Below are 45,040 nucleotides of genomic sequence, written 5' to 3'. Positions count from 1 at the left end.
TACTGAATTAAACACCTAAGCCATTGATAGTATTGTTTTAGTTAATCTCAATAACTTAGATTACTGTTAATTTTACTGTTATTAATTAATATCAAGCTTCGTCGTGCTCTGGTACCGGCACCGGTTCGAGCTGTAAATTATGCACTTTGACAAGCCATGCGTCAAGCTCATGCTCAAACCAAAAAGACGAGGACCCATCTTTGTATTGAGCCGGAAAGGTACCAGTTTTTATCTTCTCATAAATAGTTGATTTTGGTATTGCCACTTTATCAACTACTTGCTCGATTCGTAATCGTCGTAAGTTAGTCATCTTGTACCTCGCTTAATTTCACTTGCAGCGCTTTTGTCATCGTGTCTATATCGTCAGCGCTAAACTCTTTTAGTGTATATAAAACCCATATTGCCATTTTCTCGTTACTCACAATCACTCTCCTTAACAAACAGCGTTAAATCAGGCTCGCTATAACTATCAGGCTTTGCAATCTTACCGTTAGCATCAAACTCAAACTTACCGTTGACCATCTTGCTATTGTTTGAGCGTATAACCTCTTTTAGTGCGCCTTCAATATCAAAGCCCATCATATAAGCGACACCAGTAGCGGTTACGATTTGGTCGCATAGGGCGTCTAGTAACTCTAAACCATTAATCTGCTCGACAAACATAGCTATATCATCGGAAGTTTCTGACCTTCCTGCGCCTTTCAAGTCGTTAGCTGCGTCATGTATGTCACTTGCATCGCCATTAATAGCCTCTAGGTTTTCAGCAAACTCCTCAAAATGGCATCCAATCTGAACGCATTTATCCAAGTCAGTCGGCTCAGGCTTTGCGGCTTTAAACCAGTTGCGAATATCAGTGATAGAATCAGGCTTAACATACGGCTGCATCTTGCTAGGGTAGTGGTCTGTTTCAATCCAACTTTTAGCCTCACAGATAGAACCTAGTTCTTTGGCGCCAGTGCTGCCCTCAGATTGGTCATGCCAAGTAACAGCAGCCTTGTCACCTACTTCTGCTATTCGATAAAATATACCTGCGCCTTGCGCTCCTATATTCGGAATAAGACCTACTGAATACTCAGTTTCAAACCAAACCAACGGCTGTAACGGTAAATTACTCATGACTTGCCCCATATTTATTATGATAGTTTTGCGCCCATTGCTTAGCTTCTTGCTTGCTCTCTAAGTAGCAAGATTGCATGGCCACGCCGTCCGGTAACTTGCTGTAGATAACTTGTATCGTGTGGCCTATCTCGCTTATCCGATAGCTGTGAGTATCAGTGTTCGCTACGTCGTTTGTTGACCAGTTTAGTTTTTGGGTCATAGCGCATTGCTCCTATATCTATCTATATTTTTAATGGTGTGATTGATCTGCTCAGTCAGTATGATTGCGTGATTAATATCAGGATTATCGCTATTAGCAGGGTTTTGGTGGTTTATAACCGCATTAGCCCCACGATGAATACACACCAGGTTGTCGATATGGCAGTTGGTACGGTCATTATCTAAAAACCTAATGCAATAGCCGTCAGGGATTTTACCGTTGTGCTGTTCCCATATAACAACATGCTTGCGCCTCCATGTTCGTGGCTGCTTAGTTTTAATAATAACGTAACCATCTTTACTGCAAAAACGCTCTGTGCCAACCTCTTTTGTCTTAAACCCACCATGCCCTTTTTTAAAAAAGTAGTCTGAATTTGTGCGGTGTGGCTTGCCTTTGTTCCAGGGTATGCCGCCTTTTTTAAGTTGACCGCCATTCACTCCACTCTTAAAGCCGCATCTTCTGCAGAAAGATGAAACCACATTAACGCTAAAATCAGTGTTAAACCGCTTGTTTAGCCTGGCGGTCAGGTCAGCCCTTGATATGCCTTTTTGATTGTCTCGAACCCAATCAACCAACTCTTTGTTGTAAACGCTGCACTTAATCATAGCCAAGCGCCTGATTACGCATAACATCAACCATCTTTTCAGGTGCGTACTCACTAACAATCTTCACTCGCTCATTGATAACGCGCTCACCATCAATAGCTTGGGCGATAATAGGCGTAACAGCTTTTGCTCTAGCAATTTCAGCGTCTAATTGTTCGGGTGTTAGATCAGGGTTCATCAGATTATTCAGCATATCGTGCGAGAAACCTATGACGGCATGTATGTCTCTACGTGTATTACTCATTCTTATTATCCTCATTAGTAAATAGATGACCTGCACCTAAGTGCTATCGGTGGTCAACCGGCTTTGCCTCGACTGCGATTTAAACGCACGTATGACGTGTGGCATACGCAAGGAGTGTCAATCATTGCTGCCAGCGTTGTAACGTCACTACTGGCTAGGTAACGGCTCTATTAGCCCTGAGCAAGGTAATTAGTTAAAGTTGACCGTCATAAAATCGATTGAATGGAATATCATCGTCTACTGGACCCATTCCACCACCTGCCATAGCTGTGTTCTGGTTATTCTGTGCCATGTGGTTATTAACCTGACCCTGCATACCTTGCGCGTTCTGTGCGACTTTTTGAGCGTAGGCGTTAGGCGCTTGCTGACTGTTTGATGGCTGCTGATAGACTTGGCTGCTTTGCTGCTGACTTCCGTTAGCACTATCTAGCATTTGCATTTGCTGTGCTCTCACGCTTGTGGCGTAGCGGTCAGTGCCGTCCTGAGCCTGATATTTACGTGTCTTTAAGTTACCTTCGATATAAACCTTACTGCCCTTGCGTAAATATTGAGCTGCAATCTCACCCAATCGACCAAACATATCTATGCGATGCCACTCAGTTTCTTCTTTAGCTTCACCCGTCTGCTTATCTTTCCATTTTTCAGTTGTGGCGATTGATATATTAGTCACACCGCCACCATTGTTGAATTGACGTACTTCTGGATCAGCGCCTAATGTACCGACCAAAATTACTTTATTAACTCCATTCATACTGTTTCACCTTCTTTGGTTTTGGTTAAGTTTTCTATAATTTCATTCAGCTTGGCATTGCAAGCCGCAACTTCGTTTTCTAGCGCCTCAATATCAACATCGTCGCGCATTACGCGGATAATAATGGTCTGCAAGTCCTCACTAAATCGCGGATCATAACTCACGAAATCGCACCACTTGCGACCAGTGCAAGCCAACTGCCATGTAATCTGTGGCATATATTCTTCAGGCACTTGCTGCGTTAATATCGTATTGGTGTGTGTATCTCTGTTAGGACACTTGACCTCGATTAAGCCATCATCACCGATTAATCCGTCAGGACTTGCACCACTCATTGATATGGCAGGGTGAGTGATTAATCCACAGCCCACCACAAACTCACCAGTTGCATTCTCATAAGCTGCTATTGCGTTTGGCTCGTTATCGATACCCCATTGCATAGCATCACTTATGCGCCTATCTTCGATTTCACCAGTTAAGCGCTCAGTTAATAGCGTGGTCATCGTTGCATTAAGCGCCTTGCCTTTACGTGGTTTGGCGCTAATATCTTTGACACGGCTGGCAGTTATCTTGCCAACCCTGTCAGACAGCCATTCATCATGCCGTTGTAGTAGGTTCATCTTCGATTATCTCCGCATCAATAATATCGTCTGCATTATTCATATCTGCTTTTTGTGCTACCTGCTTTAGCTCAGGACTGACAGCAGCCCATAAGCGTTTGGCGTGGTCTTTATTGTCAAGCGTATTTAGCAGTTTTTGCGCCTCTATTAGCTCGCTAGTTCCTTTGTTTGCTGCTTCAAGTAGTCTTGGGTATTCAGCGTTATAAAACTCGCTATAACCGTCATTCACTGGCTCTGCATCGCTGACAACGGTTGTTATGCCGCCGTCAATGCGTTTTGCCTCATCTTCATCATAAATACCACTAAAGCCAAAAGCGATACGGGCACACTGAATAAGGGCTTTGTGGCGTAACATCCGTTTTGGGTATTTTTTCCAAACCGGACTATTGGTCATTTCACACTCTGACAAATACTCGGTAACGATTGTCGGATGCGTTCTGTCTTTGCGATAAATCTTACAAGTGGCGCTTACATCATCTTGCTCAAACTGGATACCATCGCATTGCGGATTGTCGTTAATGATTCTCGACCAGCCGTCAACCGATACAATAGGGGTAATACTGCCCTTGCTTGGAAAGGCGTAAATCTCTTTTGTGAATGGGTTTAAACCGTACTGATTAGCGACAATGATTAGCGACACAAGCTGATCGTAATTAGCGCCTTTAAAAACTGTATTTAACAATGTGGCTTGTAGGCTCTCATTGCTCACGTTTTTCATACTTAGGTTTTCAGCCATTACTGCTATTTGGCTGCTTAAGCCGTCTATGTTTTGATTGTTCATAGTCTTACTCCTTATTAGTTATAAACCGACTTCGCTAGCGGTCAACGGTTCGCCTTGGTTGTTGATAGGCACAAAATAATCCCAAGAATTTTGAGCGGAGTGAAAACAATGGCTATAGCGTGTAACGGTATCAGCAAACGTAGAATATACCGCGCCATCATCTGATTGATGGTGACCAAAACCGCTTACATACTTGTCACCCCTTGCTAACATAGCCCTTGCCAAATCACTACCCGTCAGCTCACTACTCAAATCAACTTCTAGCAGCTCTTTTGCTATGTCACGCTCGATTAGCGAGTTTTGCTTTGGCTTTCTAAAACACTCATGGCAAACATAAAATCCATCACGGAACGTTTTGTGTTCAGGTACAGAGATAATTACCGTCAAGTCGCTATCTTCATTAAAACCCATCACCTCGTAAGACTTTCCTATCTCTAAAACATCAAAACCAACATCACCGCCATGCTTATTTTTAGCTTCTATAAAATCGCCGATACTTATATTTTTAAGTTTCATAATCTACCCCTTAATCCGTTTCAAACTTTCATTAGCCGCCTTAATCTCTTTAGCCTTGTCCGAGCTGTCGTAGTCGTCGATATAACCGTCAGCGGTCAATGGCTGCCACTCATTACTTACTAAGCCGTCAACCATCTTGTAAGCCTTACCATCGATTGCTTGATAAGTAATATCATCATCAAGGTCGGCTTGATTGTCTAAGTTGTCGAACTTGTGATTGATAACAGATGCTTGCTTGCTGCTGTACTCGCTATCGACTGCATCAGGTAGCATCGCAAAAGCGATACCACCCCATAGCAAGCCACCTACCAATGCGATACCTACTAATTCGTTGCTCATGATTTCACCTTTCTATCTATTGCACTATTCTGCCAGTCAACGGGGTTGGGGTGCTTTCCTACAAACTTAGACCTGCGAGTTATCCATACGCTTATAAAGTGCTCGCAATGTGTTTGTGATAACTGGTCTTTGCTTGCGTTGTACCAATAAACCTCGCCGTCTGCGTTGATAGCAGCGCTCTTAACCCACTTAGGCGCACTACTGAATATAGCTTTCGTTAGCTGCTTCACGCTGCCACCTCCACCGGTTTATGTGTTTCTTCGTCAACCACTCGCTCAACTTCAAAAATCACTTGATGTTTTAAGCGCTGGACTACCTGACCTCTCGCTTGCATACGTGTATGACCCCAGTGATATTCAATGCAGTAAGTGCCATGATCGTAAAATGCTAGTTCCCAAAGTTTCATGTCATGCCCCTTATGCGTGATGGTCGATAAAGTCTTGAGTATCATCAAAGACCAAAATTTGACCTTTAAGCCCTAAATCAATGTTGAAGCGCGCTGCCATTCTCACGAATGAATTACTGTGACCGCGCATAATCATGTGACCGGCGCACTGTAAATCAGTATTCTTGTGGCAAACAAACGATGGACTTTCGGCTATTTGCGTCGCTCGTTCTTCTCCAAGCCAACCCTCTAAGCTATCTTCACGAAAAGGGCAGTCTTTGCATGGTTTCTTGACACATGGTATTTTCATGATCTGCTCCTTATGCGTGGTCAGCGTGGTAGTCTTTAGCTTGTAAGTCGTAAGCCTTGTCTAGCGTTCCGTACTTGTTATGCAGCTCGATAAACACAGCATCTAAATCAATCTCTGATATGTCACATGCAGCGCAATCTTCATCGTAAGAGTCCGCGTAAACTAGCTCGATAGTCACTTCATCACGGTTGCCGTCATAACCTAAATCAACATCAACTTCGATGGTCGTATCTTCGATATACATCGTGAAACTTGCTGAACGTCCGTCACGGCTTACACTAGGGGTCGTTGCGTCATAGCCAACATTGGTGTTTGTTAATCCTTTGAAATAATCATCTATGTATGTCATAATCTCTCTCGCTTATTTAGTAAGTAGCCCTGCATTTGGTTAGTCGCCTCGCAGGGCTTTTTTGTGGGTGTTCGTTTAGTTGCTTACTGCCTACGATTGACGAATCGCACGTAGGTATGTAAATAATCAGTGATTGGTGTGTGTTCCTAATCAGTAACGCTATGTTCGCATATACGAACCAAGAGGTCAAGTACTTTTGTTCTAAAAAGCGAACTAATTTACGACAGGCAATAAAAAGCCCCGCAATAGCGAGGCTTTATGATGTTATTTTTTTATATTCGACTATCTATAGCGAGTGTATTTACCGTCAACAATACCTACTAAATTACATTCACCCATTGGCGTTAATCGCTGCTCATGCCAATCAGGATTTAATGGCTTGAGATACATATCATTGTGACCATCGCCCATGACAAGCTGCTTAAACGTGGCATCCGTATCATCATTGCATTGCACCACAACCAAATCCCCGTCTTTTAAATCCCACGGTGTTACGTCTGGCTCAACGTAAATTATTTCATCGGGTTTAAATTCAGGCAACATACTACGACCACGGACAATCAAACCAAAAGCCCTTTCTGATAAATGCTCAGGCTTTGGAATCCACTGTATAACGTCATCCATCGTGGTTGGCATGACTTCTATCCAGTCACCTGCTGCCACCCAACTGATAACCGGCATCTTACCAGCCATATTATGATCTAAATCGACTTGCTCAGTGCCTACGGGCGCATTAGTCATGCTGCCTATGCCTGATAGCAGCCAGTCAGTATTGCAGCGTAAGTATGACGCTAATTTTGTAGCATACACGCCCGATGGCTTGGTATCACCTTTAACCCAGCTACTTATAGTCGCCTTACCCGCGCCAGTTGCTCTTTTTATGTCAGCTTGACTTATCTTTAAGTCAGCCATTCTTTTGCTGATTCTATCTGCTGCATCATTCATCTGTAAGCCTCCTTAGTAGTGTTCGTATATCAAAACATAAAAGCTTGACATAAATACGAACAATGTGTTCTAATATACGAACATTAAGAGAACGGGAATACGAACATGACATTTGACCAGTTACTAAATTACTTTGACGGTCAAAGCTACAGAGAAATCGAAAAGCAAACAGGTATCTCTTTAGCGCAATTGACCTATTACAAGCAACACGGGATTCCAGAGGGCAGACAAGCAATTTTAGAGCTGCAAACTGGGGGTAAATTAAAAGCGGATGTACCGCCACTGATAAAACTACAGGATTTAGAACATGGCTAGTAAATCAAAACTCACTGACTGCATACCAACCCACTTAACCCGTGATAGCGCAAATGCGGTTAAAAACTTTGCGTTTGACGAAGATGCTACGCCTAGTCAGTGGGTTAGACGTTTGATTGATGATGAAATCAATCGTCGTCGCCTACAAGCTCAAGCTACGTTACGAGCACTTGGCAATCTAGCGAACGATGCGAACGAAACGAACGATTTTGAGGATGAAGACAATGACTGAACGCGAAATCGCAGACTGGGAGCGTGAGATTAGACACGCTAAGAAGATGCAGGAACAGCGAGCGAGTAAGCAGCGCCTCGATGTTATCAAAGCTACTTATGACGTACCAAAAAACACCTACACCGTTAAGGATAACGACAATGAAATCGACTGACAAAGACTTATTTGCTTGCGAGAGACAAGCCCATCTTTATTACGAAAATGCGGCGCAAGTAGAGAGAGACAGAATTGCAGACCGAAACACAATCACAAGGTTTGAGGAAAGCGAGCGTAAGAAGCGAGTAAACGAAATCTTTTGGCATGGCGTGATGCGGTTCATTACTCATATGACGTTAGCAATCATTGTCGTTTATACATTAATTCACTTTGCATAGAGGTTGGTCATGTCTCATAAAAACAGATGCCCAGAGCTACGTAAAAATTTAGACCTACTTTGCGGTAAGTTTAAAAAAGGTCAGTTTTTAGACTGGTTAGATTTTGAAGCACTAGGTATCAGCGCAGATGGTTCGCGGTATGCAATCAGAACACTTAAAACAGAGTACGAACTGGATATTTTAACGGTATGCCGAGGTAAGGCGATAGTCGGCTGGATTTTAGCAGAAGAAATCTTATAGGTGAGATATGGCAATCAGTGAATCAGCTATTGAACAGTTTGATAGAGAGTTTGGCATTAAGCAACTCACAGCATTGGATAACACAGGTCTTTATTGCAACAGCAATCACTACAGCAAGCACACCAAAATCATCATCTTGGCACAGCAAAAAAAGGTCATTAAGAAAGCAAAGAGAGGTAGTCATGATCGGTAAGAAACCCACTCACCCACTTTACAACAGGGTAGCAGAAATAGTTGCACAGAAAGTCGCTTACGGTGAGATACGCCATAGCGAGTTTAAAGGCATTAGAAATCAATCGTCAGTTAAAGCGGTATTAACAAGAATGGGGTTTGAAGCCAACTGTACTAACAATCCTATCGTTTGGAGTTTGGCTGGCACAAAGAGAGCCGCACCAAAGATAGATAAGAAAATAATCATGCCGAAGTACAAGCGCAAAAGCACGTCTTTATCTCAACAGATAAGAGATGACTTGTTGGAAGGCAAAACTATTTACGTTGATGATATTCCGCTATGCAGAAAGTACGTTATCAAGATTGTTAATGACATTAGACGACTAGGAATAAGAGTTGATATGAATAGGCAGGGTTATGGAGTGAATACAGGTCTGTCTTACAAAGTAGCAGAGAAATAAAAAACGCCTTATCAGGGCTAACTGATAAAGCGCATACAACAAACTTAACAAGTGAGAATTATGACATGCAATTACCAATTATTCAAGAAAATCAAGATTTGCAGCAAGCGGTCGACGCTAAAGAGCTTTACCAGTCATTAGGTCTAGACGTTACGCACTGGTCAAGATGGCACACCAAAAACATAGCTGAAAACCCATTTGCTACTCAGGGCGTGGATTTTGTGGGGTTCGCCATCATGGCTAGCGGCAACCAAACGCAAAACTACCTTTTATCCATAGAGTTTGCCAAAAAACTAGCAATGCAAGTACGCACTGAAATGGGCGAACGAATCAGAGATTACTTTTTAGAGTGTGAGCGCAAGGCAAGCCAACCGGTCGTAGCATTACCTGATTTTACTAATCCAGCACTAGCAGCTAGAGCATGGGCAGATGAGTACCAAGCCAAACAGATAGCGCAAGAACAGTTGGCGCTTGCTGCGCCTAAAGTTGCTCACTATGACGCTGTGGTCGAACGCTCAACGCTATTAAACGCTACGCAGGTAGCTCACTCAGTTGGCTTGTCGTCACCTCAGAAATTAAATAAGCACCTAGAGGCTATGGGTGTCTACAACGGTAGCTGTAAGCGAGGTAAAGAGTTTAGAGCGTGGTTTATAGAGAAAGGTCTGGGTGAGATGAAACAAGGTAGCACAGGGCATCAACAGCCTTTATTTACCACTAAGGGTCAGGCTTGGATATTCGACAAATTAGCGAGTGAAAGCGTTGCATGAGGGAGAGAGCAGTGAAGATTCATAGCTTTTATATAGAGGACGCTGAAAAGCATGGTGTAGAGAAGGCTGTAATTCTCTACAACCTACGCTTTTGGCTAGAAAAAAATAAGGCTAATGAGAAAAACCTACACGACGGCTATTACTGGACTTACAACTCAGCCAAGGCTTTTGCGACCTTATTCCCTTACTACAACTCAAGCAAGATTCATCGTTTATTAACGCAGATGGAAAGCGAGGGTTTAGTGCTATCTGGCAACTATAACAAGAAAGGTTATGACCGCACAAAATGGTACTCAATGCCTGAATTTTCGGTTGAAAGCATTGATAACAGCCATTTTTCACTTTTGCAAAATGCCATTTTTCATTATTGCAAAATGGATATTTCATTATTGCAAAATGCATTTTGCAGAAGTGCAACACCTATACCAGATATAAACACAGATGGTAAACCAGATAGTAAACCTATTACGTGTGAGGCGGAAATGCTGGTTGATTTGTGGAATGAAAACAGACCATCAAACGCTCAGGTAAAAAAATCGGTTTGGGTAAAAAAGGTTAAGACAAGGCTAAAGACTTTTACAGCAGATGAAATCAAACAGGCAATGCTCTTTTTAATTAACGACCAATGGTATCAATCAAACAGCCAAGTGCTAATTAAAAACGTAATTGATAGTGATGAACGTTGTGCAAAGGTCTTAGAGAAAAGCAGCCAACCAGCTAAAACAAATTATCAGGGGAATAACAATGCAAACCATCAACCAGCTAACAACAGACCTCAACGCGAAACTCAAGACGAATACGAACAAAGAATGCAGCGAGAGTTTAACCAAGAGTTTGGAGTGGAAGTACAAGCCGGAAGTAGTGCAGACAGCTACAGCTAGAGTTTTAAAATTGTTTGCAGAATTCAAGAGTGAGTACGGCGATCTGTTTGAGTACAAGAAACATCGTTTTGAGCCAGCAAGAGCAAGAGAGTGGGCGGTTGAGTTACTAGAGTCAGGTATCAACGCAGAACAGTACCAACACGGACGCTATCAGGCAGTAAAGAATCAAAAATACCCAGTAGAGCGCGCATACGATTTCATTCAGTTATGCAAGCAAGGTCAAGCAAGCGAATACCCAGCAGCACAATCCGCTTTCAACACAGCTTGCCAAAACTGCGGCATGAAAGGTGATGTTAAGCGAGATTGGAAGCATGAGGTGGTTTATGAGACAGCAAACCGCATCGGTTGGGGAGTGTTAGCCAGTGCCACCGAGTATTACTTCAAGACCTTTCAGGAGATTTACGAGCAAGTGGTGAGCGAGCATAAGAACGGCGACCGGTTTGTTATTCCTGAAGAGCGACAGTTGGCTTATGAGCATACACCGGTACAACAGGGCACAGCAGCAAGCGCGAACATTGACGCATTTTTAGCCAAGTTTGGCAGCAAAAAAGGTGAAGCGGTATGAGCATTATCAAATTCGAGAAAAGAGAATATCAAGTCATAACATCGTGCGAGCACCATCAAATAACTATCGATAGAGCAAACAAGAAAATTACGTGTAGAAACTGTGATACCGAGCTAGATCCTTTTGATGAAATCATGAATTACTCAGACGGGCTAAGTAACTATAAAAAAGAATTGGACGAATACCGAGAACGTACTGACCGCGAAGCAGCTCACAATCGAATTGTTGCTCGCAGACTTGAGAACAAGAAAAGAACCAAGTGTCACCACTGCGACCAGATGACAGAAATCAAAGTCAAAGAACCTACGCTTTGGGAATCTCACGAAGAAATGGTAAAGGGGTCGGTATGAGAACAATAACAATGCAAACAATCAAAGACGGCAAGCTATCAGGCGAAATACTAGAGGACGGCAAGTATTGGCAGATAGCACCGTTTGAGTATGACGGCAAAGACCAAGAAGCGGCACTGATGGATAGATTGGACATTGTTCAGATTGAAGCGCAGATGGAGAAAGATATGGCAGGGAGTGAGCAAGCATGAGCCAAACAGTATTTAAACCAGTATTCGACGGTTACTTCAAGATATTTTTGCACGATGACGATTATAAGAAAGCAGCAGATAGAGCAGATTTTACCGGTCAATGGATTAAATCGAAGCGCCACCGGATTATGAAAAAAGACCGCAAGTTTCAAGTCACCTTGCACATATTCGACACGGACGGACATAAGCGAGGATTGCAGGGCATGGTTTTCAAGGACAGAGGCGGCAAGGGTGATTTGTCCAAAGTGATATTCGGTTTTGGTAATGACTTCGTTGATGAGCTGAGAGCAGGGGATAAGGATTTGAAAGTAGATTTGGTTAATTCGTACGCTGTTGTAAGGGCTTAGAGATGGGTAATTTAGAGCATATAGGAAATAAGAAAATAGTAATCCAGCAAACATGGATTGGATTAAATAAGGTTGAGGTTGTTTATCAGGATTTTAGCAAACAGACCTACGACAAGGTGACGTTTGAGCAAATGCACAAGGAGGTTAAGTAATGGCTTTATCAGAGGATGACATACAAAAACAGATCATTGGCTGGGCGCGTCACAAGAAAGTAAACGGCAAGCCATTATCTGAGCTGATACATCATTCACCCAACGGTGGTCAACGGCATATCGTGACAGCAACAAGGTTTAAGGCGATGGGGACGCTCGCAGGATTCCCTGATTTATTTGTCTTTATCGCAAGAGGTGGTTTTAACGGGTTGTTTATCGAGCTTAAAAAACCAAAGGGCAGGGTAAGCGCGATTCAGCAGCAAAGGATCGATGCACTCAATGAGCAGGGTTATAGGGCAGTCGTCTGCTACGGATTCGATGAAAGCATCAAAACAATAACTGATTACTTGGAGACATGGCCTTAAATACGCAAGCAGTGCAACACTAACAAGGGTACAAGCGCTTTAAATCCCATTTATATGCCAATGGTGCTGAATGGGATTGAGAGGCTTAAGACGGAGATATGAGAATGATTAGTTCGGGCAATGAAATAACAATCAAACAAGGTGCAGGGAGATTAACAATTGATATTGATACGGGCGATGTATTTATCCATGACGATATTAATAACGAGTCTGTTTTTATAGATCCATCTGTTTGGGGTGAGGTCAAGTCAGCTGTAGATGGATTGCTTAAGGAGCATGGGGAATGAGTGATATCGAGATTGGTAGTGAGTGGGTACAGAAGAAGAAAACGCCAAAAGAGTTTGAGGTTGTTGTTTTATCAGGTGATAGCTTGATGGTCAAAGAAAATGGAGAGGGTTTTTCTATACCGTGGTACACCAGTGATTTTTTAGAGCATCACGAGCCAAAAGCTAAAGCAGACATGGTAAACCATCCGCCGCACTACAAAGATGCAAGCGGAATCGAATGTATCGAAGTGACTTCAAAAATGAGTTTTTGCGGTGGGAATTGCTTCAAGTATTTATATCGGGCAGGGAAAAAAGGCTCAACGGTTGAGGATTTGAAAAAGGCGGCTTGGTATGCAGATCAAGCATGGCTTATGGAGGAAATCACCGATATTAGATTGATAGATAATATTGTAAAAATAGCTGAGCATCGGAACGTGAATATAGCGGATGCCATGCATTTTATTTATGAAGATATGTGGGCTGATGTGAAGCGGAGTATCGAAGCTGAAATCGCAAGGCTAGAAAGTGAGTAAGCGCGATAACAAGCGACTTGAACAGGTCCGGTCCTTACCGTGTTGTGTTTGCGGCATGGGGCCGCGTTCACAGGCGGCTCATTCAAACTTTAGTGAGCACGGAAAAGGTCGGTCCATCAAAGCCGATGATAAATATACGATACCGTTATGTGATGCGGACCATAAAAGATTTGACCAGATGCTCATGGGTATGGACCGCAATCAATCGCTCGAATGGTTCACCGAAAAACTAGAAAGCACAAACGAGACACTAAAGAGGTTAGAGGATGCAGCCATTCAAAACTATCCGGAGAGTTTTTAGAGTTATCAGCTTAGACGTATTCACAAACCTATGTGCTTATATCATGTCGATGTACCAAGCCCACAAAGAAAACAGAGAAGTTGAAACAATCGTAACGGTTGAGGTGATTAGTAAAGAGCGAGCGCGGTCAGTGGCTCAAAATTCTCTCTACTGGAAATGGGTAACGATAATCGGCGGTAAGGACGGCAACACTAAAGAGCAGCAGCACACGATATTAAAACGCGCTCATTTGGTCAGGATTTATCAGCGTGACGACTTAGAGACAGCGGAGACAGTGCTAGTGCTCAACGAGGCTAAAAAGCATTTAAGTGCGCAAGAGTATGAGCGACTGGCACAAGGGGTTGCTAGGTTATTCAGTACAACTAAAGCGAGCACAAAGCAGATGGGCGAATATCTTGATGAGATATATCATTTTTACAATGCACAAGGGCTATTCCTTCCACAGCCAAGCGACTACCAATGGATTAAGGGTGATATATGAGTGACACAGTTGAATTGCTAAAAGCATGGGGTCAGTGGTCAAGAGACAACCATAACTTAGGATGCAAAAGCCCTAGTTTGATGTTGATGCGTTCAGCGCCTCATAAAGATAAGTCAGATGCACCCACGAAGGTAGCTCAGTTGACCTATATCAGCGATGATGATGCTTTGAGGGTAGATGATGCTGTGGCAGATTTAAAGAGCAATAGCGAGCGACTAGATGCGCTTGTTGGTTACTACTGCGACAACAAGGATATGAGTTTTTTATCTAAAGCAATGCGCCATCGTGTAATCAAGAATACATACATAGGCAATATGAGTCTAGATGATGTAGCTAGAGATATTAATTATTTTCTAGGTAAGCCGTTGTTTAGTCCAGTAAGGGTAACAAGGGTGTTAGAGAGTGCAATTGGTTTCATAGATGGGCGTTTAGTTGATTGACTTCATAATATAGACTATGGTACATTTATGTTACGCTAAGCAATTTGTGTACAGCGAACTGATAATACCAAGCCTCATCTTCACGGATGGGGCTTTTTTATGCCTACGATTTAGCATGGAAGCTGCTATGAGCCAATACCAAGACAGTCACGAAGAAATATACAATCGTTATCATGAGACTGATAACCCAGTTACTAAGCGGTCGTATCTCGATATATTAAAGACACGCGCTAATAACGGTAGTAAAGATGCTGCTAGTTTTGTGCGTAAGATTGAATTAAGTAAATAAACACTTTGCCCACTTAACCGCGGGCTTTTTTATACCGATTAACGCTGGGAGGTGTTATGTCAAACGATACGCCTAACAGCGTTGTGAGTGAAGAAGATATTCCGCTTGAGCCAAGACAGCAGTTATTTGTAGATGAATACATTGTTGATTTCAATGCGACTAGAGCAGCGAAGGCAGCAGGATATAGTGAGAATAGCGCGGCATCTATAGGTAGTGAAAACCTAACAAAACCTAACATTGATATGGCAGTTGATAAAGCAATAGCAGACAGACGTAAGCGGCTTAGAATTGACGCTGACACAGTTTTATGTAAGTGGTGGCAGATTGCTAATGCAGACTATAACGAGCTGTCTAGTGTTCGTCGTGTTGCTTGTGGTTGGTGCTATGGCGGCGCGCTTACTGAAGACGATGAATATGAAACGCCCGTCGTTGATATAAGTCAAGAGCCAGACGCTGATTGCATAAAGTGTAGAGGTGAAGGTTCGCCGCATGTTCATATTGCTGACACGAGCAAGCTATCACCGACAGGTAGGCTACTCTACCAAGGTGCTGAAAATACCAAGTTTGGTATCAAGGTTAATGTGGCAGACCGGATGAAGGCATTGGATAACGTAGCAAGGCATTTGGGTATGTTTAAAGATACGGTCAATCATGTGTCGGAAGATGGCAGCATGACGCCAACAGTTAATAACTTCAACGGTGACGCTCAAGCAGCAAGCCAAGCCTATCAGGATATTATGGGTGGTAAATAATGCCTATCCCTTTTGCATTTGATTTTAAAAATCCTGATTATGCACAGGTTTTCGAATGGCGTATTGAGCGATTACAGCGCATTAGACAAAACCCTGAGTCACTACCAGCACTAAAAGCATTTTATAAAGACAATCCAGCTCAATTTATTATTGATTGGGGTGTGACATATGACCCGCGCAACATTGAGCGTGGCTTACCGTCATACATACCGTTTTTGTTATTTCCTAAGCAAGAGGAGTGGATTCATTGGCTGATGGACGGTTGGAAGTTGCAAAAACCGTCCATCACGGAGAAGACACGCGATATGGGTATGTCGTGGCTCATGATGGGCTTGTCATGCTCGCTAGGGCTGCATAACAACGGCTTATCAGTTGGTGTCGGTAGTCGTAAAGAGGAATACGTTGACCTTATCGGCAGTCCTAAAGCACTGTTTGAAAAAGGTCGTATGTTTTTAAGTGGTTTACCGCCTGAGTTTCGCGGTGGTTGGATTAGAGAAAAGCACAGCCCATTTAAAAGAATAATATTACCCGAAACTGGCAGCGTGATTACTGGTGAGGCAGGTGACGGCATTGGTCGTGGTGATAGGGCGTCATTGTATTTTGTTGATGAGGCTGCTTTCTTAGAGCGTCCGCATCTTGTTGATGCTTCACTGTCAGCTACTACCAACAGTCGCAATGATATATCAACACCCAATGGCAGTAATAACTCATTTGCATTACGCCGTCACAGTGGGCGTATTCGTGTGTTTACCTTCCATTGGCGTGATGATCCGCGCAAAGATGATGTTTGGTATAACAAGCAATTAGATGAACTCGACGCGGTGACAGTCGCGCAAGAGATTGATATTGACTACTCAGCGTCGGTTGAAGGCGTATTGATACCGTCAGCATGGGTCCAGTCTGCTATTGATGCTCACAAGAAACTGGGAATTACTATCAGCGGCAGTAAGATTATGGCGCTAGATGTGGCGGACGAGGGTATTGATAAAAACTCAATAGCCGGTCGTTATGGTGTGTTACTTAACAGCTTGACTACTTGGAGTGGCAAGGATTCAGATATATTTGCTACATCAAAAGAGGCGGTTGAGGCTACTGCTGACAGTCAGTCAGAATACTTTCTGTACGATACTGATGGTCTTGGCGCAGGGGTTAGGGGCGATGCCAGGGTAATTAATGAGCAGCGCACAGGTCTGCCTGACGTTGTCGCTCACCCATTTAGAGGTTCAGCCGGTATTTATAAGCCCGAGCGTGAAGATATCTTAGGTAAAAAGAACAGCGACGCTTTTGATAACTTCAAAGCTCAAGCGGGATGGGCGCTACGCAAGCGCTTCTTAATAACACATAGGGCTGTCACTGACGGTACTGCATTTCATCCTGATGACATTATCAGTATTGATAGCACGCTCGATGAACTTGCCAAGCTAACTACTGAACTTTCACAGCCTACCTACGCAAAAACCAATGCGGGCAAAATTTTAATCAATAAGAAACCAAAAGGCACACCATCGCCAAATCGATTTGATGCGGTGATGATGGTGTTCGCTGACAACATGGTTGAGAAGAAATCCACTAAACGACATAGAGCCACAGCTGGCAAACGGACGTACAGATGACAGACATGACTAAAAAGCCGCGTTACCGTGTCAAAGCTGGCGGCACACTAAGCCAAGAGCAAGCGATTGATTTTCGCGGCAAGATGTTTTATCAACAGCTCATACGCCAAGACACCGACGAGATACTTAAAAAAGCAGGTGTCAGTCGCTATGCGCTCAAGACGCTACTTACTGACCCCGATATTGACCAAGCGGTTGATAGACGTACTGAGGAGCTAACAAGCTCGCTTTATACGTTGATGCCAAGTGAAGGTAAGGTTGCTGAGTTTATCTATGAGCAATTAGATTTGCACTTAGAGCCGATATTGCAAGGCGTTATTGACAGCAAGCTGTACGGCTATGATGTTGCTGAAATGGTATGGGGGCAAGACGATAAAAAGCGTAACGTCGTCACTAAGCTAACGAGCAAGCCTATCGATTGGTTTGAGCCTAAAGCTAACGGCGATTTATTGTGGTATCCAAACGATGGCAGCAAGGCAATTACGGTCAGCGACCAAGATGATTATCAGTATCGTTATCTATTCCAACAGCACAAACCCACGTACTTAGAGCCAAAAGGCAAGTCATTACTAAGCCGCATTTATTGGCTGCATTATTTCAAAACTAATGGTTGGCGTTTTTGGTCTAAGTTCTTAGAGCGTTTTGGTTCCCCACTATTGATCGGTAAGACTGACGCGACCAGTGATGAGGACGCGCAAGACTTTGCTAATGCATTACTGGCAGCTCATAACTCGGGTGTCGTCACTATCGGCATTGAGGAAAGCGTAACGCCGGTAACTGGTGGCAGTCATGGTGAAGCGTTCGTTGCTTATAATGATGTTGCTAAGCAAGGCATTACGACTTATCTGCTAGGTCAAACGCTCACCAGTGGTACAGACGGTGGCGGTAGTTACGCACTAGGCAAGGTGCAACAAGAGCAGCAAGAGATTATCTTTAGTAGTGACCGTAAGCATGCGCTGAAACCTATTCAGAATTTTATTAATATCATCTGCTATGCCAATGGTTTAGAAGCGCCAGAGTTTAAATGGATTGCCAAAAAAGTTATTCCGATTGACCAGTTAGACGCTGACAAAAAAGCGTATGACATGGGGCTTAGATTCAATAAGACATACTTCGTTGATGAGCTTGGTTATGAGGAGCGCCATATCTCACACGTTGAGAGTATGAGTCAGCCAGTGACCGCATTACCAATATCAGCTAAGGCTAATACGTTCGCTAAACAAACGTGGTTGCCGTTTAAAGCTGCTGATAGTGACCGCGAATTTACCGATGAGCAAATGGAGCTTGAGCAAGTCGCAGATGATGCGCTAAATGCGAGCGTACAGCCGTTTGATACTAATGTGGTGCTATCGGCTATCAATAACGCTACGGACGCAGATAGCCTGCGTGAGGCACTGTTTAATCTATGCGGTGAGGGATTGGCTGATAATGAGTTTACACAGTTAGTTAATACGGCTATTCAGGTCGCTGATGTGCATGGTTTTGCTGATGAATCGAGTGAGGTTTAACCATGGCAACGCTAACAGCAGGATTTGACGTACAGTTTATTGAAGCCATTGCTTACGCTTTAAATCGTGAGATTGTACTGCCTGATAATTACTACAACGTCATGACACCTATACAGCGTCAGCAAGCGGTATCAATAGCAGGTCTAGCACAGACTGAGCAGATCAAGCACGTGATGGGCTTGGTTAATGAACAATTAGTTGATGGCGGTACGTTTGCAGACTTCCAAAAGGCGGTCAAAGCGGGCGATATTGATATTAATTTGCCAAAGCATCGGCTAGACAATATCTTTAGGACTAATATCCAAGGCGCTTATGGGCGCGGTCGATGGTATCAGCAGCAAGAAAACAAGGCTGAGCGCCCTTACTTGATGCGTGATGGTATCAATGACAGCAGACAAAGACCTGCTCATCGTATTTTAGATGGCATTGTTAGACATATTGATGATCCGTTTTGGGATATACACTACGCGCCAGACGATTTTTTATGTCGATGCCATATGCGCTCGCTAACCAAGTCGCAAGCTGATGCTAAAGGGATTACGACGGATGGCGACTTGCCGGATGTTAACCCCCAAAACGGCTTTGGTGGTACACCAGCGCAATACACAAATCGCATGACAACATTAGTCAACAATAAGATAGCCGAACTTGCTATAACTTATTACAAGCAGTCAGGTGCGATACTCGCAGCAAGACAGCGGATTGAGGCAGCTATTACAGTGATGTTAGCACAGCCGATACCTGAACTTGCAGCGATGATTGACGAGGCTAAAAAACTGGTTGAGGAGCAAGAGGCATGAACAAATCACGAATACTCAGAGCTATTGTGCTACTGATAGATATAGCCGTCGTCACTTACTCAAAGAGACGTAAAAAGAAGTGATATAATAAATCTAAAATAAGGGGTTTATTATGAGCGAAATAAAATTCATGTATTTTATGATGGGTGCATCAAGCGCACTTGTTTTGATTTGGTTGATACTTGTAGCTGTGATTTTCTACTTTGATATTAAATTATCTGACTTCAATCGATAAATAGCGCTGCCAAATAAACAAACGAATTACACCAAGCCTTTACAGAAATGTAAGGGCTTTTTTAATGGGTGAAATATGAACTTACAAGCAAAGATTAAGCGCGATATTGATAGTCATGCGCTCATGAGCTGCACAGGGCTTGAGCATCAGCTTGCGTCTATCGACTTTAAGGCGCTATCACGCTATGACGACGATGATAGCGAAGCGGCTTACACAGTCGAAAATGGCGTAGCGACTATTGATGTGCGCGGTCTGCTAGTACCTGAAACATCAAGCGACTATCGCTCATGGGGTGTGACGGGCTATGCAAACTTAGCGGACTACATACAGCAAGCCAATGACGATTACACGGTGACTAGCATTGTCTTAGATATTGATAGTCCCGGCGGTTATGTTGCTGGTCTTGATGGGATCATCGAAAATATTTACCAGTCAGAAAAGCCTATTGACGCATTTGTCAGTGGCGATATGAACTCAGCCGCTTACTGGATGGGCGTAGGTGCAAGAACGATAACTGCATCCAAGCATTCAGAGATTGGCAGTATCGGTGTGTTGGCAACTCACTCAGAGTTTAGCAAGGCGCTAGACATTGAAGGTCAGAAAGTATCGATATTCAAGTCAGGAAAGTGGAAAGCCGCCTTTAGCTCGCTTATACCATTAACCGCTGAAGAAAAAACGCGAATACAAGAAAGCGTCGATGAATCAGCAAGTATCTTTTTTAATCATGTAGCAGCACAGCGCAATGTTGATGCTAAGACAGTCAAGGGCTGGGAAGGTGATGTATTCACCGCCGTCAAAGCCAAAGAATTAGGTCTAATTGATGCGATTGCGGATAGCGTAGCAGTGTCAAGCAGCACCAAACAGAGCAACACTAATCCGCAACTTGAGGAGAATTACGTGGATGAATTAGCACAGGCGAAAGCCAAAATCACAGCATTAGAGGCATCTGAGGCACAAGCCAAGCAAGAAGCCCTTGATGCAAAAGCCGCAGCACTGACAGCGCAAAACGCACTGGCAGAAACGCAAGCCGCTACCCGTCAAACAGCTATCGATAAGTTGGCTGCTGATACTGGTCGCACGTTTACCGACGAGCAAGTGACAGCGTTTAAAGCGATGGATAACGCACAGTTTGCTGTTGCTGAATTTATGGCAAAACCAGTTGAGCCTAAAGCACCAGCATTACCCGATGGCTTGGACAAAGAACAAGCAACCAATGGCCGTGAAAGTGGCGAAAGTAGAATCATGGCAGCAGTAGCAGCCGCACAAGCACAAGGAGCTAAATAATGGTTGATTTCACTTATACAACCGAACAGCCGTTACCAGTTGATATCGCGCCTGTCACGGATAGCGTCGTACCAACTACGGCAACCGCATATCATAAAGGCGATTTGCTAATCATAGCTGCTGGCACCAACGTAGCGACGCACAGTAATACTAGCACTGGCGCACAAGCTGATTGGCATGTTATCTGTTTGGCTGATGTGACCGCTGAGCAAGCAACTGAAAAACTAGCGATGGGTGTTGAAATGCCCGTTTATGTGGCTGGTAAATTCGATGTTGCAGGTGTCAAGCTTAATGGTGTGGCACTTAATGCGACTCAGAAACTGGCAGCGCGCGCGTATGCTAATCGCTCAACTAAAATCACGCTTAGCGTAGTTAAATAGGAATAGAATTTATGGCTACTTTTGTATTTGATGATGCGCAAATTGATACCGCATCTTTTGAGGAGCTTGGCGCGGTTTATGACCACAGCAAGCCAGTTGATAGCTTTTTACGTGACCGTTATTTTGGCAATACCATCTTACTAAATGGTCAAGATAAAGTGCCAGTAGGCGAGATTAAAACCTATGTGCCACTTGCACCAGCCGTTTTGCCGACTGCACAAGGTCGTGTGATTAAAGATAAGGTTGAGCTAAACGTCAGTTATATCAAAGCGCCTTACTTAAAACCTGCTTGTGTGGTTGAGCCGTTAAGCGACATTGACGCTAAGATGCAAAAACTATTGCAATCTATGCGCGTTATTTCAACCAATGCTGCCGGCACACCGCCAAGTATGCAAGACGAGTGGGAAATGGCAGCCGCCAACTCTTATTGGACTATTCGTCAGTCAATCGCTGCACGTATCGCTTTGATGTGCCGTGACGCCTTGTTATATGGCAAAGTTGTCGTACAAGGTGATGATAATGCTGGTGTGACTGTCGATTATGGTCGTCATGTTGATCTTAAAGTTAACCCGCTTATTGCATGGGATCAAGTGGGCGCTACGCCTTACGAAGATATCCGCAAGATGGTTAAAAACCTAACCAAGCATGGTAAGCGCCGCGCTGTGGATGCGTTGATGTCTAGCCGTGTGTTTGAAGCATTGGCAGACAATGAAACGTTTAACAAACGCTTTACCAATGCGCTTGATACCAGTGCGACCCGTGTGTTTGGTGGCGGTTTTGGCGGTGAAACAGAAGCGACATTACGCGGTACTTTAGAGGGTATCGAGTTTTGGACGTATGACGTTGAGTTTGAGAAAGACGATGGCACAAGCGAGCTGATGATTCCAGAAGATGGTTTTTGGTTGGTGTCTGAGCGTGGTAATAACTTGTATTTCTGTATGATTAAGCATCGTAAAAACCCTGCTAAATTAGCAATGGAATTGATGCCATATCATGTGTTTAGTGATAACCCATCTGTTGATGAGTTTATTGCTGATTCAAGCCCGTTGCCAGTGACCATCAATAAGAACGGCGCTTGTGGTGGTACTGGTTTTATCACTCTTTAATAAACCCTTAACTTAATTGCCCTGCCTAATCAGTAGGGCTTTTTTTGGAGCAAATTATGTCAAAAGTTTATATTGCAAAAAATGCAATCGGTCAATTTAACGCCGGTGAAGAAGTCGTTGGCCTAGAGGATGCCGAGCGCATCGAGTATCTATTAGATATTGGTGCTATCGAAGAAGCTAACAGTGATGACAAGTCAAAGCCTGCAACCAAGGCAGCCGCCAAAAAGGACTAAATTATGTATGCGACTCATGACGATTTAATAAGCCGCTTTGGTGAGCTTGCTATAGCTGAGCTTGAGTCCATGCACAATGACGGCTTGCTTGCAGTCACCAATGCACTGTCTGACGCTAGTGAAAAGATGAACAGTTACTTATCCATACGCTATAAAACGCCATTGAATAAGACTGAGCATCTAAAGTTGATTTGTGCTGATATTGCTCGCTATTTGCTTTACATGAACGAGCCGACCGACGAAGTGGAGGCACGTTATAAAGAAGCGCTTAAGTGGCTGCAAGACGTGGGTGCGGGTAAAGCCAATGTCACGTTTGCTGAACCATTGACTGACGATGAGCAGCAATCTACTTACATCAAACCTGCGGTGCCCATCGGTGATAGTTATCGTGGTCAAGTCTTTGGCGATGATGTGTTTGCCAAGATGCCAGGTATGAATTGAGGTATTTATGATTGATGCTAATTTATCAGGCGGTGACGAGATAATCAGGCGGCTGGGCGCTTTGTATTTTGATAATCAAAAGATGCAGAAGTTTAGCCGTATGGCTGGTGCTGAAATGGTCTATCAAACTGAGGAGCGCTTTTATAATCAGCACGACTTAGGGCGGCAACCGTGGAAACCATCGTTAAGAGCCATTGAGCAAAGCGGTAAAACCTTGCGTGATACTGGTCGATTGATGGCGTCTTTGACCTACATTGCGTTACCCGATGGCGTCAAGTGGGGTACAAACGTAGTGTATGCAAAAGCCATGCACTACGGACTACCTAAGTACAACGTGACTGCTAGGCCGTTTATGGGCATGAATGACGACGACAGAGCTAGTGTGCTTAACATTATTAATCGAATTATGGACGTAGACTTATGAGTAATTATTTTGCAGTAGGTCTTGGCTTGATTGACCACTTAGAGGCTAAAGCTATCGAGTGGGGCATTAAGCACGTCGGTACTGTTGCCAGTATCAATAAGATTAATAAAAACACTACACCGGCGCTATATGTCATCAATACCTCAAACAATCCACGCGCTAACGGCTCGATAGATAGTCGTGACGTGCAGCAATGGACGGTTGTTGTCGCTGTTAGTAACCAAGCAGCACAGGACGATGTTAGAGCACTGATGGAAACGTCAGGCGAGCTTATCAGCAAAGTGATTAATCATGTGCAAGGTTATGAGGTGGACGACTATCACGAGCCACTAGAACGCACCAACACATCAGGCAGACCGGACTACTTCAGCACGTTTGCGCTTTATCCGCTTACTTTCAATACTAAATTTCAGCCTTAGAGGACAAACACCATGGCAGAGAACTTAAACCAATCCCACGCCTTTATCGGCAAGGGTAAAATATATTTAACACCGATTACAGGAGCTGTGCGCGGTAAACCTTTTTGGGTTGGCGTTGCATCAGCATTATCTTTTGCTCATAGTGTAGAGGATGAGAAGGAACTTATTGAGCATCATTCTGGCACCAACCAAGTTTGGGATGTGTCAGCCGGTACTAAAAAGACTACCGTGTCTTTGACTATCCAAGAGCGCCGACTTGAAGCAATGCGAGCAGCACTACAGGCCACTGTTGAAACCGTAGCGACTGGATCAGTCACAGCAGAAGAATACGCTGTTGACGCAATCGGCGATATTGTGTTTTTAAAGCATTCAAATATCAGCGTTACGACTGTAACCGATAGCGCGAGCGCCGCATTAGTTGAAGGTACTGATTACAAGATAGACAATCAGTATGGCCGTGTTGAGATACTAAAAGCAGGTTTAACAGGTATCAAAGTCGGTTACACCTATGGCGCTGCTACAGTTATGAAGCCAATGACGGATAACGTAGATTTCTACGAGCTACGTATTGACGGTCTGAATACAGTCGGTCAAAAAGATAAGCAGATTGTGACCGCTTATCGCGTCAAGCTAAACCCATCTGATGCTTACGACTTAATCAATGATGACTTTGCTGAAATGCAAATTGAAGGCACAGCATTGTTTGATGAAGCGCGTAATGCCGCTTATGAGATTAAAACGATTTAGTGTTTTGCCCTAGTCATAACATCGGCTAGGGTTTTTTATTTAACTAAGTCATTGCGTGTCGATGGCTTACTCAAATAAAAAGGATAAATTATGCGTACTAATGCACAAACCAAACTGACAAATATTGTCACGGGTAACGTTATTATCTTGTCTGATAGCTTATATCCTGATGCTGAGCATGATTGGTCGGCTATCGTATCAAGTACCAAGTACGCGCTAGACGGTACGATGATTGTCGAGCAGTCGGTAAGACAAGCTGGCAGACCGTATGTGATGCAAGCGCCTGATGGTCACGGCGTACTATCACGAGCAACGGTTAATGCGCTCAAATCTGAGTGTGACAAGCTAGGGGCGACCTTTTGGCTAGATTATCTAGCCGATGGAGTAGTAAAGCGCGTAAAGGTTATGTTTGATACAACACAAGAGGCTATCAATGCGACGCCAGTCAAAGGCTCGACAAGCCCAAAACTCACTGATTATTATAATGTAACGCTTAAATTCTTAGAGATACCGAGCACATAACAATAACAACTAGCACAAACACAGCCCACCTACACGGTGGGTTTTTTAATGCCTAAAATTTGACGGATGATGACAATGGCGATTACTCAAAACGATTTAGAGATATTAAAGTCCGAAATCATGGCAGATACGCCTGATGGTGGCGGATTACCAACGGGTATTGCCGTCATTGATGGGGTATCTAATAACTTATTCCCTGATGTATCGGATATTGACCGCTTACTTGGTCGTGTGCGTTTGCGTAAGTTGTATTTAGCAGTCAAAACAGCAAGCACAGACTTATTGCAAGCGACACGTATGCTTATAACCGAGTTGCCTGACAATCCTAATATCAGTGTATTTTTCTTTAAAGCGCCGAGTTTTGCGGATAGACGAGTAGATGCTCAGAATAAGATTGAATCATATCTTGCTTTTGGTACACGGTGGGCAGGGCATGTATTAGAAACCCAGTTATCAGGTCAACGCGTTATTCAAATCTCGTTAGACAAAGGCGACCCATTGCCATCTATAGACCAGCCGCTTGTCTTGGTGCAAAACGAAGGACAAAGTGACGAGTTTTATCAATACCTACGACCTTTAAAAATTGAGACTGTTGAGCGACGTTTTCAGAAAAACGCACAAGATACGGTTACTCGTATTGTCGCTACTATTGAGTTTGGCGATACTTTAAACAAATCATTTGTCGGCTTAACTGTGCCTGAGTTTTACCAAAATGCTAGCACTTCAAGACGCGCTATCTTGCGTGAGGCTCGCATTGCTGATGCTGCTAAGTATTACAGTGCAAGCCGTCTTGCTGAGCCTGTTGTGGCGATGCTATCAAGACAAGTGGTGATTGATTCAATTTTTACGCAAGTTGTGCCTAGCACCATGGTTGAAACACCATTACTACGCTTAGACCCTGTTAATCAGAGCGAGTCACAGTCTGTCAGCGATGGCGTGATTATTATTAATCAGTCAGTTAACGCTACCAGTGGCACAGCATTTAACTTATCAGGTGGCGTTGGTGTTGGCACGTTAAGTCTAACGGTTGGCGATATTGTACTGACCGATGCAAAAGGCGAGCTACGCACAGCGCTAGGCGTGTCATACGGTGCGATCAATTACAGCACAGGACAAATCACTTGGTATAGCAACATGAACAAAGGACAGGTAACGGTAACAGGTAGCTATAAACCTGCATCCAATATTATCCGCGTTGCTCAAACTGACTATCAAATCGTGGGCGGTAACGCAGGTTATAACTTTGTACGTGAGCTGGGTGTTACGCCATTAGCGGGTAGCTTAAAAGTTAGCTATGTTGTGCAAGGTTCTGTCTATACCGTTACTGATGATGGTCGCGGAAACTTAGTTGATGTTAACGGTAGTGGTCGCGGCACGATAACAGGCAAAACGGTGCTACTCACTACCGAGGCGATACCAGATGCCGCAAGTCATATTATTTATAGCTTTGCGGTAGATTTAGATACTTACAAGTACGGTGCAACGGTATTAAATAAGCCCTATCACGCGCTAGGCGTAACGAGAGCTGTCAAAGGTGACGTTACTATCACATGGGGCGCAAAGTCGGCTGTATTAAGCGGTGGTGATATCACAGGTGATGCAAGCGGTAAAGCATCAAGTAGTCAGATTATGCTTGCACCTAATAGCACAGTGGCAAAAGGCACTTCTTATACATTAGCTTATGATGAGTATGACGAAGCAAGTGTAAAAACGGTTACTGATACAGTGCAAGGTGGTAGTGTTAGCCTTGATTTAGGTCAGGCGTTTACCAGTGCAAAAATTGATGTTATCGCATCAACGATTGACGCTAGCAAAAAGAGATTGAAAGCGGAGCTTAATATTGATTCAAGCACTGAGACTGTCATAGTTCTAAACACGTATATCGAAGCAACAGAGGGCGTTTGGTCAAGATTAACAGGTGTTGGTAGTGATTATTTAGCATCTATCAAAAGTGTATCTGTCAGTAAATCGACAGGGCTAGTGAGTTTCATTATCGCGTTCTCTTACTATTTTGATATTCATGGTGGTTTTTATGCGTCCATTGGGAGTGATTACGTTCCTTATGAGTACCAAAGCACTAACACATACCCGATTGAAACTAGCGTATCTACAATGACAGCCGTTATCGGTACAGCGTCAACCGCTCAAACATCATCTGGTATTTTTGGTGATATGCGTATTGATTTAGCGCAAGATAATGCTGCTAGAGTTATCACTAACTCTGTTTATTTGACGGCATTAGGTAAGACGCTAAACGATAAGTCAGGCTCGGTTTATAACGGAGCTACTAAAGTTGGCGTGATTGATTATAGCGCAGGTGTTATCACTCTTAATGAATGGCAAACAGGTGTTACTAACAGCGCCAACTTAATCTCAATGATGCGTGAGCAAAACCCGTTATCAGTGGGCAATATCATATTCAGAACGCCAAACGCGCCACTTAAAGAGGCATCATTACAGATAGATGCAATCCTTGAAGATGGTACGGCAATCAGTCTAACGACAAATACACTAGGCAATATCACGGGCAGTAAGTACGCACACGGTACAGTGGATTTTAAAGCAGGTGTTGTCATGCTTTATTTCTACGAAAAACTAGGCGTTATCGCTAATCCTACGGTAGTTGATGAGCCGTGGTATGACGTTAGTAACGTCTATTCTGATGGCGGTCTTGATTATATCAATAAACCAATCTACGTTAAGCCTGACTCAATCCGTTATAACGCGATTGCATACAGCTATCTACCGCTTGATAAAGAGCTTATCGGACTTGATCCGGTGCGCTTACCTACTGATGGTCGTGTGCCGTTTGTGCGTAAAGGTGACAGCGTAGCGATTACTGAGCTTAAAACAATGGTGCTACCGACCAATGCGCCTAATGACTTGTTTGACTTAGGCTTTGAGCGGTTATCTGATGTCAATGTCGTTGATAGCACAGGTAAAAAAGTGAGCTTTGACTATCTCGATATCGACCTTGACGCGGGGACATTGCAGCTTAACGGCTTATTTGATATGTCGTTCTACACCGCGCCACTGACTGCAAAATATCGCATTATGGACATTGCGCTAGTGATTGAAACTGATATATCAGGTCGTGTGACGCTATCAACACCTATCACGCATGACTATAGTACCGCAGCCGTCTTTAGTTCAATGCTATTAGCAGGGGATATGCAAGCGCGTGCGTTTAACGTCTTTGGTCAACAGTCGTGGGGCAGTGTATTTAGCGATACACTCATTGGTAATGCTACAACATCACAGCTTCAAGTGACGAACAACCCTATCGTGATAACCAATCGTGATGCGATTGAGGAGCGATGGGCGCTAGTTTTTACAAGTGCAACAGCTTTTAACATCATCGGTCAAACAGTTGGTCAAATCGGTACAGGCACAACATCAACACTGACAGCACCTATTAATCCAATGACAGGCTATGCGTACTTTACGATACCGGCAGCAGCATGGGGTACTGGTTGGTCAGCTAACAACGTGGTACGTATCAATACAGCGGCAGCTAAATATCCCGTATGGATTGGCAATGCCATTCAGCAGCATCAGGGTAGCAGTAGCGATAATTATGACTTTACGATTGGTTATCATGCCAATATTGACCGCGAGCGAGGTGACGTATGATATTGAGTGTTGATGCAAAAAACGCAGCACTAAAAGGCATTGCTGATAAATTAAACGCTGGTACTAATTCGGTTTTATCAATCTATGTAGGCGCTACACTTGCCGCTGAATTTGCCTTGCTTAATCCAGTGCAGCAATCAATCACTGGTGCTGTTATGACGTTCAGGATACCGCCTAAAGTGCTAGCCATTGCGTCAGGGATACCAACAGATGCAAAGGTACTAGCAGCAGACGGAACACTGATAGCGACGCTTGACGTGGCAACAGAGATTACGCTAGATAAAGCTCAAATCTATCAAGGCGGTTATGTGACGCTGACAGCGCTAACAATGAGTATCTGATATGGCAACGATAAACGGTAGGGCAAAACGCTTTGACGGCTTGCCGATTGATTACGTGCTTATTTTTCAGTGGAAAACAGGAAAGTGCTTAGGTAAGTCGATACCAAATGCAGCAGGTAACTGGTCGTTTGATTACGATACCAACTTAATAGTCGGTATCACTTATATAGCTGATGGGTGCGAGCCTTTAACGCATGGCGCGTATGAAATTGTAATAAATAAATAAAACAGTTTAAAAAAAGGAGAGTATAGATGGAGCCAATTATTTACAGCTCGCAAGATAGTGGTGCGCCGCAGCTAAGCGTTGGTTCGGGTATATTAAACACTGTGATAAAAGGCTGTTTAGTTACTGGATATGGTGATAAAGCTGCGGCTGGTTGGGAGGCTGTATATGAGGATATGGCGACGTATAAATTAGCGATACGCCCAAAAAACCCTAAAAGCATAAAAAGTGTTTTATTGCTAAATGATGCACCCCAAGCCTCTACGATAGTTACAGCATATACGGATTGGAGTCTCCCGACCCAAAATGGAGTAAATCAATTTGGGTCAGGTTATTTTGTCAAAGAATGGACAGCAGACAATCCCAGGTGGATACTTTTAGCAACAGACTCATTCTTTTATCTTTTTGTTTATTTCCAGTCAGTCGCTCCTAATTTTGTGGTGATGAGTGGGTTTGGTGATGTTAATTTGTTGATGCCAGGCGAAGGTAGTAGTGCTCTTATCGCAAGCATCGAGCCAAGCGTTAGTTCTGATAATACGGGGCATAAATCAGTTGCAGTGAGCAATGGCGTAGTAGCTAAATTCCCCGCGCCCTTATTTCCGCAAAAAAGTACCGCATACGGGTGGGGCGATGCTTCCCCCACTTTAGCATCTGGCAATAGCTATCGGTCAGAAGTGGTTATACTTAGTAGGTTCCTCATGTATCAAAACAAAGACGGAACAATGCAGCCTACGTTTGAGCTGCCAGGTATGCTCATGCCGTACTCCGAGATAACAAGCGGTGTATTGGGGTCGTATGGTATGGATATACTCGAAAACCAGCACCCGTATGTCAATCCGATTCTAGGGTTTATTCAAGTTTATCACGGGAAAGTTTGGATACATACTGATGACTGGGGGTAATTATGATATTTAACTTATCGATTATCGATAGAGGCTTTGCATACGGCAGTGGGTATATCGCAGGTACAGCAGATGGTATCGTCACAGTAGCAGGTAAAGCTGCGTCGAGGGCTATCTATCTGTATGCGCTGTACAATCATAAGCCGATGGTGTTTGTTGCTAAGGTGTGGAGTACAGCGCAGGGTAATTATATATTTAGCAATCTTGATACATCGATGCGATATTTAATCATGGTACGCGATTATGCGGGTCAATATGAGCCGTTTGCATGGGATTATGTCGTACCTGCAACCGACCTCACGCCGCGTGAGCAGTATATTTTAGAGCAAGCGCAGCAGGCTATTTAAACTAAACTGAGGTAATTATGTCTAACTCGTTACCTCTTTTGCTTGAGCGTGCGATAAGTAGCTCGCGGCCGTCTAACGCGCTAGAGCTACCGCTTGATCGCAAACTAGGCGAGCTATCACGCTACACATACGTCTATGCTGATGCGTTACCGTTACGGCTTGAGCGCAGGATTGACGAGCAGCCAGCCGCTAACGCGCTATATTTAGCACTCAGTCAGCCGCTTGGCACACTTGCGCCTGTTTTGTATGTGACAGCAAACGCGCTACCCTTGCCATTGTCTGAGATGATTAGCGAGCAGCCGCCTAGTAATAAGTTGCCGCTAAGTATGACGCGCAAGCTCGGCGCGGTCACAGGTAGTTATGTGCCGCCTGTTACACCGCCTATAGATAACGATACTAGCGTAGCAGTCACAGCGATAGCAGATATAGCGCCCACAGCATCGGCTAGCGTTACCGTTGAGCTTGGCAATGTAAGTATGACAGTCATTGCACGTGCAGAGCTAACGCCCACGGCTATCGCAACGGTTAGTTATGACGCCAATGTATTTCGCGGTTTAATTGCTGATGCGTCTAGCGATATGCAAAACGCTAAATTGCAAGGTATTGATAGGCGGTCAGGATTTGAGTCTAACGAGAATCTAACGCACCATGCAGCCACAGACTGGCAGCAATCAAAGCTAATCGGCACAGACAACCAAGCACAGTTTGAAGCCAATGAGCAATTAACAACAAGCAGTCAAGCATTGTTTGAGCAATCAAAGCTCATAGGTGATAGCAGCAAGCAGCTTTACGAGTCGCAAAACTTTATCGCTAGTAAGTCACAGCTAAAAAATGAGCAATCAAAGCTAGTCGGTCATAGTCAGTGGTACGGCTTTGAGGCGATGGTTAAGCGCCAAATTGAGCGAGCTATTAGCGGCGAGAGTGCGAAGCTATTAACGGACAAACTTAGCACTTATAGCGAGTACGGCCGTTTATTAAATACCCGTACCGATTTTTTAATCGAAACAGCAAGATTGCCTTTTAGTAAACTGCGTTATGTACCGCCGCCAGTATCACAAACCGTTATCCTCAAAGAGCAAATCATTGAAGGGTGGGAGTGTGGTTCAGGCGCGTTACGTCACTATGTTTATAATGACGAACTAGCGTTACCGATGACACGGCGGATTGCTGATAGAGATTTATCTAGTAGTCTAGCAATGCCCTTATCAATGCCACTTGGCACATTAGTGTTATCGGCTGCTGACGCTGATGCAATGGAAACCTATCCATGCAAGCGCAAAACACTAGGCGTTAATCCGACGCTTGATGTGACGATGTGTGAGCCTAGAGTATTTGGCAAGTCGTCAGGCGTAGCGATACACTCACAGGCAACGCTTGATGCTATTGCATATCTACAATTAACTATTAGCGACACAAACGATGCTTACGGTCAAGGAGTCATATTTGTGACAAACAGTGTGTCATTAGTGCGCACCGATGATGGGCGTGAGATTAAAATGCTAGGCTTTAGCGTCGGCATTGATAGCAATAGCTACACATGGTCATTTAGCGCGACTGTACCGCTATCAGAGCTGTCTAAAGTTAATACGGCATTAGAGCAACGCATAGGTGTTGAGTTTACTTGTAACGGCAATCTATGGCGATTTATCCTAGATGGTTGTGATGACAGTGTATCGTTTGGTGAAAGCTCGCTAACGATTAAAGGTAAGTCACGAGCTATACTTTTGGCGCATCCTTACGCACAGCAACGAGGCTTTAAGTTTGATACCGGCATGAGCGCAAGACAAATTGCTGATGCAGAATTAAGCCGCAATGGCGTACCGTCAGGCTTTACACTTGATTGGCAATTAGCAGGGGTTAACGGTTGGAATGTACCGGCTAATACTTACAGCTATACAGGCAAAACGCCTATCAATAGCTTGCAATGGATCGCCGAGGCCGCAGGTGGCTTTATCAATGCTGATATGAGTGCTGATATTTTGCACGTACTCGCACACTATCCAATACCAAGTTGGGAGTGGGCTACGCAAACGCCTAGCATTAACTTGACGCAATCATTGATTACCAGTCGCAGCCGTGGCCGTATCAATAAGCCTAGCTATAATGGCGTATTATTATACGGTGAGCATGATACCAGTTTTGGTGGATTGATTAAGCGCACAGGCACAAGCGGAGGCTATCAGCCGCCTATGGTCACAAGTGACTTAATGACTGACCAAGTCGCCGCTATTAGCCGAGGCAAGATGATATTAAGCGATACAGGTGATATTGGTAATATCGGTATCTCAATGCCATTGGTCGCTGATGTGGGCGTATTAAAACCATCTACCTTAATCGGTGTGAATGATGGTGAATCATGGGTTGGCATGGTCAGAGGCACGACTGTTACAGGTCGTCTATCGAGCAATCGAGTGTTAGAGATTGACCAGTCTATTGATGTTGAGCGTCATTTTGATAAGGGGTAAATAATGGCTAGCGGTAACTTATGGCAGTTATTCAAAAACGTCACTGAGCAGGGCGCTAAACAACTTGCAACCGTCATTGACCGTACAGGCTCAAACTATACGGTCACGATGCAGGGCGGCAACGTATCAGTGGCGACCAGTAGCTCTGCTTATGATATTGGAAACAAGGTTTTTGTGCGCGACGGTGAGATAATTGGTATCGCCCCTAATTTGCCCTTTGTTGAAATCGAAGTGTGATATAATAACTATGTCGGCTAGGTTGAGATTAATTACCTCAACTGAAAAGCTTTTAACCTGAAAGTTGCCGACACCTTCCATCAGGTTATAACAAGAGGTTGTTATTATGTCTAAGAAATTAACACACGGTGTTGGTTATAATTCAAAAGGTAAGTATAAGGTTAGGATAAATGGCAAACGAACGTCAACCTACCTAAAGTGGCAGAGTATGCTGATGCGCTGCTATAGCACTCAACGACAAAAGAAATACCCTACTTACATTGGTTGCTCAGTTGCTAGCGAGTGGTTCGATTTTCAGAATTTTGCTGATTGGCTTGAGAGTCACGCCTATAGCGGGTTGGAGTATCAGCTAGATAAAGATATTCTATATCCCCACAATAAGATATATAGCCCTGATACGTGCTGCCTAATCCCTTTGGAGTTAAATACCTTGATTACAGATTGTGGGAGAGCTAGAGGTAGTTACCCTCAAGGCGTTAATTTTGATAAAGCCCTGAAAAAGTACAGAGCGCAGATAAGGGTTTGCGGTAAAAGTAAACATATTGGTTATTTTAACTGCCCCAACGAAGCGCACTTGGCGTATAAAAAAACTAAAGAGGCTCATGTTAAGACTAAGGCGATAGAGTGGCAAGATAGGATTGCACGTGATGTTTTTGACGCATTAATGTCATGGGAGTTGGTGTAATGAAACAGTTAACTCAAGCGATATTTAATGATTGCCCTAACTGGGTTAAGAGCGCAGCGGTTGATAGCGATGGTTATGCTTACCTTTATGAAGAGAGCACAGAATTATTAACTTTACACGAACTAGAATTTAGTAATTCTAGTTGGGGAACTGCAAGAAAATCATTAGGTGGTAACTACGACACAACTAACTGGCAGAACAGTGCAATAGATCGAAAAGGGTATAGGTGTCCGAAATGTGACTACCATCACTCGCCAAATCAATGTAGGGAATGTGAGTGCATTAACTGCTACAGTCTTATAATTTAAACCAGAATATACAAACAAAAAACCTCACCTCACAGTGGGGTTTTTATTACCTAAAAACCGAGGTCTAGTATGACAGATAAAAAAGACGATAGCGTTAAAACTATCAAAGTAGCAGGGCAAGAGATTGCGATCAACCGCGTCAAAATGAAAAATCTACATGAAGTCACACGAGCTTTTCAACCATTTGTCGCTGAATTTGAGCGTATCGTTAAAGCCAAAAAAGGTATGCCGGAAAGTGAATTAATGGGGCTTATCGGTACGTTTACCGATGAAACGGTTATCTTAGCCTCAACACTAACAGACCAGCCGCCTAGCTTTTATAGAGAGCTTGAGCCATTAGAGATGCTGCAAGTCATGCAGGAGGTAGTATCGCATAGCGGTGATTTTTTTATGCGTCAGATTTTCATGCCCCTAAAGCAACTGGGGGCACAACTAGCGTTACTTGGTACGACAGCTTACTACCATTCTACAAAATCGGACTCAGAGAACGAGACATCTTAGATATGGTTTTTGGTGAATGGTGGGGCTTATCTAAAGCACTGGCTAAAGATAAGCAGCAAGAGGTTAAAAATATGGCAATCGCTATGCGAGTGTCACAAGCGGATAGCAAAGGTTGGAAAGAGTTTATGAAAGGTTGAGCTTTAATTAGCCGTAACCTCAATACGGGGGTCAAGGGCCACCGATTTGATGACCGTTGCAGTCTGCATATTTGTAGAGTGGTTAGTTCCATTTTGGAACATACCACTATTTAACATTAAGAGCTTTGAGCCTTACGATTATTTCATCTAGCTTGTCGTGAGTGTTGTCATCGTCGCTTAGTGACTTTTCAAGGCGATAAACGAGTTCAGCATTAGCCGAGCGATTATTGCTTGCCGCTGCTTGTTCTAGTCGCTCTTTTAGGTCGATAGGCATCCTATGGCTAACTGGCACAATCTTAGACATTGTTAATCCTTATTTTGTTGGTTAGTGATGGTTGAATAATATAGTAATTAATTGCACATTGCAATGATAACGTGATATTATAACCATGTGCTTGAGAAAACTCAGGCACAAAAAAACCCCATAACATTACTTTCGACGGAATTGTTATGAGGTTGTTAACACAACTATCAGAGAGGTATTAACATGGCTAGTATAGCATTGAGTTTTAATAATGTCGATTTAACGACCATTGATAGAAATGACGGTCAAATATGGGTAACATCAAGCGAGCTTGCAAAGGCACTTAATTATAAGCGTTCTGATACTGTTAGCCGTATTTACAGCCGAAATGCTGACGAGTTTACAAGTAGTATGAGCTTGACCGTCAAAATGGGGGTCAAGGGTTTTGGCAGTGGCAATAGCGAAAAAGAAGTTCGTTTGTTTAGCTTGCGAGGCTGTCACTTAATCGCAATGTTTGCCAGTACCGATGTATCTAAGAAGTTCCGAAAATGGGTGCTTGACCTTATAGATAACCACACGCAAAAAGAAAAGTTACCACTTAGCGTTCAACAGTCGCTAGATGCAGTTTATGCAATACGCGCCATTGAATCAGATAAAGCTAGTGGTCACGGCTATGGTTTAAATAAATGGAAAGGCGACAAGGTGGTATATGATGAGGCTATCACTACCATCATGGAATACATACAGCCCGAATTACCCAACCTTAGTAATAAGGAGGGTTAACCATGGCAAAGCACTCAGTACCGCTATCGAAAAGGCAGCGAGATTTTGACCAACTAGAAGCCTTTAGCTTAGACATTAAGTCGTTTAACGAGCTTTATCACATAAGGCTGACAGCGCCAACCGGTCACGAAATCAACTACTACCCCACTAGCGAGAAATGGCAGCGAATGGGCAGATGGTATAAAGGTTTTGGTGACTTAATTGAATACTTAAACGAGGTTTCATAATGACAAAATATGAAGCCGAAAGACTCGCAAAACTAGCGAAGATTGAGCGCGTTAAGGGATTGCTTGAAGCCAATAACATTGATTTCGAGCAGCACAAAAACGGCGTTCACATTCAGATAAAAACAAATTTTGGCTTGGCTCATGTGTGGGCATCAACCGATAAGATACAGGTTGAGGCGGTGAATTATCAATACGAAAATCACGCGCAGCTAATCACTATGATTCAGAGTTTGATATATAGACCGCAGTGGTTGGACGCAAAGCCTAACCTAGACAACTAAACAAACATTACAGCTCGGTGAGTGTAATGTGAGTTGCACTCATGGGCTAGGGGATTGAGATGGAACGCGAAGATATTAAAATCGGTAGTCGTTGGCAGTTAGGCAAGAGCTTTGTTTATGTAACAGTTAGATTGGTGACTGATAATAAGCATACGTATAACAGCGTCTACTTTGTTAGTGATAACGAGTCGTTTCTAGATGATTTGCCAATTGATGTATTTTTAAGTAGATTTACCGAGGTGGCGAAATGAGCGCATGGATAAGAGTGACCGACAAGCTACCTGAAAACAATGGCATGTACATTGTGGCTGTAGCGGACAAAGAACACCTAAACAAAGTTCCTGATGTCACCGCTGCATTTTTTAAAGATGGTGAGTTTGTGCATATTGAGAACCATAGCTTCTACGACCGAAGGCTTTTTGTCACTCACTGGGATTACCTACCATCAACGCCATGTGATTATTACTACTAACAATTAAACCCTTTTGTCAGCTAGGCAGCGCAGCCGAAAGCAAGACACGCTAACTTGTTGCTGACAATCCTATTAGCGATTACTAAGCGAGTAATGATATGGAAAAAATAACCAAAGAGATGGTGATTGCACTTATAGTGGCGGCAGGATTGTTTTGGGGTTTAATTTTTTATCTAAATAACAGCACTATGTCACCTGAAAGCCTTGATGCTATGATGGAGCGACAAGCTGATTATGAAAAAAGAGAAAGCGAAAAGCCTAAGAAAAGCAGTAGTAACACTAAACTGATTACCGACTGTCAGATTCGATTGAAGTCAACGCTGCGAAATCCCAGCTCTTTAGAGCTTAAATTTTCATCAAACCAAGCTACAAACACAAGCGATGGCACAAGGGTATCGTTTCCTTACTCTGCTGAAAACGGCTTTGGCGGCATGACAGCAGGACACGCTGTCTGCGTTTATGATGCCAGTGGCAATGTGATAAGTACGCAGTTTAATTAATAAGTAACGAATAAACCAATAAGCCTTACTTTAATTAGTAGGGCTTTTTTATGTCCAAAATTTGAGGTAATCCAATGGCAGGTGATTTAGATTTTAACGTACAGTTGCGGCTATTGAATGACCAGTTCAATAATGGCATCAATGAGGCACGTGACAGGTTTACGCAATACGCGCAATCAGTGCAGCGCAATGTGACACAAATGAACGCTGATACCGAGCGAGCGACGACGATGCTTGCTGGGCTTGGTAACGTCAGCTCAGATAGGTTGACGGCTGAGATACGCGCAACGGCTGACCAGTTGAGACAGATGGGCGCCGGTGCCAATATATCAGGTGAGCAAGTTGAAGCGGCAATGCAAGCGTCTGCCTTGCAGGTAACAAGATTAGGTAATGAGCTAAATGAAGCAAGGCTTGAGGCGGTAAGACTAAGCCAAACAGGTGCATCACCTAACGAGTTAGAAGCTGCTGCTGTCAAAGTCAATCGCTTAGAGCAAGAATTAGGACAGGCACGTAGCGCAAGTGTCAGCCTCGCAAATGAGCTGTCAGGTGCAATGAACAGAGCAGCCAACACTGCTGACGATGCACGTAATGCCATCTATCGAATTACAAACGTTCGAGTGCCGGAAACGATACGAGGTGAGATTGACCAGATTAGCCGGTCATTAGTAGATTTTCAGAACAACAGTGGTCGTCCTGCTGCTGAGATTGATCGCGTAACCCGTGAAGCAGAAGAACAGATTAGACGGCTTGAGCGTGAGCTGAACGGGCTTGGTGACACTCAGAATAATGCTGCTAATGGCGCTAACAACTTAGGCAATAACGTCAATAAACTAAAAGGCGCGTTTGGTGGCTTGCAAGGTTTATTGGCAGCAGCAGGTCTTGGTATTGGTGTTGCTGAAATCATTGAAACAGCCGACGCATTTAAAACACTTGAAGCACGTATCAAGCTAGCAACCGGTGAGGGCGCAGCGTTTGTCACTGGCTTTGAGGGCGTTAAAGAAATTGCCAATGCAACATTTAGTAGTATCGAATCTACAGGTGAATTGTTCTCTCGTATTGCAGCAGCAGGTGAGTCTTTAGGGTTAGCGCAAGGTGAGATTCTAAGCGTCACCCAAACTATTAACGAGGCTATTAAATTATCAGGTGGTAGTGCTGCTAGTGCTGATGCCGCAATTACTCAGTTAATTCAGGGCTTGCAATCAGGCGTGGTACGTGGCGAAGAATTTAACTCCATCATGGAACAAGCGCCACGTTTAGCTAAAGCAATGGCTGACGGTTTAGGCGTGACTCGTGGTGAGTTACGAGCAATGGCACAAGATGGCAAACTCACAAGCGAGGTCGTTATTAACGCGGTACGCTCGCAGGGTGAGGCTATCGCTGGTGAGTTTGCAACACTACCGACCACGGTTGGTGACTCTCTACAAGTGGTTAAAAACCAAATATTTAACTTTGTCGGTGAGCTTGATGGTGCATTAAATCAGACGTCGAAACTTTCAGAAGCGATTAGTTACGTTGGCAATGGCTTAGAGAATTTAGATCCCAGCACTGTATCGGCTTTAACTGGTGTGTTTCAAAACACAGTTGAAACTGTTGTTACGTTAGCTAAAGGAGTTAAGGGTGTTTATGACATCTTTGTTGATTTAGTTAACACGATGATAGGCGGCTCTGCGGATGCATCTGAACAAGTCGGATTAATAACGGCTGCGCTTCACGGTCTAAATGTATTCATTGGCTTTATTAAAGATGGTTTTAGCGCAATTGGAGTTGCGGCTGGGTTTGTTGTTGCAAGTCTGTATGGCGCTATGTCTGATTTAGCAAATATCGCAGCAAGCATAACGTTTGGCGGTGTATCTGAGAGCTTCAAGAAAACTGCTGATGAGCTGCAAGCAAAGTCCCAAGAAACTTGGGCAAGCGCTGAAAAAGACGTTTTAGATTGGGAGTCGTCGGGCGCACAAGCTATCATTAACGCAGGTAAAACCTCGAAAGAACATTTCGCAGAAATAGCGGCTGATTCAGAGGCTACATACAACAAGATGATAGCCGATAGCAGTGCTACAGCCGAGGCTATTGAAGGTCAGCTTGTTAAGATGGTGTCAGACAGAATCAAAGCTAATGACAATATGGTTAGTGATGAGGATAGATTACTTTTAGCCTCTAAAGGTCTGCAAGCCGCCATTAGCGAGACAGGCGATGTTGCCATTACATCCTCAGAAAAGATGCAAGCAGCATACTTAGGGGTAGGTGAGAGTTTCGCAGAGGTCGCACTAAAAGGTAAGGAGGCAGGTAAGAGTATTGAGCTGTCACTTACTGAGGCGATTAACAAAGCGAACACTAAAGAAGCGGTTGATGACATCGTGCTATCACTGCAAGCGATGTCAAATCAAGGCTTGGTGACTGGTCAGCAAATGGAGTTCGGCGCTAATATCGCAAAGACCCGTTACGAGGAAGTTGACAAACAGATACAAGTTAACATCGAGAGCTTTGCGGAATACGCGGCTGATGCCATCGAAAAGCAAGGCGGTATTAACGCGGGTAATCGCCAAGCTATCGAGCTTGAGTTACAAAGGGCTGCTGCATCTAAAAATCTAGGCGTTCAGATTAGCGAAACTGGCGAGGTGATGATTACCGAGTTAGATAAATCTACTATCGCCAGTATGCGCACCAAAGAGCAGATTGACGAGTTAGCAGGTGCGGTCGGTATCGGTCTATCAAAAGAGTTTGTCAAATCTAGCGAGGGCTTGAATGAGCTTGTTGATGGTTTTGATGACTTGGAAAAAGCAGGTTATGACGCAGGTGCAGCGCTAGTAAACTCACTTACTGAAATGTCCGAGAAGGCTAAAAACGAAGTTGAGATTGAGGCTTTAACCGCTAGATGGCATGAGCTGTACAAAGAAGGCAAGATTACCACTAGCGAGCTTGCAGGTGGTTTAGAGCAAGTCGAAAACCGCGCCAACATACTAAAAGACGGTATCAACGGCATCACAGAGGCTTATGGGTTTTTAGGGCTTAAAACTCGTGAGGAGTTAGCCAAAGACGCAAAAGCCTATACAGACTCTTATCAGCTTGTGATGAAAGAGGGTGAGCTAACAGCACAGCAATCTCGTGAGGTCTTTGAGAAAACAGCCAAAGCAAATATTGCCGCTAACAAAGGTGTTATTGATAGCTTTACTCGCACACAGGCAGCAGCATTAGGTTTAACTGTATCGCTTGATGAGCAAGGTCGTCTTGTTGTCGAGGAGGCAGGTAAGTCGGTTAAAGCGAACGATAATGTCACAACGTCAGTCGGTCGTATAAAAACAGCTTATGACGGCATAGCATCAAGTGCCGGTACAGCAGGTCAGGCAATGGTGCGAGCTGCAAATGATGCGTCGTCTGCTTATGATAAGTTACAGCAAAAAATTAAGGCGGTCAAAGAGGCTCAAGAGCTGAAAGTTGGTGACGAAACGCTTAAAAACTTGCGGGTTTATGGTACTGAGAAAGCGCCAGTTGAGGGTAATCAATTTGGATCAAAGCTAGCGGTTGAAAACTTTTTGAAATCACAAGGTTTATCAGAGCTGCAAGCGATTGAGGAGGCTCGTAAGTTATACTCCAAGCAAGGATCAAACAGTGGTGCGCTCAATTTTGGCAAATTACAAGGTTTTGATGACGGTCAGATGATGACACCTGCTGATATAAATCGCTTTAAAACAGCATCGGTTTATCTGGCTGAGGTTGCAGAAAAAGCGCGCAACCTTGAACGTCAGCGTGACAATAGAGATGTGGCAAGAGAGGCGACAGCTAGGATCACGACGCAGGAATACAAACGATTTGATAGTCAGCCGTCAACATCGAAAACTATTGATGTTAACTTTAAGTTGTACGGTCAATCAGCAAAAATGACCATGCCGGAAAATCAAGAAGGCGCATTAATGGCGCTACTGCAACAACTACAAGACAGTAAAGCAATCGCAGGTTACTAGCCACTCATTCGAGTGGTTTTTTTATTGTAAAAATTTGAGGGGGCTAGATGCTTAAAATCAAGGAGGGGCTATGCAGCAAGATATGGCGATTGCAACCGTAAAGTATTTGGCTGTATCAGGCTCAGGTACATTGGCAGCAGCGGCAAGTCTGGGAGCGCAGTTAAATACGCCTCACGTTTATTTAAACTTGCACTTGCCATACTGGGTGTTTCTATTGTCGATGGTATTGCTAAATTTCATCGGCGCATTTTTCGCGCTTAAAATCGATTATATGCAAGCGAATGGCAGCACGATAAGTAACTTTTTTACGGCTGTAATGGTTGGTCTGATCTTATCATTTATTGTCATACCGACTATCAGTCCAACGTCGGGCGTCGGGCTAATGCAGATTGCTTCATTCATATCAGGCTTATGCGGCACCATTTTTCTACGAGTGATTATCAACATACTTAATCGTCAAGATTTGCAAGAAGCACTTGTTGATCTGATTGTGAGCAATAGTATCAAGCTTGCAAACATAGTCATTGGCTTAGCTGTAGAGCATACCGCTAAAATAGTAACGGCATTGCTAGCTGGCTTAGTAGCATCACTCGTATATACGAATAATGTGAGTAATAAGAGTAACGACAATCCTACGCCGCAAGCTCAAACAACGGAGGTATCGAATGATTAATATTATTAGTTACCTTGTGCCTTTTTTTGGCTTAGCTGTGTGCCTTATCGCCGTGTTTACTCGCAAGATTGACACTAGATGCCCTATCAGAGTGAGCAAGATGTGCCTATGGATGACAATATGGACAATCGTATTGTTTTACGACTATCCCTATGACGCATTAAAAGCGGCATCAATAATGATAGTCAGGCTGTGTATGTTGATAGTCAATGTTTTATACATTGCCGAGGCGCTGCGAACAAAACGCAAAAAATTCAATCAGTATTAAATATAGCTCCTTTTTAGGGGCTTTTCTTGGAGCTAAAAATGAGTATTTTTGAAAGTCTATTCAATCGGCTAATGGAGCACGAAGGCGGTTACGTCAATCACCCAAGCGACCCGGGCGGCGAAACCATGTGGGGCGTAACTAAACGTGTTGCCCGTGCTCACGGTTATACTGGCACCATGCGTCAATTACCGAAAGCCACTGCTCAAGCGATTGCTGATAAAAACTATTGGCAAGTTGTCAGAGGTGACCAGTTGCCCAATGATGTTGCTTGGCAGGTTTTTGATGCTGCTTATAATCATGGCAATAAGCAAGCTATTAAGTTTCTTCAACGGGCGATTGGTATTACTGGTAAAGATGTTGACGGCATCATTGGTAATCAGACGCTAACCGCAGTTAAGTGCATGGACTCAGACCGCATTGTTATATTGTTCATTGCCGAACGCTTAGAGTTTTTCACCAATCTCAAAACATGGAACACTTTTGGCAAAGGTTGGTCACGTCGCATTGTTGGCAACTTACGTTGGGCAGCTAAAGATAATTAGGGGTTAATATGCCAATATATTTAATACTAAGACGCTACTGGTTGCCGTTACTACTGCTGCTAATCGTTGTTGTGTCGCTAATCACTATCAAGTGGTATGGCGCTAATCAGTACAGCAAAGGCGTGTCCAGCGCTAAATCGACGATGCAAATTAAGCTTGATGAGCTAAATATCAAACAAGCTCAGAAAATGGCGCAAGCATCAGCCAATTACCAGATAGAAAAAACCAAGCGTGAGAATGAGCAAGGAGTAAAGTATGTCGAAGTGGAAAAAATTGTTGATCGCGTCATTTACCGTAACGTCTGTCTTGATGATGACGGGCTGTCAGCGATTAACAGCGCCGCAGGTCACAAGTAATTTACCTAGCGACCTAATACAGCCATGTCCTGATTTGCGCTTATTAACGGGCACTACGGGCAAAGACGCGACACTATGGATGATTGATACTGCTAACAAATATACGGACTGTAAAGCGCGTCACAGTGCGATAGTTGATGCCATTAAGGTTGATTAGCTATATCAAGACGTTTATACACCTATAGCGATGCTCAGATGTGAGCATCGCTTTTTTATTTGCCTATTTTTTGAGGTCATCAAGATAATCAGCCCATTTTTGCATCATCTCGGTTCTTCTTGATAAAAAAGTCATTCTATTATAAGCCCTGCCGTTTCCATCAACGACTTTATGCGCTAGCTGCATATCAATAAGCTCATACGGGTATTCCAGCTTTTCCTCTAACAGCGTTCTAGCAATGGCCCTAAATCCTTGCACCGTTTGTTCGGTACCGGCAAAACCCATGCGCTTCAATGCCTGATTCATTGTGTTATCAGACAGCACTCGATTTTTTGATACTGTGGACGGGAATACATAATCACCGGTTGCATACTCTTTCATTTCATCGATAACTTGCAATGCTTGTTTTGATAATGGCGATACCATATCGACGCCGGTACTCTTTTTAGTCTTTGGCGGTGTATAAATCCAAACGCCTTGCTCAAGGTCCAACTCAGACCATTTCAAGTTACGGACCTCACCGACGCGCGCAAACGTCAAGATAGCAAAGCGCAATGCTCTACGTGTGGCAAAGTGCCCGTTATATTCGTCAATAGCCAGTAGTAGCTCAGACAGGCGCCGTTCATCTAATATTGCAGGTGCATGGACCACTTCGCCGGTACCAAAAACGCCTCGTAAATGTAATGCTGGATTTTGTGTGGCCCTACCGGTAGCAATTGCGTGTGTCATCACTTGGCTAATCTTGGTCCGTGTCTTTTGAAGCTTGGTAAAATGACCGGCCGCCTCGATAGGCTTTAATACTGCCATGCAGTCTTGTGTTGTTATCTCACTCACTGGCTTATTGCCAATGACAGCGATTATCTCATTAATAGCTGATTGCGTTTTCTCAAGTGTCTTGGGTGAGTAGTTCTTAGTTTTAATCCACTCATCATAGACCGATTTAAAATCATTGGCCATTTTATGCAGCTCAAACTGGACCCTATCTTGCTCACTTACTTTTGGATCTATATTAGTTTCTAATAGTCGCTCACAATCAGCGCGCTTTTTACGTGCATCTGCCAAAGTCAAAGCAGGGTACCGCCCTAGCTTGAACATATCGCTCACACCGGTATAAGGTCGGCTATATTGATAATACCAAGTCTTAGTACCGGATTTAGCGATATTAAGGATTAAACCAGACCCATCATATAATCGATATGGCTTATCTTTGGCTTTGGCTTTGGCGACCTCTGTATTGGTCAGTGGGTTAGTGATACGGGCCATAACAGTAAATCCATTTTAATTAAACAGTAAAAAGCGCAATTACTACTTAGTTTACTGTTATTAATCTCAGTTTGCTACAGACGAATACAGACAGCTACGGACACAAAAAAGCCCTTACGCTATTAAACATAAGGGCTAATCGGTCATCATTGTACTGCTACAGACTGCTAATTGGTACCGGTGGTCGG

71 protein-coding genes are annotated in these 45,040 nt (G+C 43.7%); 55 read left to right on the top strand and 16 right to left on the bottom strand.

The window, feature by feature from the left end:
• Positions 1 to 91: 91 nt before the first annotated feature.
• The 14 genes from ACMHKH_RS10755 to ACMHKH_RS10690 all read right to left on the bottom strand — a co-directional run bounded on the left by ACMHKH_RS10755 (position 92) and on the right by ACMHKH_RS10690 (position 7,163).
• The gene (locus ACMHKH_RS10755; protein WP_413520641.1) at positions 92 to 310 is read right to left on the bottom strand and encodes a helix-turn-helix transcriptional regulator; all 219 of its coding nucleotides are present in this window, start codon (positions 308 to 310) and stop codon (positions 92 to 94) included.
• 104 nt (positions 311 to 414) lie between these two features.
• Complete coding sequence (locus ACMHKH_RS10750) at positions 415 to 1,116, bottom strand: nucleoside triphosphate pyrophosphohydrolase family protein (RefSeq protein WP_413520640.1); 702 nt, start codon at positions 1,114 to 1,116, stop codon at positions 415 to 417.
• A complete protein-coding gene (locus ACMHKH_RS10745) occupies positions 1,109 to 1,318 on the bottom strand; it encodes a hypothetical protein (RefSeq protein ID WP_413520639.1) in 210 nt (69 codons plus the stop codon). The genes ACMHKH_RS10750 and ACMHKH_RS10745 overlap by 8 nt, the downstream gene beginning before the upstream one ends.
• Positions 1,315 to 1,923, bottom strand: coding sequence for an HNH endonuclease signature motif containing protein (locus ACMHKH_RS10740; RefSeq protein WP_413520638.1), 609 nt, complete (start codon positions 1,921 to 1,923; stop codon positions 1,315 to 1,317). Before ACMHKH_RS10740 ends, ACMHKH_RS10745 begins: the two co-directional genes overlap by 4 nt.
• Positions 1,916 to 2,167, bottom strand: coding sequence for a hypothetical protein (locus ACMHKH_RS10735; RefSeq protein ID WP_413520637.1), 252 nt, complete (start codon positions 2,165 to 2,167; stop codon positions 1,916 to 1,918). Before ACMHKH_RS10735 ends, ACMHKH_RS10740 begins: the two co-directional genes overlap by 8 nt.
• A 193-nt stretch (positions 2,168 to 2,360) precedes the next feature.
• Positions 2,361 to 2,918, bottom strand: coding sequence for a single-stranded DNA-binding protein (ssb, locus tag ACMHKH_RS10730; protein ID WP_413520636.1), 558 nt, complete (start codon positions 2,916 to 2,918; stop codon positions 2,361 to 2,363).
• Positions 2,915 to 3,538, bottom strand: coding sequence for a lambda exonuclease family protein (locus tag ACMHKH_RS10725; protein WP_413520635.1), 624 nt, complete (start codon positions 3,536 to 3,538; stop codon positions 2,915 to 2,917). Before ACMHKH_RS10725 ends, ssb begins: the two co-directional genes overlap by 4 nt.
• Positions 3,516 to 4,274, bottom strand: coding sequence for a recombinase RecT (locus ACMHKH_RS10720; RefSeq protein WP_413520642.1), 759 nt, complete (start codon positions 4,272 to 4,274; stop codon positions 3,516 to 3,518). The genes ACMHKH_RS10725 and ACMHKH_RS10720 overlap by 23 nt, the downstream gene beginning before the upstream one ends.
• Before the next feature lie 63 nt (positions 4,275 to 4,337).
• Positions 4,338 to 4,835, bottom strand: a complete 498-nt coding sequence (locus ACMHKH_RS10715; RefSeq protein WP_413520634.1) for a hypothetical protein — start codon at positions 4,833 to 4,835, stop codon at positions 4,338 to 4,340.
• A 3-nt stretch (positions 4,836 to 4,838) separates the two neighbouring features.
• Positions 4,839 to 5,174 carry a hypothetical protein gene (locus ACMHKH_RS10710; RefSeq protein ID WP_413520633.1) on the bottom strand — a complete coding sequence of 112 codons (336 nt, stop codon included), beginning with the start codon at positions 5,172 to 5,174 and terminating at the stop codon, positions 4,839 to 4,841.
• Between the two features lie 226 nt (positions 5,175 to 5,400).
• Positions 5,401 to 5,580, bottom strand: coding sequence for a hypothetical protein (locus ACMHKH_RS10705; protein WP_413520632.1), 180 nt, complete (start codon positions 5,578 to 5,580; stop codon positions 5,401 to 5,403).
• A 10-nt stretch (positions 5,581 to 5,590) separates the two neighbouring features.
• Positions 5,591 to 5,869 (bottom strand): DUF6283 family protein, encoded by a 279-nt coding sequence (locus ACMHKH_RS10700; protein WP_413520631.1) that lies wholly within the window; start codon positions 5,867 to 5,869, stop codon positions 5,591 to 5,593.
• A 10-nt stretch (positions 5,870 to 5,879) separates the two neighbouring features.
• Entirely contained in the window at positions 5,880 to 6,218 is a 339-nt protein-coding gene (locus ACMHKH_RS10695; protein ID WP_413520630.1) for a hypothetical protein, read from the bottom strand.
• Between the two features lie 282 nt (positions 6,219 to 6,500).
• Positions 6,501 to 7,163 carry a S24 family peptidase gene (locus ACMHKH_RS10690; protein ID WP_413520629.1) on the bottom strand — a complete coding sequence of 221 codons (663 nt, stop codon included), beginning with the start codon at positions 7,161 to 7,163 and terminating at the stop codon, positions 6,501 to 6,503.
• Between the two features lie 105 nt (positions 7,164 to 7,268).
• Between ACMHKH_RS10690 and ACMHKH_RS10685 the strand changes: the two genes are divergently transcribed.
• The 44 genes from ACMHKH_RS10685 (at position 7,269) to ACMHKH_RS10470 (ending at position 35,127) form a co-directional block, all read left to right on the top strand.
• Positions 7,269 to 7,478 (top strand): hypothetical protein, encoded by a 210-nt coding sequence (locus ACMHKH_RS10685; protein WP_413520628.1) that lies wholly within the window; start codon positions 7,269 to 7,271, stop codon positions 7,476 to 7,478.
• Positions 7,471 to 7,710, top strand: a complete 240-nt coding sequence (locus ACMHKH_RS10680; RefSeq protein ID WP_413520627.1) for a hypothetical protein — start codon at positions 7,471 to 7,473, stop codon at positions 7,708 to 7,710. Before ACMHKH_RS10685 ends, ACMHKH_RS10680 begins: the two co-directional genes overlap by 8 nt.
• Positions 7,703 to 7,864 (top strand): hypothetical protein, encoded by a 162-nt coding sequence (locus ACMHKH_RS10675; protein WP_413520626.1) that lies wholly within the window; start codon positions 7,703 to 7,705, stop codon positions 7,862 to 7,864. The genes ACMHKH_RS10680 and ACMHKH_RS10675 overlap by 8 nt, the downstream gene beginning before the upstream one ends.
• Positions 7,851 to 8,084 carry a hypothetical protein gene (locus ACMHKH_RS10670; protein ID WP_413520625.1) on the top strand — a complete coding sequence of 78 codons (234 nt, stop codon included), beginning with the start codon at positions 7,851 to 7,853 and terminating at the stop codon, positions 8,082 to 8,084. Before ACMHKH_RS10675 ends, ACMHKH_RS10670 begins: the two co-directional genes overlap by 14 nt.
• A 9-nt stretch (positions 8,085 to 8,093) precedes the next feature.
• Positions 8,094 to 8,324: a hypothetical protein gene (locus tag ACMHKH_RS10665; RefSeq protein WP_413520624.1), complete on the top strand. Its 231-nt coding sequence runs from the start codon at positions 8,094 to 8,096 to the stop codon at positions 8,322 to 8,324.
• 7 nt (positions 8,325 to 8,331) lie between these two features.
• Positions 8,332 to 8,517: a hypothetical protein gene (locus ACMHKH_RS10660; RefSeq protein WP_413520623.1), complete on the top strand. Its 186-nt coding sequence runs from the start codon at positions 8,332 to 8,334 to the stop codon at positions 8,515 to 8,517.
• A complete protein-coding gene (locus ACMHKH_RS10655) occupies positions 8,507 to 8,956 on the top strand; it encodes a hypothetical protein (RefSeq protein WP_413520622.1) in 450 nt (149 codons plus the stop codon). Before ACMHKH_RS10660 ends, ACMHKH_RS10655 begins: the two co-directional genes overlap by 11 nt.
• A gap of 65 nt (positions 8,957 to 9,021) precedes the next feature.
• Complete coding sequence (locus ACMHKH_RS10650) at positions 9,022 to 9,723, top strand: antA/AntB antirepressor family protein (protein WP_413520621.1); 702 nt, start codon at positions 9,022 to 9,024, stop codon at positions 9,721 to 9,723.
• Positions 9,724 to 9,734: 11 nt separating this feature from the next.
• Positions 9,735 to 10,604 carry a hypothetical protein gene (locus ACMHKH_RS10645; RefSeq protein WP_413520620.1) on the top strand — a complete coding sequence of 290 codons (870 nt, stop codon included), beginning with the start codon at positions 9,735 to 9,737 and terminating at the stop codon, positions 10,602 to 10,604.
• A complete protein-coding gene (locus ACMHKH_RS10640) occupies positions 10,585 to 11,169 on the top strand; it encodes a hypothetical protein (RefSeq protein WP_413520619.1) in 585 nt (194 codons plus the stop codon). Before ACMHKH_RS10645 ends, ACMHKH_RS10640 begins: the two co-directional genes overlap by 20 nt.
• A complete protein-coding gene (locus ACMHKH_RS10635) occupies positions 11,166 to 11,519 on the top strand; it encodes a hypothetical protein (protein WP_413520618.1) in 354 nt (117 codons plus the stop codon). Before ACMHKH_RS10640 ends, ACMHKH_RS10635 begins: the two co-directional genes overlap by 4 nt.
• Positions 11,516 to 11,710, top strand: a complete 195-nt coding sequence (locus tag ACMHKH_RS10630) for a hypothetical protein (protein ID WP_413520617.1) — start codon at positions 11,516 to 11,518, stop codon at positions 11,708 to 11,710. The genes ACMHKH_RS10635 and ACMHKH_RS10630 overlap by 4 nt, the downstream gene beginning before the upstream one ends.
• Positions 11,707 to 12,057, top strand: coding sequence for a hypothetical protein (locus tag ACMHKH_RS10625; protein ID WP_413520616.1), 351 nt, complete (start codon positions 11,707 to 11,709; stop codon positions 12,055 to 12,057). Before ACMHKH_RS10630 ends, ACMHKH_RS10625 begins: the two co-directional genes overlap by 4 nt.
• 2 nt (positions 12,058 to 12,059) lie before the next feature.
• Positions 12,060 to 12,209, top strand: coding sequence for a hypothetical protein (locus ACMHKH_RS10620; RefSeq protein WP_413520615.1), 150 nt, complete (start codon positions 12,060 to 12,062; stop codon positions 12,207 to 12,209).
• Positions 12,209 to 12,574, top strand: coding sequence for a VRR-NUC domain-containing protein (locus ACMHKH_RS10615; protein ID WP_413520614.1), 366 nt, complete (start codon positions 12,209 to 12,211; stop codon positions 12,572 to 12,574). Before ACMHKH_RS10620 ends, ACMHKH_RS10615 begins: the two co-directional genes overlap by 1 nt.
• 104 nt (positions 12,575 to 12,678) lie before the next feature.
• On the top strand, positions 12,679 to 12,861 hold the full coding sequence (locus ACMHKH_RS10610) for a hypothetical protein (RefSeq protein ID WP_413520613.1): 183 nt from the start codon (positions 12,679 to 12,681) through the stop codon (positions 12,859 to 12,861).
• Positions 12,858 to 13,373: a DUF3310 domain-containing protein gene (locus ACMHKH_RS10605; RefSeq protein ID WP_413520612.1), complete on the top strand. Its 516-nt coding sequence runs from the start codon at positions 12,858 to 12,860 to the stop codon at positions 13,371 to 13,373. Before ACMHKH_RS10610 ends, ACMHKH_RS10605 begins: the two co-directional genes overlap by 4 nt.
• Positions 13,366 to 13,674: a DUF968 domain-containing protein gene (locus ACMHKH_RS10600; protein WP_413520611.1), complete on the top strand. Its 309-nt coding sequence runs from the start codon at positions 13,366 to 13,368 to the stop codon at positions 13,672 to 13,674. The genes ACMHKH_RS10605 and ACMHKH_RS10600 overlap by 8 nt, the downstream gene beginning before the upstream one ends.
• A gap of 43 nt (positions 13,675 to 13,717) precedes the next feature.
• Entirely contained in the window at positions 13,718 to 14,155 is a 438-nt protein-coding gene (locus ACMHKH_RS10595; protein ID WP_413520610.1) for a hypothetical protein, read from the top strand.
• Entirely contained in the window at positions 14,152 to 14,595 is a 444-nt protein-coding gene (locus ACMHKH_RS10590; RefSeq protein WP_413520609.1) for an antiterminator Q family protein, read from the top strand. Before ACMHKH_RS10595 ends, ACMHKH_RS10590 begins: the two co-directional genes overlap by 4 nt.
• 127 nt (positions 14,596 to 14,722) lie before the next feature.
• Positions 14,723 to 14,884 (top strand): hypothetical protein, encoded by a 162-nt coding sequence (locus ACMHKH_RS10585; RefSeq protein WP_413520608.1) that lies wholly within the window; start codon positions 14,723 to 14,725, stop codon positions 14,882 to 14,884.
• A 56-nt stretch (positions 14,885 to 14,940) separates the two neighbouring features.
• Positions 14,941 to 15,636, top strand: coding sequence for a terminase small subunit (locus ACMHKH_RS10580; RefSeq protein WP_413520607.1), 696 nt, complete (start codon positions 14,941 to 14,943; stop codon positions 15,634 to 15,636).
• The gene (locus tag ACMHKH_RS10575; protein WP_413520606.1) at positions 15,636 to 17,249 is read left to right on the top strand and encodes a terminase; all 1,614 of its coding nucleotides are present in this window, start codon (positions 15,636 to 15,638) and stop codon (positions 17,247 to 17,249) included. The genes ACMHKH_RS10580 and ACMHKH_RS10575 overlap by 1 nt, the downstream gene beginning before the upstream one ends.
• Complete coding sequence (locus ACMHKH_RS10570; protein ID WP_413520605.1) at positions 17,246 to 18,757, top strand: DUF935 family protein; 1,512 nt, start codon at positions 17,246 to 17,248, stop codon at positions 18,755 to 18,757. Before ACMHKH_RS10575 ends, ACMHKH_RS10570 begins: the two co-directional genes overlap by 4 nt.
• Positions 18,758 to 18,759: 2 nt before the next feature.
• Entirely contained in the window at positions 18,760 to 19,557 is a 798-nt protein-coding gene (locus ACMHKH_RS10565; protein WP_413520604.1) for a phage minor head protein, read from the top strand.
• Between the two features lie 310 nt (positions 19,558 to 19,867).
• Positions 19,868 to 21,076, top strand: a complete 1,209-nt coding sequence (locus ACMHKH_RS10560; protein WP_413520603.1) for a S49 family peptidase — start codon at positions 19,868 to 19,870, stop codon at positions 21,074 to 21,076.
• On the top strand, positions 21,076 to 21,456 hold the full coding sequence (locus tag ACMHKH_RS10555) for a hypothetical protein (RefSeq protein ID WP_413520602.1): 381 nt from the start codon (positions 21,076 to 21,078) through the stop codon (positions 21,454 to 21,456). The genes ACMHKH_RS10560 and ACMHKH_RS10555 overlap by 1 nt, the downstream gene beginning before the upstream one ends.
• Positions 21,457 to 21,467: 11 nt before the next feature.
• The gene (locus ACMHKH_RS10550; RefSeq protein ID WP_413520601.1) at positions 21,468 to 22,562 is read left to right on the top strand and encodes a major capsid protein; all 1,095 of its coding nucleotides are present in this window, start codon (positions 21,468 to 21,470) and stop codon (positions 22,560 to 22,562) included.
• Positions 22,563 to 22,618: 56 nt separating this feature from the next.
• The gene (locus tag ACMHKH_RS10545; protein WP_413520600.1) at positions 22,619 to 22,795 is read left to right on the top strand and encodes a hypothetical protein; all 177 of its coding nucleotides are present in this window, start codon (positions 22,619 to 22,621) and stop codon (positions 22,793 to 22,795) included.
• 3 nt (positions 22,796 to 22,798) lie between these two features.
• Positions 22,799 to 23,236, top strand: coding sequence for a gp436 family protein (locus tag ACMHKH_RS10540; protein WP_413520599.1), 438 nt, complete (start codon positions 22,799 to 22,801; stop codon positions 23,234 to 23,236).
• A gap of 7 nt (positions 23,237 to 23,243) precedes the next feature.
• Positions 23,244 to 23,660 carry a phage virion morphogenesis protein gene (locus ACMHKH_RS10535; protein ID WP_413520598.1) on the top strand — a complete coding sequence of 139 codons (417 nt, stop codon included), beginning with the start codon at positions 23,244 to 23,246 and terminating at the stop codon, positions 23,658 to 23,660.
• On the top strand, positions 23,657 to 24,079 hold the full coding sequence (locus ACMHKH_RS10530) for a hypothetical protein (protein ID WP_413520597.1): 423 nt from the start codon (positions 23,657 to 23,659) through the stop codon (positions 24,077 to 24,079). Before ACMHKH_RS10535 ends, ACMHKH_RS10530 begins: the two co-directional genes overlap by 4 nt.
• A 12-nt stretch (positions 24,080 to 24,091) precedes the next feature.
• Positions 24,092 to 24,826: a hypothetical protein gene (locus tag ACMHKH_RS10525; RefSeq protein WP_413520596.1), complete on the top strand. Its 735-nt coding sequence runs from the start codon at positions 24,092 to 24,094 to the stop codon at positions 24,824 to 24,826.
• Between the two features lie 90 nt (positions 24,827 to 24,916).
• Positions 24,917 to 25,348, top strand: coding sequence for a hypothetical protein (locus ACMHKH_RS10520; RefSeq protein WP_413520595.1), 432 nt, complete (start codon positions 24,917 to 24,919; stop codon positions 25,346 to 25,348).
• A gap of 75 nt (positions 25,349 to 25,423) precedes the next feature.
• Complete coding sequence (locus tag ACMHKH_RS10515; protein ID WP_413520594.1) at positions 25,424 to 28,981, top strand: hypothetical protein; 3,558 nt, start codon at positions 25,424 to 25,426, stop codon at positions 28,979 to 28,981.
• Positions 28,978 to 29,322 (top strand): hypothetical protein, encoded by a 345-nt coding sequence (locus ACMHKH_RS10510; RefSeq protein ID WP_413520593.1) that lies wholly within the window; start codon positions 28,978 to 28,980, stop codon positions 29,320 to 29,322. The genes ACMHKH_RS10515 and ACMHKH_RS10510 overlap by 4 nt, the downstream gene beginning before the upstream one ends.
• 1 nt (position 29,323) lies before the next feature.
• Positions 29,324 to 29,548 (top strand): hypothetical protein, encoded by a 225-nt coding sequence (locus ACMHKH_RS10505; protein ID WP_413520592.1) that lies wholly within the window; start codon positions 29,324 to 29,326, stop codon positions 29,546 to 29,548.
• 26 nt (positions 29,549 to 29,574) lie between these two features.
• Positions 29,575 to 30,447 (top strand): hypothetical protein, encoded by an 873-nt coding sequence (locus tag ACMHKH_RS10500; RefSeq protein ID WP_413520591.1) that lies wholly within the window; start codon positions 29,575 to 29,577, stop codon positions 30,445 to 30,447.
• A gap of 2 nt (positions 30,448 to 30,449) precedes the next feature.
• Positions 30,450 to 30,794 carry a hypothetical protein gene (locus tag ACMHKH_RS10495; protein WP_413520590.1) on the top strand — a complete coding sequence of 115 codons (345 nt, stop codon included), beginning with the start codon at positions 30,450 to 30,452 and terminating at the stop codon, positions 30,792 to 30,794.
• Between the two features lie 17 nt (positions 30,795 to 30,811).
• Complete coding sequence (locus tag ACMHKH_RS10490; protein ID WP_413520589.1) at positions 30,812 to 33,259, top strand: hypothetical protein; 2,448 nt, start codon at positions 30,812 to 30,814, stop codon at positions 33,257 to 33,259.
• Positions 33,260 to 33,262: 3 nt separating this feature from the next.
• Positions 33,263 to 33,496, top strand: coding sequence for a hypothetical protein (locus ACMHKH_RS10485; RefSeq protein ID WP_413520588.1), 234 nt, complete (start codon positions 33,263 to 33,265; stop codon positions 33,494 to 33,496).
• A gap of 106 nt (positions 33,497 to 33,602) precedes the next feature.
• Entirely contained in the window at positions 33,603 to 34,181 is a 579-nt protein-coding gene (locus ACMHKH_RS10480; protein ID WP_413520587.1) for a hypothetical protein, read from the top strand.
• 377 nt (positions 34,182 to 34,558) lie between these two features.
• Positions 34,559 to 34,990 (top strand): hypothetical protein, encoded by a 432-nt coding sequence (locus tag ACMHKH_RS10475; protein ID WP_413520586.1) that lies wholly within the window; start codon positions 34,559 to 34,561, stop codon positions 34,988 to 34,990.
• A 2-nt stretch (positions 34,991 to 34,992) separates the two neighbouring features.
• Complete coding sequence (locus tag ACMHKH_RS10470) at positions 34,993 to 35,127, top strand: hypothetical protein (RefSeq protein WP_413520585.1); 135 nt, start codon at positions 34,993 to 34,995, stop codon at positions 35,125 to 35,127.
• Positions 35,128 to 35,233: 106 nt separating this feature from the next.
• Here ACMHKH_RS10470 and ACMHKH_RS10465 read toward each other — a convergent pair whose 3' ends face one another.
• Positions 35,234 to 35,431, bottom strand: a complete 198-nt coding sequence (locus tag ACMHKH_RS10465) for an Arc family DNA-binding protein (protein WP_413520584.1) — start codon at positions 35,429 to 35,431, stop codon at positions 35,234 to 35,236.
• A gap of 183 nt (positions 35,432 to 35,614) precedes the next feature.
• On the opposite strand from ACMHKH_RS10465, the gene ACMHKH_RS10460 reads away from it, so the two are divergent.
• The 11 genes from ACMHKH_RS10460 to ACMHKH_RS10410 all read left to right on the top strand — a co-directional run bounded on the left by ACMHKH_RS10460 (position 35,615) and on the right by ACMHKH_RS10410 (position 43,589).
• Entirely contained in the window at positions 35,615 to 36,154 is a 540-nt protein-coding gene (locus tag ACMHKH_RS10460; RefSeq protein ID WP_413520583.1) for a BRO family protein, read from the top strand.
• Between the two features lie 2 nt (positions 36,155 to 36,156).
• A complete protein-coding gene (locus ACMHKH_RS10455; RefSeq protein WP_413520582.1) occupies positions 36,157 to 36,381 on the top strand; it encodes a hypothetical protein in 225 nt (74 codons plus the stop codon).
• Positions 36,381 to 36,662 (top strand): hypothetical protein, encoded by a 282-nt coding sequence (locus ACMHKH_RS10450; protein ID WP_413520581.1) that lies wholly within the window; start codon positions 36,381 to 36,383, stop codon positions 36,660 to 36,662. The genes ACMHKH_RS10455 and ACMHKH_RS10450 overlap by 1 nt, the downstream gene beginning before the upstream one ends.
• A 59-nt stretch (positions 36,663 to 36,721) precedes the next feature.
• Positions 36,722 to 36,913: a hypothetical protein gene (locus ACMHKH_RS10445; protein ID WP_413520580.1), complete on the top strand. Its 192-nt coding sequence runs from the start codon at positions 36,722 to 36,724 to the stop codon at positions 36,911 to 36,913.
• Positions 36,910 to 37,134 (top strand): DUF551 domain-containing protein, encoded by a 225-nt coding sequence (locus ACMHKH_RS10440; RefSeq protein ID WP_413520579.1) that lies wholly within the window; start codon positions 36,910 to 36,912, stop codon positions 37,132 to 37,134. The genes ACMHKH_RS10445 and ACMHKH_RS10440 overlap by 4 nt, the downstream gene beginning before the upstream one ends.
• 98 nt (positions 37,135 to 37,232) lie before the next feature.
• Positions 37,233 to 37,634 carry a hypothetical protein gene (locus ACMHKH_RS10435; protein ID WP_413520578.1) on the top strand — a complete coding sequence of 134 codons (402 nt, stop codon included), beginning with the start codon at positions 37,233 to 37,235 and terminating at the stop codon, positions 37,632 to 37,634.
• A 74-nt stretch (positions 37,635 to 37,708) separates the two neighbouring features.
• Positions 37,709 to 41,593: a tape measure protein gene (locus ACMHKH_RS10430; protein WP_413520577.1), complete on the top strand. Its 3,885-nt coding sequence runs from the start codon at positions 37,709 to 37,711 to the stop codon at positions 41,591 to 41,593.
• 70 nt (positions 41,594 to 41,663) lie between these two features.
• Positions 41,664 to 42,266: a hypothetical protein gene (locus ACMHKH_RS10425; RefSeq protein ID WP_413520576.1), complete on the top strand. Its 603-nt coding sequence runs from the start codon at positions 41,664 to 41,666 to the stop codon at positions 42,264 to 42,266.
• 306 nt (positions 42,267 to 42,572) lie between these two features.
• Positions 42,573 to 43,076, top strand: a complete 504-nt coding sequence (locus ACMHKH_RS10420; RefSeq protein ID WP_413520575.1) for a glycoside hydrolase family 108 protein — start codon at positions 42,573 to 42,575, stop codon at positions 43,074 to 43,076.
• Positions 43,077 to 43,084: 8 nt separating this feature from the next.
• Positions 43,085 to 43,432, top strand: a complete 348-nt coding sequence (locus ACMHKH_RS10415; RefSeq protein ID WP_413520574.1) for a hypothetical protein — start codon at positions 43,085 to 43,087, stop codon at positions 43,430 to 43,432.
• Positions 43,332 to 43,589 (top strand): hypothetical protein, encoded by a 258-nt coding sequence (locus tag ACMHKH_RS10410; protein ID WP_413520573.1) that lies wholly within the window; start codon positions 43,332 to 43,334, stop codon positions 43,587 to 43,589. Before ACMHKH_RS10415 ends, ACMHKH_RS10410 begins: the two co-directional genes overlap by 101 nt.
• Positions 43,590 to 43,652: 63 nt before the next feature.
• On the opposite strand, the gene ACMHKH_RS10405 is transcribed toward ACMHKH_RS10410, so the two are convergent.
• Positions 43,653 to 44,852 carry a tyrosine-type recombinase/integrase gene (locus ACMHKH_RS10405; RefSeq protein ID WP_413520572.1) on the bottom strand — a complete coding sequence of 400 codons (1,200 nt, stop codon included), beginning with the start codon at positions 44,850 to 44,852 and terminating at the stop codon, positions 43,653 to 43,655.
• Between the last annotated feature and the right edge of the window lie 188 nt (positions 44,853 to 45,040).

The organism is Psychrobacter glacincola (genome assembly GCF_965118485.1).
In the GTDB taxonomy this organism is placed as follows: Bacteria; Pseudomonadota; Gammaproteobacteria; order Pseudomonadales; family Moraxellaceae; genus Psychrobacter; species Psychrobacter glacincola_D.
Note: the sequence above shows the minus strand (reverse complement) of the source record. Positions and strands in the feature narration are given on the sequence as shown.

Excerpts from the sequence above, each read along its gene's own strand:
- ACMHKH_RS10755 (WP_413520641.1), bottom strand. The coding sequence starts at position 310 with ATGACTAACTTACGACGATTACGAATCGAGCAAGTAGTTGATAAAGTG.
- ACMHKH_RS10750 (WP_413520640.1), bottom strand. The coding sequence starts at position 1,116 with ATGAGTAATTTACCGTTACAGCCGTTGGTTTGGTTTGAAACTGAGTAT.
- ACMHKH_RS10745 (WP_413520639.1), bottom strand. The coding sequence starts at position 1,318 with ATGACCCAAAAACTAAACTGGTCAACAAACGACGTAGCGAACACTGAT.
- ACMHKH_RS10740 (WP_413520638.1), bottom strand. The coding sequence starts at position 1,923 with ATGATTAAGTGCAGCGTTTACAACAAAGAGTTGGTTGATTGGGTTCGA.
- ACMHKH_RS10735 (WP_413520637.1), bottom strand. The coding sequence starts at position 2,167 with ATGAGTAATACACGTAGAGACATACATGCCGTCATAGGTTTCTCGCAC.
- ssb (WP_413520636.1), bottom strand. The coding sequence starts at position 2,918 with ATGAATGGAGTTAATAAAGTAATTTTGGTCGGTACATTAGGCGCTGAT.
- ACMHKH_RS10725 (WP_413520635.1), bottom strand. The coding sequence starts at position 3,538 with ATGAACCTACTACAACGGCATGATGAATGGCTGTCTGACAGGGTTGGC.
- ACMHKH_RS10720 (WP_413520642.1), bottom strand. The coding sequence starts at position 4,274 with ATGGCTGAAAACCTAAGTATGAAAAACGTGAGCAATGAGAGCCTACAA.
- ACMHKH_RS10715 (WP_413520634.1), bottom strand. The coding sequence starts at position 4,835 with ATGAAACTTAAAAATATAAGTATCGGCGATTTTATAGAAGCTAAAAAT.
- ACMHKH_RS10710 (WP_413520633.1), bottom strand. The coding sequence starts at position 5,174 with ATGAGCAACGAATTAGTAGGTATCGCATTGGTAGGTGGCTTGCTATGG.
- ACMHKH_RS10705 (WP_413520632.1), bottom strand. The coding sequence starts at position 5,580 with ATGAAACTTTGGGAACTAGCATTTTACGATCATGGCACTTACTGCATT.
- ACMHKH_RS10700 (WP_413520631.1), bottom strand. The coding sequence starts at position 5,869 with ATGAAAATACCATGTGTCAAGAAACCATGCAAAGACTGCCCTTTTCGT.
- ACMHKH_RS10695 (WP_413520630.1), bottom strand. The coding sequence starts at position 6,218 with ATGACATACATAGATGATTATTTCAAAGGATTAACAAACACCAATGTT.
- ACMHKH_RS10690 (WP_413520629.1), bottom strand. The coding sequence starts at position 7,163 with ATGAATGATGCAGCAGATAGAATCAGCAAAAGAATGGCTGACTTAAAG.
- ACMHKH_RS10685 (WP_413520628.1), top strand. The coding sequence starts at position 7,269 with ATGACATTTGACCAGTTACTAAATTACTTTGACGGTCAAAGCTACAGA.
- ACMHKH_RS10680 (WP_413520627.1), top strand. The coding sequence starts at position 7,471 with ATGGCTAGTAAATCAAAACTCACTGACTGCATACCAACCCACTTAACC.
- ACMHKH_RS10675 (WP_413520626.1), top strand. The coding sequence starts at position 7,703 with ATGACTGAACGCGAAATCGCAGACTGGGAGCGTGAGATTAGACACGCT.
- ACMHKH_RS10670 (WP_413520625.1), top strand. The coding sequence starts at position 7,851 with ATGAAATCGACTGACAAAGACTTATTTGCTTGCGAGAGACAAGCCCAT.
- ACMHKH_RS10665 (WP_413520624.1), top strand. The coding sequence starts at position 8,094 with ATGTCTCATAAAAACAGATGCCCAGAGCTACGTAAAAATTTAGACCTA.
- ACMHKH_RS10660 (WP_413520623.1), top strand. The coding sequence starts at position 8,332 with ATGGCAATCAGTGAATCAGCTATTGAACAGTTTGATAGAGAGTTTGGC.
- ACMHKH_RS10655 (WP_413520622.1), top strand. The coding sequence starts at position 8,507 with ATGATCGGTAAGAAACCCACTCACCCACTTTACAACAGGGTAGCAGAA.
- ACMHKH_RS10650 (WP_413520621.1), top strand. The coding sequence starts at position 9,022 with ATGCAATTACCAATTATTCAAGAAAATCAAGATTTGCAGCAAGCGGTC.
- ACMHKH_RS10635 (WP_413520618.1), top strand. The coding sequence starts at position 11,166 with ATGAGCATTATCAAATTCGAGAAAAGAGAATATCAAGTCATAACATCG.
- ACMHKH_RS10630 (WP_413520617.1), top strand. The coding sequence starts at position 11,516 with ATGAGAACAATAACAATGCAAACAATCAAAGACGGCAAGCTATCAGGC.
- ACMHKH_RS10625 (WP_413520616.1), top strand. The coding sequence starts at position 11,707 with ATGAGCCAAACAGTATTTAAACCAGTATTCGACGGTTACTTCAAGATA.
- ACMHKH_RS10620 (WP_413520615.1), top strand. The coding sequence starts at position 12,060 with ATGGGTAATTTAGAGCATATAGGAAATAAGAAAATAGTAATCCAGCAA.
- ACMHKH_RS10615 (WP_413520614.1), top strand. The coding sequence starts at position 12,209 with ATGGCTTTATCAGAGGATGACATACAAAAACAGATCATTGGCTGGGCG.
- ACMHKH_RS10610 (WP_413520613.1), top strand. The coding sequence starts at position 12,679 with ATGATTAGTTCGGGCAATGAAATAACAATCAAACAAGGTGCAGGGAGA.
- ACMHKH_RS10605 (WP_413520612.1), top strand. The coding sequence starts at position 12,858 with ATGAGTGATATCGAGATTGGTAGTGAGTGGGTACAGAAGAAGAAAACG.
- ACMHKH_RS10595 (WP_413520610.1), top strand. The coding sequence starts at position 13,718 with ATGTCGATGTACCAAGCCCACAAAGAAAACAGAGAAGTTGAAACAATC.
- ACMHKH_RS10590 (WP_413520609.1), top strand. The coding sequence starts at position 14,152 with ATGAGTGACACAGTTGAATTGCTAAAAGCATGGGGTCAGTGGTCAAGA.
- ACMHKH_RS10585 (WP_413520608.1), top strand. The coding sequence starts at position 14,723 with ATGAGCCAATACCAAGACAGTCACGAAGAAATATACAATCGTTATCAT.
- ACMHKH_RS10580 (WP_413520607.1), top strand. The coding sequence starts at position 14,941 with ATGTCAAACGATACGCCTAACAGCGTTGTGAGTGAAGAAGATATTCCG.
- ACMHKH_RS10575 (WP_413520606.1), top strand. The coding sequence starts at position 15,636 with ATGCCTATCCCTTTTGCATTTGATTTTAAAAATCCTGATTATGCACAG.
- ACMHKH_RS10570 (WP_413520605.1), top strand. The coding sequence starts at position 17,246 with ATGACAGACATGACTAAAAAGCCGCGTTACCGTGTCAAAGCTGGCGGC.
- ACMHKH_RS10565 (WP_413520604.1), top strand. The coding sequence starts at position 18,760 with ATGGCAACGCTAACAGCAGGATTTGACGTACAGTTTATTGAAGCCATT.
- ACMHKH_RS10560 (WP_413520603.1), top strand. The coding sequence starts at position 19,868 with ATGAACTTACAAGCAAAGATTAAGCGCGATATTGATAGTCATGCGCTC.
- ACMHKH_RS10555 (WP_413520602.1), top strand. The coding sequence starts at position 21,076 with ATGGTTGATTTCACTTATACAACCGAACAGCCGTTACCAGTTGATATC.
- ACMHKH_RS10550 (WP_413520601.1), top strand. The coding sequence starts at position 21,468 with ATGGCTACTTTTGTATTTGATGATGCGCAAATTGATACCGCATCTTTT.
- ACMHKH_RS10545 (WP_413520600.1), top strand. The coding sequence starts at position 22,619 with ATGTCAAAAGTTTATATTGCAAAAAATGCAATCGGTCAATTTAACGCC.
- ACMHKH_RS10540 (WP_413520599.1), top strand. The coding sequence starts at position 22,799 with ATGTATGCGACTCATGACGATTTAATAAGCCGCTTTGGTGAGCTTGCT.
- ACMHKH_RS10535 (WP_413520598.1), top strand. The coding sequence starts at position 23,244 with ATGATTGATGCTAATTTATCAGGCGGTGACGAGATAATCAGGCGGCTG.
- ACMHKH_RS10530 (WP_413520597.1), top strand. The coding sequence starts at position 23,657 with ATGAGTAATTATTTTGCAGTAGGTCTTGGCTTGATTGACCACTTAGAG.
- ACMHKH_RS10525 (WP_413520596.1), top strand. The coding sequence starts at position 24,092 with ATGGCAGAGAACTTAAACCAATCCCACGCCTTTATCGGCAAGGGTAAA.
- ACMHKH_RS10520 (WP_413520595.1), top strand. The coding sequence starts at position 24,917 with ATGCGTACTAATGCACAAACCAAACTGACAAATATTGTCACGGGTAAC.
- ACMHKH_RS10515 (WP_413520594.1), top strand. The coding sequence starts at position 25,424 with ATGGCGATTACTCAAAACGATTTAGAGATATTAAAGTCCGAAATCATG.
- ACMHKH_RS10510 (WP_413520593.1), top strand. The coding sequence starts at position 28,978 with ATGATATTGAGTGTTGATGCAAAAAACGCAGCACTAAAAGGCATTGCT.
- ACMHKH_RS10505 (WP_413520592.1), top strand. The coding sequence starts at position 29,324 with ATGGCAACGATAAACGGTAGGGCAAAACGCTTTGACGGCTTGCCGATT.
- ACMHKH_RS10500 (WP_413520591.1), top strand. The coding sequence starts at position 29,575 with ATGGAGCCAATTATTTACAGCTCGCAAGATAGTGGTGCGCCGCAGCTA.
- ACMHKH_RS10495 (WP_413520590.1), top strand. The coding sequence starts at position 30,450 with ATGATATTTAACTTATCGATTATCGATAGAGGCTTTGCATACGGCAGT.
- ACMHKH_RS10490 (WP_413520589.1), top strand. The coding sequence starts at position 30,812 with ATGTCTAACTCGTTACCTCTTTTGCTTGAGCGTGCGATAAGTAGCTCG.
- ACMHKH_RS10485 (WP_413520588.1), top strand. The coding sequence starts at position 33,263 with ATGGCTAGCGGTAACTTATGGCAGTTATTCAAAAACGTCACTGAGCAG.
- ACMHKH_RS10480 (WP_413520587.1), top strand. The coding sequence starts at position 33,603 with ATGTCTAAGAAATTAACACACGGTGTTGGTTATAATTCAAAAGGTAAG.
- ACMHKH_RS10475 (WP_413520586.1), top strand. The coding sequence starts at position 34,559 with ATGACAGATAAAAAAGACGATAGCGTTAAAACTATCAAAGTAGCAGGG.
- ACMHKH_RS10470 (WP_413520585.1), top strand. The coding sequence starts at position 34,993 with ATGGTTTTTGGTGAATGGTGGGGCTTATCTAAAGCACTGGCTAAAGAT.
- ACMHKH_RS10465 (WP_413520584.1), bottom strand. The coding sequence starts at position 35,431 with ATGTCTAAGATTGTGCCAGTTAGCCATAGGATGCCTATCGACCTAAAA.
- ACMHKH_RS10460 (WP_413520583.1), top strand. The coding sequence starts at position 35,615 with ATGGCTAGTATAGCATTGAGTTTTAATAATGTCGATTTAACGACCATT.
- ACMHKH_RS10455 (WP_413520582.1), top strand. The coding sequence starts at position 36,157 with ATGGCAAAGCACTCAGTACCGCTATCGAAAAGGCAGCGAGATTTTGAC.
- ACMHKH_RS10450 (WP_413520581.1), top strand. The coding sequence starts at position 36,381 with ATGACAAAATATGAAGCCGAAAGACTCGCAAAACTAGCGAAGATTGAG.
- ACMHKH_RS10445 (WP_413520580.1), top strand. The coding sequence starts at position 36,722 with ATGGAACGCGAAGATATTAAAATCGGTAGTCGTTGGCAGTTAGGCAAG.
- ACMHKH_RS10440 (WP_413520579.1), top strand. The coding sequence starts at position 36,910 with ATGAGCGCATGGATAAGAGTGACCGACAAGCTACCTGAAAACAATGGC.
- ACMHKH_RS10435 (WP_413520578.1), top strand. The coding sequence starts at position 37,233 with ATGGAAAAAATAACCAAAGAGATGGTGATTGCACTTATAGTGGCGGCA.
- ACMHKH_RS10430 (WP_413520577.1), top strand. The coding sequence starts at position 37,709 with ATGGCAGGTGATTTAGATTTTAACGTACAGTTGCGGCTATTGAATGAC.
- ACMHKH_RS10425 (WP_413520576.1), top strand. The coding sequence starts at position 41,664 with ATGCAGCAAGATATGGCGATTGCAACCGTAAAGTATTTGGCTGTATCA.
- ACMHKH_RS10420 (WP_413520575.1), top strand. The coding sequence starts at position 42,573 with ATGAGTATTTTTGAAAGTCTATTCAATCGGCTAATGGAGCACGAAGGC.
- ACMHKH_RS10415 (WP_413520574.1), top strand. The coding sequence starts at position 43,085 with ATGCCAATATATTTAATACTAAGACGCTACTGGTTGCCGTTACTACTG.
- ACMHKH_RS10410 (WP_413520573.1), top strand. The coding sequence starts at position 43,332 with ATGTCGAAGTGGAAAAAATTGTTGATCGCGTCATTTACCGTAACGTCT.
- ACMHKH_RS10405 (WP_413520572.1), bottom strand. The coding sequence starts at position 44,852 with ATGGCCCGTATCACTAACCCACTGACCAATACAGAGGTCGCCAAAGCC.